The organism is uncultured Aliiroseovarius sp. (assembly GCF_947497285.1).
Lineage (GTDB): Bacteria > Pseudomonadota > Alphaproteobacteria > Rhodobacterales > Rhodobacteraceae > Aliiroseovarius.
Genome location: NZ_CANMFT010000006.1, coordinates 171784 through 227113, shown reverse-complemented (window position 1 = coordinate 227113; position 55330 = coordinate 171784). Strand labels below are relative to the sequence as shown.

57 protein-coding genes (2 of these 57 running past the window's edge) are annotated in these 55330 nt (G+C 59.7%); 28 read left to right on the top strand and 29 right to left on the bottom strand.

Features of this window, described 5'->3' with window-relative positions:
* The 6 genes from Q0864_RS12480 to Q0864_RS12455 form a co-directional block, all read left to right on the top strand.
* Positions 1–689, top strand: the 3' portion of a protein-coding gene (locus Q0864_RS12480; protein ID WP_298570460.1) for a cytochrome c oxidase subunit 3. The gene continues 112 nt to the left of window position 1, outside the view; the window shows 689 of its 801 coding nt (coding positions 113–801); the start codon falls outside the window, past its left edge; it ends in the stop codon at positions 687–689.
* A gap of 85 nt (positions 690–774) precedes the next feature.
* Complete coding sequence (locus tag Q0864_RS12475; RefSeq protein WP_298570459.1) at positions 775–1473, top strand: SURF1 family protein; 699 nt, start codon at positions 775–777, stop codon at positions 1471–1473.
* 1 nt (position 1474) lies between these two features.
* Positions 1475–2860: a threonine synthase gene (gene thrC, locus Q0864_RS12470; RefSeq protein WP_298570458.1), complete on the top strand. Its 1386-nt coding sequence runs from the start codon at positions 1475–1477 to the stop codon at positions 2858–2860.
* Positions 2861–2866: 6 nt separating this feature from the next.
* A complete protein-coding gene (locus Q0864_RS12465) occupies positions 2867–4129 on the top strand; it encodes a pitrilysin family protein (protein ID WP_298570457.1) in 1263 nt (420 codons plus the stop codon).
* Entirely contained in the window at positions 4129–4713 is a 585-nt protein-coding gene (locus tag Q0864_RS12460) for a GNAT family protein (protein ID WP_298570456.1), read from the top strand. The genes Q0864_RS12465 and Q0864_RS12460 overlap by 1 nt, the downstream gene beginning before the upstream one ends.
* Positions 4714–4732: 19 nt before the next feature.
* Positions 4733–6145 carry an FAD-binding oxidoreductase gene (locus Q0864_RS12455; RefSeq protein ID WP_298570455.1) on the top strand — a complete coding sequence of 471 codons (1413 nt, stop codon included), beginning with the start codon at positions 4733–4735 and terminating at the stop codon, positions 6143–6145.
* A 155-nt stretch (positions 6146–6300) separates the two neighbouring features.
* On the opposite strand, the gene Q0864_RS12450 is transcribed toward Q0864_RS12455, so the two are convergent.
* Both Q0864_RS12450 and Q0864_RS12445 read right to left on the bottom strand, forming a co-directional pair.
* Positions 6301–6840: an adenine phosphoribosyltransferase gene (locus Q0864_RS12450; protein ID WP_298570454.1), complete on the bottom strand. Its 540-nt coding sequence runs from the start codon at positions 6838–6840 to the stop codon at positions 6301–6303.
* A gap of 71 nt (positions 6841–6911) precedes the next feature.
* Positions 6912–7781: an S-methyl-5'-thioadenosine phosphorylase gene (locus Q0864_RS12445; RefSeq protein ID WP_298570453.1), complete on the bottom strand. Its 870-nt coding sequence runs from the start codon at positions 7779–7781 to the stop codon at positions 6912–6914.
* A gap of 161 nt (positions 7782–7942) precedes the next feature.
* Here Q0864_RS12445 and Q0864_RS12440 point away from each other — a divergent pair, with 161 nt between their 5' ends.
* Positions 7943–9577, top strand: coding sequence for a SulP family inorganic anion transporter (locus tag Q0864_RS12440; protein ID WP_298570452.1), 1635 nt, complete (start codon positions 7943–7945; stop codon positions 9575–9577).
* Positions 9578–9583: 6 nt separating this feature from the next.
* On the opposite strand, the gene Q0864_RS12435 is transcribed toward Q0864_RS12440, so the two are convergent.
* Complete coding sequence (locus Q0864_RS12435) at positions 9584–10243, bottom strand: CatB-related O-acetyltransferase (RefSeq protein WP_298570451.1); 660 nt, start codon at positions 10241–10243, stop codon at positions 9584–9586.
* Between the two features lie 99 nt (positions 10244–10342).
* The gene (locus Q0864_RS12430; RefSeq protein ID WP_298570450.1) at positions 10343–10948 is read right to left on the bottom strand and encodes a flavin reductase family protein; all 606 of its coding nucleotides are present in this window, start codon (positions 10946–10948) and stop codon (positions 10343–10345) included.
* A gap of 71 nt (positions 10949–11019) precedes the next feature.
* Between Q0864_RS12430 and Q0864_RS12425 the strand changes: the two genes are divergently transcribed.
* Positions 11020–11538 carry an N-acetyltransferase gene (locus tag Q0864_RS12425; protein WP_298570449.1) on the top strand — a complete coding sequence of 173 codons (519 nt, stop codon included), beginning with the start codon at positions 11020–11022 and terminating at the stop codon, positions 11536–11538.
* Here Q0864_RS12425 and Q0864_RS12420 read toward each other — a convergent pair.
* Positions 11522–11863 carry a hypothetical protein gene (locus tag Q0864_RS12420; RefSeq protein ID WP_298570448.1) on the bottom strand — a complete coding sequence of 114 codons (342 nt, stop codon included), beginning with the start codon at positions 11861–11863 and terminating at the stop codon, positions 11522–11524. The two genes, Q0864_RS12425 and Q0864_RS12420, sit on opposite strands and share 17 nt — an antisense overlap.
* Before the next feature lie 101 nt (positions 11864–11964).
* Entirely contained in the window at positions 11965–14211 is a 2247-nt protein-coding gene (gene ptsP, locus Q0864_RS12415; RefSeq protein ID WP_298570446.1) for a phosphoenolpyruvate--protein phosphotransferase, read from the bottom strand.
* A gap of 404 nt (positions 14212–14615) precedes the next feature.
* Here ptsP and Q0864_RS12410 point away from each other — a divergent pair, with 404 nt between their 5' ends.
* Positions 14616–15296: a hypothetical protein gene (locus Q0864_RS12410; RefSeq protein WP_298570445.1), complete on the top strand. Its 681-nt coding sequence runs from the start codon at positions 14616–14618 to the stop codon at positions 15294–15296.
* Positions 15297–15468: 172 nt separating this feature from the next.
* Here Q0864_RS12410 and Q0864_RS12405 read toward each other — a convergent pair whose 3' ends face one another.
* The 5 genes from Q0864_RS12405 to Q0864_RS12385 form a co-directional block, all read right to left on the bottom strand.
* Complete coding sequence (locus tag Q0864_RS12405; RefSeq protein WP_298570444.1) at positions 15469–16704, bottom strand: aspartate kinase; 1236 nt, start codon at positions 16702–16704, stop codon at positions 15469–15471.
* A gap of 130 nt (positions 16705–16834) precedes the next feature.
* Positions 16835–17287: a DUF1178 family protein gene (locus Q0864_RS12400; RefSeq protein ID WP_298570443.1), complete on the bottom strand. Its 453-nt coding sequence runs from the start codon at positions 17285–17287 to the stop codon at positions 16835–16837.
* Positions 17288–17378: 91 nt separating this feature from the next.
* Positions 17379–17873, bottom strand: coding sequence for an NUDIX hydrolase (locus Q0864_RS12395; protein WP_298570442.1), 495 nt, complete (start codon positions 17871–17873; stop codon positions 17379–17381).
* A 133-nt stretch (positions 17874–18006) separates the two neighbouring features.
* Positions 18007–19725 carry a methionine--tRNA ligase gene (gene metG / locus Q0864_RS12390; RefSeq protein ID WP_298570441.1) on the bottom strand — a complete coding sequence of 573 codons (1719 nt, stop codon included), beginning with the start codon at positions 19723–19725 and terminating at the stop codon, positions 18007–18009.
* 104 nt (positions 19726–19829) lie between these two features.
* Positions 19830–21053, bottom strand: a complete 1224-nt coding sequence (locus tag Q0864_RS12385) for an MFS transporter (RefSeq protein ID WP_298570440.1) — start codon at positions 21051–21053, stop codon at positions 19830–19832.
* 214 nt (positions 21054–21267) lie between these two features.
* Here Q0864_RS12385 and Q0864_RS12380 point away from each other — a divergent pair, with 214 nt between their 5' ends.
* The 6 genes from Q0864_RS12380 to Q0864_RS12355 all read left to right on the top strand — a co-directional run bounded on the left by Q0864_RS12380 (position 21268) and on the right by Q0864_RS12355 (position 26634).
* A complete protein-coding gene (locus tag Q0864_RS12380; protein WP_298570438.1) occupies positions 21268–22389 on the top strand; it encodes an ABC transporter ATP-binding protein in 1122 nt (373 codons plus the stop codon).
* Between the two features lie 284 nt (positions 22390–22673).
* The gene (locus Q0864_RS12375) at positions 22674–22889 is read left to right on the top strand and encodes a twin-arginine translocase TatA/TatE family subunit (protein ID WP_298570437.1); all 216 of its coding nucleotides are present in this window, start codon (positions 22674–22676) and stop codon (positions 22887–22889) included.
* A gap of 26 nt (positions 22890–22915) precedes the next feature.
* Positions 22916–23653, top strand: a complete 738-nt coding sequence (tatB, locus tag Q0864_RS12370) for a Sec-independent protein translocase protein TatB (protein ID WP_298570436.1) — start codon at positions 22916–22918, stop codon at positions 23651–23653.
* Positions 23650–24573 (top strand): twin-arginine translocase subunit TatC, encoded by a 924-nt coding sequence (gene tatC, locus Q0864_RS12365; protein WP_298570434.1) that lies wholly within the window; start codon positions 23650–23652, stop codon positions 24571–24573. The genes tatB and tatC overlap by 4 nt, the downstream gene beginning before the upstream one ends.
* A 14-nt stretch (positions 24574–24587) precedes the next feature.
* Entirely contained in the window at positions 24588–25415 is an 828-nt protein-coding gene (locus Q0864_RS12360) for an ATP-binding protein (protein ID WP_298570476.1), read from the top strand.
* Positions 25416–25488: 73 nt separating this feature from the next.
* Entirely contained in the window at positions 25489–26634 is a 1146-nt protein-coding gene (locus tag Q0864_RS12355; protein WP_298570433.1) for a DUF2235 domain-containing protein, read from the top strand.
* Here Q0864_RS12355 and serS read toward each other — a convergent pair.
* Both serS and Q0864_RS12345 read right to left on the bottom strand, forming a co-directional pair.
* Positions 26631–27923, bottom strand: coding sequence for a serine--tRNA ligase (serS, locus tag Q0864_RS12350; RefSeq protein ID WP_298570432.1), 1293 nt, complete (start codon positions 27921–27923; stop codon positions 26631–26633). The two genes, Q0864_RS12355 and serS, sit on opposite strands and share 4 nt — an antisense overlap.
* 66 nt (positions 27924–27989) lie before the next feature.
* Complete coding sequence (locus Q0864_RS12345; RefSeq protein WP_298570430.1) at positions 27990–28331, bottom strand: cupin domain-containing protein; 342 nt, start codon at positions 28329–28331, stop codon at positions 27990–27992.
* 208 nt (positions 28332–28539) lie between these two features.
* Between Q0864_RS12345 and yajC the strand changes: the two genes are divergently transcribed.
* The 9 genes from yajC to Q0864_RS12300 all read left to right on the top strand — a co-directional run bounded on the left by yajC (position 28540) and on the right by Q0864_RS12300 (position 35478).
* Positions 28540–28869: a preprotein translocase subunit YajC gene (yajC, locus tag Q0864_RS12340; protein WP_298570428.1), complete on the top strand. Its 330-nt coding sequence runs from the start codon at positions 28540–28542 to the stop codon at positions 28867–28869.
* A gap of 61 nt (positions 28870–28930) precedes the next feature.
* Positions 28931–31561, top strand: coding sequence for a protein translocase subunit SecD (secD, locus tag Q0864_RS12335; RefSeq protein WP_298570424.1), 2631 nt, complete (start codon positions 28931–28933; stop codon positions 31559–31561).
* On the top strand, positions 31554–32309 hold the full coding sequence (locus tag Q0864_RS12330) for a TSUP family transporter (RefSeq protein ID WP_298570413.1): 756 nt from the start codon (positions 31554–31556) through the stop codon (positions 32307–32309). The genes secD and Q0864_RS12330 overlap by 8 nt, the downstream gene beginning before the upstream one ends.
* A 29-nt stretch (positions 32310–32338) precedes the next feature.
* Entirely contained in the window at positions 32339–32692 is a 354-nt protein-coding gene (locus Q0864_RS12325) for an Mth938-like domain-containing protein (RefSeq protein ID WP_298570393.1), read from the top strand.
* A 10-nt stretch (positions 32693–32702) separates the two neighbouring features.
* Positions 32703–33344 carry a heme ABC exporter ATP-binding protein CcmA gene (gene ccmA / locus Q0864_RS12320; RefSeq protein ID WP_298570382.1) on the top strand — a complete coding sequence of 214 codons (642 nt, stop codon included), beginning with the start codon at positions 32703–32705 and terminating at the stop codon, positions 33342–33344.
* Entirely contained in the window at positions 33341–33997 is a 657-nt protein-coding gene (gene ccmB / locus Q0864_RS12315; protein WP_298570373.1) for a heme exporter protein CcmB, read from the top strand. The genes ccmA and ccmB overlap by 4 nt, the downstream gene beginning before the upstream one ends.
* Before the next feature lie 51 nt (positions 33998–34048).
* Positions 34049–34783, top strand: coding sequence for a heme ABC transporter permease (locus Q0864_RS12310; RefSeq protein WP_298570364.1), 735 nt, complete (start codon positions 34049–34051; stop codon positions 34781–34783).
* Positions 34776–34931 (top strand): heme exporter protein CcmD, encoded by a 156-nt coding sequence (locus Q0864_RS12305; protein WP_298570354.1) that lies wholly within the window; start codon positions 34776–34778, stop codon positions 34929–34931. Before Q0864_RS12310 ends, Q0864_RS12305 begins: the two co-directional genes overlap by 8 nt.
* Positions 34924–35478 carry a DsbE family thiol:disulfide interchange protein gene (locus tag Q0864_RS12300; protein ID WP_298570345.1) on the top strand — a complete coding sequence of 185 codons (555 nt, stop codon included), beginning with the start codon at positions 34924–34926 and terminating at the stop codon, positions 35476–35478. The genes Q0864_RS12305 and Q0864_RS12300 overlap by 8 nt, the downstream gene beginning before the upstream one ends.
* Before the next feature lie 4 nt (positions 35479–35482).
* On the opposite strand, the gene Q0864_RS12295 is transcribed toward Q0864_RS12300, so the two are convergent.
* Together Q0864_RS12295 and acnA are read right to left on the bottom strand one after the other, a co-directional pair.
* Positions 35483–35683: a hypothetical protein gene (locus tag Q0864_RS12295; protein ID WP_298570337.1), complete on the bottom strand. Its 201-nt coding sequence runs from the start codon at positions 35681–35683 to the stop codon at positions 35483–35485.
* Positions 35684–35807: 124 nt separating this feature from the next.
* Positions 35808–38498, bottom strand: a complete 2691-nt coding sequence (gene acnA, locus Q0864_RS12290) for an aconitate hydratase AcnA (RefSeq protein ID WP_298570329.1) — start codon at positions 38496–38498, stop codon at positions 35808–35810.
* Between the two features lie 230 nt (positions 38499–38728).
* Here acnA and Q0864_RS12285 point away from each other — a divergent pair, with 230 nt between their 5' ends.
* On the top strand, positions 38729–39463 hold the full coding sequence (locus Q0864_RS12285; RefSeq protein ID WP_298570319.1) for a DUF1223 domain-containing protein: 735 nt from the start codon (positions 38729–38731) through the stop codon (positions 39461–39463).
* A gap of 4 nt (positions 39464–39467) precedes the next feature.
* Here Q0864_RS12285 and Q0864_RS12280 read toward each other — a convergent pair whose 3' ends face one another.
* The 10 genes from Q0864_RS12280 to Q0864_RS12235 form a co-directional block, all read right to left on the bottom strand.
* On the bottom strand, positions 39468–40355 hold the full coding sequence (locus tag Q0864_RS12280; protein WP_298570310.1) for a lauroyl acyltransferase: 888 nt from the start codon (positions 40353–40355) through the stop codon (positions 39468–39470).
* Between the two features lie 120 nt (positions 40356–40475).
* Complete coding sequence (locus Q0864_RS12275; protein ID WP_298570302.1) at positions 40476–41591, bottom strand: FliG C-terminal domain-containing protein; 1116 nt, start codon at positions 41589–41591, stop codon at positions 40476–40478.
* 74 nt (positions 41592–41665) lie between these two features.
* Complete coding sequence (locus Q0864_RS12270; protein WP_298570294.1) at positions 41666–41827, bottom strand: hypothetical protein; 162 nt, start codon at positions 41825–41827, stop codon at positions 41666–41668.
* Between the two features lie 75 nt (positions 41828–41902).
* Positions 41903–43210, bottom strand: coding sequence for an adenylosuccinate lyase (purB, locus tag Q0864_RS12265; RefSeq protein ID WP_298570285.1), 1308 nt, complete (start codon positions 43208–43210; stop codon positions 41903–41905).
* 131 nt (positions 43211–43341) lie between these two features.
* Positions 43342–44847, bottom strand: coding sequence for a replicative DNA helicase (locus Q0864_RS12260; protein ID WP_298570276.1), 1506 nt, complete (start codon positions 44845–44847; stop codon positions 43342–43344).
* Positions 44848–44993: 146 nt separating this feature from the next.
* Entirely contained in the window at positions 44994–45674 is a 681-nt protein-coding gene (locus tag Q0864_RS12255) for an orotate phosphoribosyltransferase (protein ID WP_298570267.1), read from the bottom strand.
* Between the two features lie 24 nt (positions 45675–45698).
* Positions 45699–46739: a dihydroorotase gene (pyrC, locus tag Q0864_RS12250; RefSeq protein WP_298570261.1), complete on the bottom strand. Its 1041-nt coding sequence runs from the start codon at positions 46737–46739 to the stop codon at positions 45699–45701.
* A gap of 93 nt (positions 46740–46832) precedes the next feature.
* Positions 46833–47276: a hypothetical protein gene (locus Q0864_RS12245; RefSeq protein ID WP_298570252.1), complete on the bottom strand. Its 444-nt coding sequence runs from the start codon at positions 47274–47276 to the stop codon at positions 46833–46835.
* Positions 47277–47334: 58 nt separating this feature from the next.
* Positions 47335–48282 carry a phosphoadenosine phosphosulfate reductase gene (locus tag Q0864_RS12240; protein ID WP_298570243.1) on the bottom strand — a complete coding sequence of 316 codons (948 nt, stop codon included), beginning with the start codon at positions 48280–48282 and terminating at the stop codon, positions 47335–47337.
* 133 nt (positions 48283–48415) lie between these two features.
* Positions 48416–49462: a glycosyltransferase family 2 protein gene (locus Q0864_RS12235; RefSeq protein WP_298570475.1), complete on the bottom strand. Its 1047-nt coding sequence runs from the start codon at positions 49460–49462 to the stop codon at positions 48416–48418.
* Between the two features lie 227 nt (positions 49463–49689).
* Between Q0864_RS12235 and Q0864_RS12230 the strand changes: the two genes are divergently transcribed.
* A complete protein-coding gene (locus Q0864_RS12230) occupies positions 49690–50712 on the top strand; it encodes an XdhC family protein (RefSeq protein ID WP_298570234.1) in 1023 nt (340 codons plus the stop codon).
* Here Q0864_RS12230 and Q0864_RS12225 read toward each other — a convergent pair.
* Positions 50709–51329, bottom strand: coding sequence for a trimeric intracellular cation channel family protein (locus Q0864_RS12225; protein WP_298570224.1), 621 nt, complete (start codon positions 51327–51329; stop codon positions 50709–50711). The genes Q0864_RS12230 and Q0864_RS12225 overlap by 4 nt on opposite strands.
* A 150-nt stretch (positions 51330–51479) precedes the next feature.
* On the opposite strand from Q0864_RS12225, the gene Q0864_RS12220 reads away from it, so the two are divergent.
* Positions 51480–52112, top strand: coding sequence for a class I SAM-dependent methyltransferase (locus Q0864_RS12220; protein WP_298570208.1), 633 nt, complete (start codon positions 51480–51482; stop codon positions 52110–52112).
* A gap of 99 nt (positions 52113–52211) precedes the next feature.
* On the opposite strand, the gene infC is transcribed toward Q0864_RS12220, so the two are convergent.
* Complete coding sequence (infC, locus tag Q0864_RS12215) at positions 52212–52757, bottom strand: translation initiation factor IF-3 (RefSeq protein ID WP_298570474.1); 546 nt, start codon at positions 52755–52757, stop codon at positions 52212–52214.
* Between the two features lie 204 nt (positions 52758–52961).
* Here infC and Q0864_RS12210 point away from each other — a divergent pair, with 204 nt between their 5' ends.
* Positions 52962–53546 carry a hypothetical protein gene (locus Q0864_RS12210; protein ID WP_298570189.1) on the top strand — a complete coding sequence of 195 codons (585 nt, stop codon included), beginning with the start codon at positions 52962–52964 and terminating at the stop codon, positions 53544–53546.
* Positions 53547–54165: 619 nt separating this feature from the next.
* On the opposite strand, the gene Q0864_RS12205 is transcribed toward Q0864_RS12210, so the two are convergent.
* Positions 54166–55020, bottom strand: coding sequence for a ferredoxin--NADP reductase (locus Q0864_RS12205; protein WP_298570473.1), 855 nt, complete (start codon positions 55018–55020; stop codon positions 54166–54168).
* A 68-nt stretch (positions 55021–55088) separates the two neighbouring features.
* Positions 55089–55330, bottom strand: partial view of a DUF934 domain-containing protein gene (locus Q0864_RS12200; RefSeq protein WP_298570181.1) — the 3' portion only. Its footprint extends 169 nt past the window's final position; the window shows 242 of its 411 coding nt (coding positions 170–411); its start codon lies beyond the right edge, outside the window; it ends in the stop codon at positions 55089–55091.

The following is a 55330-nucleotide window of genomic DNA, read 5'->3' as shown; positions in this document are numbered from 1 at the left end:
ATGATATGCCTTGGATATTTGTCATCGGCCTGGTCGGTGTGCTGTATGTCATGTACGCTTGGTGGGCGGACGTGGTCCATGAAGGCCAGACCGGCGACCACACTGCTGTGGTGAAAATCGGTCTGCGCTATGGCGTCATCCTGTTCATCATGTCCGAAGTCATGTTCTTCGTGGCATGGTTTTGGAGCTTCTTCAAACACGCGCTCTACCCGATGACCGAAGGGTCGCCTGCGATTGATGGCGTCTGGCCCCCTGCTGGCATCGAAACCTTTGATCCTTGGCACTTGCCGCTGATCAACACGCTGATCTTGCTTTTGTCCGGTGCGGCCGTGACATGGGCGCACCACGCGATTGCGCATGAAAACAACCGCAAGGATCTGGTGACAGGGCTGGCGCTGGCGGTGCTGCTTGGTGCGATCTTCACCGTCTTCCAAGCCTACGAATACAGCCACGCCGCCTTCGATTTCGCAGGCAACATCTATGGCGTGAATTTCTTCATGGCGACGGGCTTTCACGGCTTCCACGTGATCGTCGGCACGATCTTCCTGTTTGTCTGCCTGATGCGCGCGATGCAGGGCCACTTTACACCCGAAAGCCATGTCGGGTTTGAAGCCGCCGCTTGGTATTGGCACTTTGTGGACGTTGTGTGGCTGTTCCTGTTCGCCGCCGTCTACATCTGGGGCGGTTGAACCTGACCGGCAAAACACCCTATTCAGGGGCGCGGGGGGGAACTCTCGCGCCCCTTTCGCGTTCTTGACCTGCGGGATCTGATCCATGCGCATTCGACTGATAGTGACGGCAGTGCTCAGTATCCTTGTCCTGGCAGTGTTTGTCGGGCTGGGGAATTGGCAACTTGACCGGCTGGCCTGGAAAGAGGCCGTCCTGGCGCAGATCGAAGCGCAGATCAGCGCCCCGCCCGTGCCATTACCGGAAGACCCGGACCCCATCCGGGACAAATACCTGCCCGTCATCGTCAGGGGCAATGTGAACCCTGAAGAGCTGCATGTCCTTGTCAGTTCACGCGACTACGGTGCCGGGTTCCGCATCATCCAGCCCTTTACCCTTGCGAAGACCGGCCAGCGGATCATGATCGACCGGGGCTTCGTGCCAGTAGGCGACAAGCTCAAACTGCGCTCGGGTGGCGACATGACCGTGACCGGCAATCTGCACTGGCCTGACGAACGCGATGATTACACGCCTGCGAATGATGCGGCCAAGAACTATTGGTATGCGCGCGAGGTCGAGGTGTTGGCCGAGGCGTTGGACACCGACCCGATATTGGTTGTTGCAGCATCGTCAACCGATCCCGACATCCTGCCCATGCGTGTGACCACCGAAGGCATTCCCAACGACCATTTGGAATACGCGATGACGTGGTTTTTGATGGCCGCGACATGGGTGATGATGACAGGCTTTGCGCTTTGGCGTATGAAGCGGCGAACACGTGACACTCGCACCCCAAGGAACAACTGAAATGCGCTATATCTCTACCCGTGGTGACGCCCCGGACCTCGGCTTTGAAGATGCCATGCTGACGGGTCTTGCCCGCGACGGCGGCCTTTACGTGCCCGAGACCGTGCCAACCATGAGCGCAGGCGACATCGCCGCCTTGGCCGGGTTGCCGTATGAAGAGGTCGCGTTTCGCGTGATGCGCCCCTTTGTGGGCGACACGTTCACGGACGCGGAATTCACCGACATCATCGCCAAGGCCTATGCTGGCTTCAATCACGATGCGCGCGCGCCATTGGTGCAATTGGGGCCGAACCACTTCTTGCTGGAACTGTTCCACGGCCCCACGCTGGCGTTCAAAGACTTCGCGATGCAGCTGATTGGCCAGCTGTTCCAAGTGGCGCTGAGCCGCCGGGGCGAGAAGGTTACCATCGTCGGTGCGACCTCGGGCGATACCGGGTCGGCGGCCATTGAGGCGTTCAAGGGGCTGGATGCGGTCGATGTGTTCATCCTGTTCCCACATGGCCGCGTCTCGGACGTGCAGCGCCGTCAGATGACCACGCCGACCGAGGCCAACGTCCACGCGCTGGCCATGGATGGTGATTTCGACGATTGCCAAGCCCGCCTGAAAGACATGTTCAACGATTTCGAGTTTCGCGATGCGGTGAAACTGGCCGGCGTGAACTCGATCAACTGGGCGCGGGTGCTGGCGCAGGTTGTGTATTACTTCACCTCGGCCGTTGCCTTGGGTGCGCCGCACCGCAAGGTCAGCTTTACGGTCCCCACCGGCAATTTCGGGGATATCTTTGCAGGCTATATCGCAAAGAAGATGGGTCTGCCCATTGACCAACTGGTGATCGCCACCAATCAAAATGACATTCTACACCGCACGATGGAAACGGGCGCCTATACCAAGGCGGGGGTCACGCCCTCGATCAGCCCGTCGATGGACATTCAGGTGTCGTCGAATTTTGAGCGCGTGCTGTTTGACGCCTATGGGCGCGACGGCAAAGTGGTCGCGGACCAGATGGCAGACCTGTCAAACGGCGGTTTCAAAATCAGCCAAGGCGCGATGGAGTTTCTGCGCGAAACGTTTGACAGCGGTCGTGCGTCCGAGGACGAAACCACGGCGCAGATCAAAGCATCGTTCGCGCGCACGGGCGAAGTTCTGTGCCCGCATTCCGCCGTTGGCGTCAAGGTGGCCGAGGCGCATTTGGCCGATTGCCCAATGATCACGCTGGCCACCGCGCATCCGGCGAAATTCCCCGCGGCGGTCAAAGATGCCTGCGGTCAGGACGCGCCGCTGCCCCCCCGCATGTCCGGTCTGTTTGACCGCGATGAACGGGTGACACGCGTCGCCAACGATTTGGGCGCGCTGGAAGCTTTGATCCGTGAACGGACGGGACGGTAACGCCACATGACTGTGAAACTGGACAGATTGCCGAATGGCGTGCGCGTGGTGACCGAAGCGATGCCGGGGCTGGAAAGCGCCTCGATCGGGGTGTGGGTGACGGCAGGGGGGCGCCACGAGACGCCCGCCCAGAACGGCATCGCACATTTCCTTGAACACATGGCCTTCAAAGGCACCCAAAAACGCTCAGCCCTTGAGATTGCCGAGGCGATCGAGGATGTCGGCGGCTATATCAACGCCTATACCTCGCGCGAGGTGACGGCCTACTATGTGCGCGTCCTGAAGAACAACGTGGCGCTGGCGCTGGACGTAATCTCGGACATCGTTTTGAACCCGGTGTTCGATGAAAACGAGATCGAGATCGAACGCGGTGTAATCTTGCAGGAAATCGGCCAAGCGCTGGATACGCCCGACGATGTGGTGTTTGACTGGCTGCAAGAGGTCGCGTTTCCCGATCAACCCATGGGGCGGACCATTCTTGGCCCGGCGGAACGGGTGCAATCGTTCGCCCGCGGTGATCTGTCCTCTTTTGTGGATCAGCATTATGGCCCGGATCAGTTGATCCTGTCGGCTGCTGGGGCGGTCGATCACGACCAAATCCTGCGTTTGGCCGAAGCCGCGTTTGGGCATCTGCGCCCAAGCAAGTCGCGCGCGATAGATGGTGCGCGTTGGTCCAGCGGCGAACGGATCGAATTGCGCAATGGGCTGGAGCAGGTCCATTTCACCTTGGGCCTGCAAGCCCCCAGCTATCGCGACGATGCGTTTTATGCGGCGCAGCTTTACAGCTCCGCCTTGGGCGGCGGCATGTCCTCGCGTCTGTTTCAGGAGGTGCGTGAAAAGCGCGGGCTGTGTTATTCGATCTTTTCGCAGCTTGGCGCCTATGACGACACCGGGATGATGACGATTTATGCGGGCACCTCTGCCGACGACATTGCCGACCTGTCCTGCCTGTGCATCGACGAGATGAAACGCGCGGCCACCGATATCACCAACCGTGAATTGGAACGCGCGCGCATCCAGATGAAAGCGGGACTGCTGATGGGGTTGGAAAGCCCCTCGGCGCGGGCAGAACGGATGGCGCGGTTGGTTGCCATCTGGGACCGCGTGCCGTCAGTCAACGAAACCGTGGCAAAGATTGATGCGGTGACGCTTGCCGATCTGCATGGGTTCGGGGCCAGCCTGATGGAAGGCGATATGGCCATGGCCGTCTATGGCCCGGCTGAACAAGCGTTGCGCCTAGAGGCGTTGCAAGACAGGCGTGCGGCGTAATGCTGGGCCGTCCGAAGAAGGTTCGGATCGAAACCGACCGGCTGACGCTGCGCCCCCCGGTCCATAGCGACTATCGCGCCTGGGCTGCATTGCGCACCGCCAGCCGCGCGTTTCTGACCCCGTGGGAGCCCACATGGGCCACCGACCACCTGAGCCGCAAAAGCTTCACCAACCGGGTTTACTGGGCCAACAGATCCGTCGTCGGCGGAACGGCGTTGCCCTTGTTCATGATCCGACGGGCGGACAAAGCCTTGGTCGGGGCAATCACCTTGGACCATATTCGCCGCGGACCGGCCCAAGCGGGTACAACCGGGTATTGGGTGGGGGAACGCTTTGCGCGTCAGGGCTACATGCGAGAAGGGCTCGAGGCGATGGTGCACTACGCCTTCACCGAGCTTGACCTGTCACGGCTCGAAGCAGGGTGCCTGCCGGAAAATGCCGCCTCGCGCGGGGTGCTTGAAAAGGTCGGTTACAAATACGAAGGCGTGGCGCAAAGCTATCTGCAAATCAACGGACGCTGGCGCAACCACGTGCTTTATGCCAACCTCCGGTCGGACCGGCGCGGCCGCACCCAAGCGGGTTAACGCCAGCAGTGGGGCTTTGATGGGTGAACTGAACTCTGTCGATGATGCGTTCGAAGCACGGCTGCGAGCCGCGTTGCCCGACGATGTGATTCGACCACTGACCCCAGCCTATCTTGAAGAACCGCGCGGGCTGTTTCACGGGCGCGGTGGTCTTTTGGTGGCGCCGTCCACGACCGAAGAGGTCGCGACCACGATCCGGGCCTGCGCCACAGCGCGTGTGCCAGTCGTCCCTTATGGCGGCGGCACCGGTCTGGTCGGCGGGCAGGTCATGCCCGATGCGCGCGCCGTAATCCTGAGCCTTGAGCGTCTGACCCGCATTCGGGCCGTCCACCCCAGCGAAAACGTGTTGGTTGCCGAAGCGGGTGTCGTGTTGGCCGATGTGCAAGCTGCCGCCGCAACAGCTGACAGGCTGTTTCCACTGTCACTGGCGTCCGAAGGGTCGTGCCGGATCGGAGGCTGCTTGTCGACAAATGCAGGTGGCGTCAATGTCTTGCGCTATGGCACCGCACGCGACCTGTGCCTTGGGGTCGAGGCCGTGTTGCCCGACGGATCGGTGCATCACGGACTGAAGCGCTTGCGCAAAGACAACACGGGGTTCGATTTGCGCGGCCTTCTATGCGGGGCAGAAGGCACGTTGGGGGTGATCACCGCCGCCAGCCTGCGGATGTATCCCCGCCCCGCACAAACTGGCACGGCGATGGTGTCCGTGCGTGATCCTCAAGCCGCGCTGGATCTGCTTGCCATGGCGCAGGCACAACTGGGGCAGGGGATCAGCGCGTTCGAACTGATCAAGGGCACCGGGCTGAAATTTCTGAGCGCGACGGGGTTTGGGCACAACCTGCCGTTTCAGGCGATCCCGAATTGGTCCGTTCTGATAGAGCTTGGCCTTGGTCCGTCGCAGGATCCAGAAGCCGAACTTGCCGCGCTTTTCGACACGGCGCGGTCAGCGGGGGTGGCGCAGGATGGCATCATTGCCCAAAGCATCCGGCAGCGAGACGCCCTTTGGAAGCTGCGCGAGGATATCCCATGGGCCAACAAGGCCATCGGGTCAATCAGCTCGCACGATATCTCGTTGCCTTTGTCCGCGATCCCGACGTTCTTGCAGGATGCTGACAAGGCGCTGGCAGCATTTGGTCCGGTCCGCGTGAATGCTTTTGGCCACTTGGGCGACGGCAATTTGCATTACAACGTCTTCCCACCCGAAGGGCAGACGGCAGATGATTTTGAGCCGCTGCGCCAGCGCGTGCGAGATATCGTATATGGGTTGGTTCATCAGGCCGATGGCTCGCTCAGTGCAGAGCACGGCGTCGGGCGACTGAAACCACATGAGCTGCGTCGCTACGGTGACCCGGCCCGCCTGTCGGCCATGCGCCGCATCAAGGATGCGTTGGACCCGCAGGGGATCATGAACCCGGGTGTCATATTCGAATAGCTCACCATTAGGTTGCTAAAAGCAAGCAATTAGTTGCAATTGAAAACGCCCCGCCGGGGTGAGGCGGGGCGTTGCACGATTGGTCATGCTAGCAAGCAGCGCCTGAACTCCGGTCAGGCAGGAACAGGATTAGCGAGTCGAAGTTAACGAGAGGTTCACAGCCCGTCGAATTCGCACAGAACATGGACATCCATGCCCATATCCTCGATCAGCTTGCGCCCACCCAATTCGGGCAGGTCGACGATAAAGGCGCAACCGACGATCTCGCCGCCCAACCGCTCGATCAGTTTGATACCAGCCTCGGCGGTACCGCCCGTCGCAAGCAGGTCATCGACCAACAGGATCTTCTCGCCGGGTTGGATCGCGTCGTCATGAATTTCCACCACCGCCTCGCCATATTCCAGCGTATAGGATTGTGACAGCGTGGCACCGGGCAGCTTGCCCTTCTTGCGGATCGGCACGAAGCCAAGGGTCAGTTGGTGCGCAATCGCGCCACCTAGAATGAAACCGCGCGCCTCGAGCCCGATCACCTTGTCGATCTGCATACCCGCATAGGGATGCAGCATCTGATCGACCGCCATACGAAACCCGCGCGGGTCGGCAAAAAGCGTCGTCACATCGCGAAACAGGATGCCCTCATGCGGGAAGTCGACGATGGTGCGGATATAGTCCTTGACGGTCTTGCCCTTGTTCATGGAAACGCCTTTCGCAGAAATGGTCGGATACGGTTTGGCGCAAACCAATCAGTGACGCAAGGGGCGCATCGTCACAACACCCGCCCCGCAACCGCGTCCAGCTTGGCCAAAAGCGCTGGGTCGCGTTTGTCCGGGGCCGTCATGATCGCCATGTCCAGAGCGCGGTCACACCCATGCGGGCAGGGTGCGCGGTCGGCCCCCAGAAGTCCCGGCAGACCGGCCACCATCCGGCGCGCTTTGCCCCCGTTGCCGGTCAAGGTTGCGATGACTTGCGCCACGTCAACTTCGTCATGATCGGGATGCCAGCAATCGTAGTCTGTGACCATGGCGACCGAGGCGTAGCAAAGCTCGGCTTCTCGGGCGAGCTTCGCTTCGGGCATATTCGTCATACCGATCACATGCGCACCCCACTGGTCACGATACATCCGGCTTTCGGCCAGCGTCGAAAACTGCGGGCCTTCCATCGCCAGATAAGTGCCACCCTCGTGAACCGTGACACCCGCATTGCGGGCCGTCGTCGCACAGGCCGCCGACAGGCGCGGGCAGGTGGGATGGGCAAACCCGACATGGGCCACACAGCCCGACCCGAAAAAGCTTTTCGGTCGCGCGAATGTGCGGTCAATGAATTGATCTACAATGACAAAATCGCCCGGCGCCATGTCTTCGCGGAACGACCCACAGGCCGAAACGCTGATCACATCCGTCACGCCCAAACGCTTAAGCGCGTCGATATTGGCACGATAGGGCACATCGGACGGGGCGTGCACATGACCCCGGCCGTGACGCGGCAGAAAAGCCATCTTCACACCGTCCAGCGTGCCTGTCAGAACCTGATCAGACGGGATGCCCCAAGGGCTGTCAACGCTCTGCCAGCGCGCGTCTTCCAGCCCGTCAATCTCGTAAACGCCGGATCCGCCGATGATCCCGATATGCGTGTCCATGCCAGCCTCCGTTTTGCCAAGTGGCGTCACCCTAGCGCGCGGTCGGTCCTGTTGCCATGCGGCAATTGCAGGTCGGTATCCTGTTTGGGGCATTGTTTACGCTACCGAATGCCTGTAGTCAGCGCACATCGCGAACAGATTTCCCCAAACGAGGTGCCCCCATGCCCCGAGCCCTTTTGGCACGTTATGCCGCCCGTATTGAACGCCCCGATCTGCGCCTGTCGCAGTCCGAAGAGCTGACGCCCAACCGCATCAAGATCGAGATCCTATCGGGCCTGACCGTCGCCTTGGCGTTGGTGCCGGAAGCGGTAGCTTTTGCCTTCGTGGCCGGGGTGCACCCGCTGGTGGGGCTTTACGCGGCGTTCATGGTCGGGCTGATCACCGCGGTGATCGGCGGACGGCCGGGTATGATCTCGGGGGCGACCGGGGCGCTTGCCGTCGTGATGGTCGCGCTGGTGGCCGAGCACGGCGTCGAATATCTGTTCGCAACGGTTATTTTGATGGGGCTGCTGCAGGTTTTCGCGGGGATCATGCATTGGGGCAAGTTCATCCGCCTGGTGCCCCATCCCGTCATGCTGGGCTTTGTGAACGGGTTGGCGATCGTGATTTTCCTGGCGCAGTTGACCCAGTTCAAGAACCCGGACAACACCGAACAGTGGCTGACCGGGCTACCCCTTATCAGCATGTTGGGTCTTGTTGGGCTGACCATGGTTGTCATTTGGGGGATGCCGAAACTGACCAAGGCGATCCCTGCGCCACTGGCCGGAATTGGGCTGGTCGCCGGGATCGTTATTGCCTTTGGGATCGACGTGCCGACGGTGGGCGATTTGGCCTCGATCAAAGGGGGACTTCCCAGCTTCCACCTTCCGTTTGGGCAGGGCGAGGGGATTTATCCCCCGGCGCTGCTTGCACCGTTCAACCTTGATACGCTTTGGATCATCCTGCCCTATGCGGTCATTCTGGCCGCAATCGGTCTGATCGAAAGCCTGCTGACACTCAACCTTGTGGGTGAAATGACAGGCCATCGTGGTGGCGCGTCACAGGAATGTATCGCGCAAGGCACCGCCAATGTCGTTACGGGTTTCTTCGGCGGCATGGGGGGCTGTGCGATGATCGGCCAGTCGATGATCAACGTGAAGTCCGGCGGGCGCACGCGGATCGCTGGTATCGCAGCGGCGGTGTTCTTGTTGCTGTTCATTGTGGCGGCGTCATCGTGGATCGAGATGATCCCGTTGGCGGCCTTGGTGGGCGTGATGTTCATGGTGGTGATCGGCACATTTGCGTGGAACTCGCTGACCATCTTGCGCCGGGTGCCCAAGACTGACGCGTTCGTCATCCTGCTGGTGACGGCGGTCACGGTCTATGAAGACCTTGCAGTGGCTGTTGTCGTGGGGGTGATCGTATCTGCGCTGGCCTATGCGTGGAACGCGGCGGCGCGTATCCACGCGGTGACGCGCGACGAAGATGGCGCCAAGGTCTATGACGTGGAGGGCCCGCTTTTCTTCGGTTCGGCCGATGGATTTGTAGAGCTTTTCGACGTTAAAAGTGACCCCGATCTGGTGGTCATTGAATTCGCCCGCTCGCGCGTGGTCGACCAGTCGGCCCTGCAAGCGATCGAGGCGGTCGCATTGAAATACGAGGCGGCCGGCAAGAAGATCCAGTTGCGCCACCTGAGCCGGGATTGCCACAAATTGCTGAAAAAAGCAGGTCACCTGATGGTCGACAGCGACGACGACCCCGATTACGAGGTTGCCGCCGACTATTCGGTTCAGACCGGTATTCTGGGCAGCCACTAAGCGCTGTCACCGACCGGGTGGGGCCAACGCCTCTAAGACATCCAGATCGCCCGCTTCCAGAGCAATCCGCGCGCGGGCGATCTGATCCGTGGGCCAGTCCCACCACGCAAGTCGGTTCATCCGGTCGATGTCAGGTGTGGGCAGGCGCATTTTGACGATCCGGGCTGGATTGCCCGCTACGATGGCATAGTCCGGAACGTCTGTGCGCACGACAGATCCGGCCCCGATGATCGCGCCGTTTCCTATGCTCACCGCGGGGCAAACCAATGCGCCATAGCCCAGCCAGACATCGTGGCCGATGCGCATGTCCCGGCTGTCTGGTTGCGCCATCTCCTCCTGATCCAGCGCGAAAATGCCAAAGGGGAAACTTGTCAGCCCCGCATAGGCATGGTTCGCCGAAGCTGTGATGAAGCGCACCCCGTGGGCGATCTGGCAGAACTTGCCGATGATCAAGCGCCCTTCGGACATCGGGAAATGATAGGGAGCCAACCGCGCCGCCCAGCCTTCGGGCGGGGGTGGGTCGAAATCCGAGGCATAGGTGAAGTCGCCAACCTCGATATTTGGCTGGTCGATGACGTTGGCTAGAAAGACAGTGCCGTGATGGACTGATCCATCGGGCAAGGTAACGGGGTGGACGCGCGCGGCGTCTGGCATGACAAATGGCATGGGATCTCCTTCGGGGATACATAAGGTGGAAATCAGGCCGTTTTGTTCATGTCACCCTCCATTGTGCGCCTTCAGTTTAACAAGCGCACGCGACACCGTCTATTCGTCCGGACGTTTCAATGAAAACTTGTCTGTCACGACGGTGTAGTCACGATATCCAAGCCGCGCCAAGGGACGTGCGCGGGTGACGTCGAAGATCCCCCCGACCAGACAATCGTCGCGCAGATGAATGCCTGTTACCTCGCCAAAGCAGACCAGATTTTCAGCGCCGGGCAATCGGGTGATCTGGGTCAGTTTGCATTCCAATGCCGCGGGAGCTGCCGGCAGGCGCGAGGCTGCAATGGTCGTGCAGTCGACCCGCTCTAGCTTTGCCAGGGCAATTTCGTCCGAATCGCGTGGATAGCTGCCGGATGAGATGTTCATCGCATCGGCCAGGTCTTCCCCGACCATATGCACGCAGAAGACACCTGTCGCCTGAATGTTGTCGATCGTGTCCTTCCCCAACGCGCGATCGGATTTGCGCGAAGTGGTGGCGAACATGACCTGTGGCGGGTCATATGCCACCCCGTTGAAGAACGAATAAGGCGCAAGGTTTTCTGACCCATCCGCATCGCGGGTTGTGATCCAAGCGATCGGGCGCGGGACGATCAAGGCATTGAACGGGTTATGAGGCAATCCATGACCGTTTTTCGGCTCATAGAACACGTGCTTCTCCCTTCCTTTTTTACGCCCTGCCGTGATAGCAGCAAAGGAAGGCAGAAGACGAGGGGCAGCAGGTGTATCACCTGACAGAAGAAACCGACGACGACTGGTGGGAAGTCGAAGCGTTGTATGATCTATGCTTTGCGCCCGGACGCGAGGCGCTGTCATCTTATCGGTTGCGCGATGAAGTCGCTCCGGTCGCGTCTTTGTCGCTTGTCGCGCGTGACGCAGACGGGATTTTGGCGGGCGCTATCCGGTATTGGCCGATCCGCATCGTCGAAGAAGGTCAGGATCATGCGGCCCTTCTGTTGGGTCCGGTCGCGGTCCACCCCACCCGGCAGGGCGAAGGATTGGGTGGACTGCTGATCCGAGAAAGCCTGGCCCGCGCCCAAGCGCTTGGCCTCACCCGTGTGATGCTTGTCGGAGACGCGCCATATTACGCGCGATTTGGGTTCACACGTCTGGACGGGATCAAGATGCCACCGCCAACCAACCCCGAACGTGTGCTTGGGTATGACGTGGCGCGTGGTGCATGGCACGGCGTCAAAGGTGTCGTGACGCGCGTTACCACGCCCATTACGGCTGGCGCCTGACCGACGAGAACACGCAGACATTCACGGGCGGCGTGGTTTGGCGCGCCATTCGTTCAAGACGGTTCTGCCAGCCAATGCCTTGGCTTTGCTGCGGCCATACCAAGGCGTGCCAATGGCGCGAGCTTGGTTGATCTTGGTTTGGCGTCTGTGCGGCCACAGGTCGTTTAGGGGCCGCATAGGTCAACAAACCGAACCCTAACAGAGTCATCACACCAAAAATGGCATAGGCTAAAATTGCCAGCACCATTCCGTTTTCCTGTGTGAAAGCAAAGGCGGCGGCAAGTGACCCGGTGAAAATTCCGGTAAACAGGATGCGGAACGGCATAAGGTATCTCCTTTTTCTCCGTTCCACCTTTGTTCAAAAAACTGAAAAAACTCCTAAGATGCGCAAAATTTTACACAGCTTTTTGCGTTTTCTTGGCGATTTTAGGTTCGCCGCCGCGTCAGCCATTCCAGGACAGCCGGCCGAACCGACTGCGCACCAGACAAGCGGGCTTCGTCGATGACCTCTTTCAGGTCTCCGATATTCGTGCGTCTTATCAGGTGTTTGACTGGTCCGATCGAGGCCGGTCTCATCGAAAGTTGACGTAATCCCAAGGCGGCAAAACAGACGGCTTCGATCGGTCGCCCTGCGTCTTCGCCACAAAAGCTTAGGGGCGTGCGCGCGACCTCGCACCGGGTGATGATTTCTTCAATCAGGTTCAAAAACGATACATTCAGCGTGTCATACCGACGCCGCACCCGTTCGTTTTCACGATCCGCGGCATAGAAAAACTGCTTCAGATCATTGCCGCCGATCGAAATGAAGTCCGCCATCTCAAAGAACTGTTGCGGCGCAAAAACCATCGACGGTGTTTCCAACATGGCGCCGATTTCGACAGTTTTGGGCAGGATGTGACCCAAGTTGCGTTCGCGTTCGATCTCGGTCAACAGCATCTCGCGGGCGTCACGAAATTCGTCAAGCTGTGCGATGAACGGGAACATCACCGAAAGCTCGCGCCCCGCAGCCGCGCGGATCAGCGCTTGCAGCTGCATCCGCATGACACCGGGTTTGTCCAACCCGACGCGGATCGCGCGCCAACCCAAGGCGGGGTTCGGTTCGTCCAGCGGGTTCATGTAAGGCAAGACCTTATCAGACCCGATGTCGAGCGTGCGGAACGTCACGCGCTTGCCCTTGGCGGCATCCAGAACGCGGGCATAAGTCGCGGCCAGATCGCCGCGCCGGGGGATTTTGCTGACCGTCAGGAATTGCAGTTCGGTCCGAAACAGCCCGACACCCGCCGCGCCAGAGTTTTCAAGCGACGGCAGATCGGCCATCAGACCGGCATTCATATGCAGCTTGATTTCAGTGCCACACAGGCCCATCGCTGGTTTGTCGCGCAGGCTGCGGTATCGTTCCTGTTGGGCGGCCTCCATCGCCATCTTGTCGCGAAAGGCGGTCACGATCGTTTCTTCAGGACGCAGGTGCACCACCCCGGTTTCGCCGTCGACAAGAATGTGGTCGCCGTTCAACGCCTCGGTCGAGATGCGACCGGCCTGAACGATCAACGGGATCGCCAAGGCCCGCGCCACAATCGCGGCGTGACTGGCAACCGAACCTTCCTCCAGCACGATTCCGCGCAGGCCACGGCCGTATTCCAGAAGCTCTCCGGGTCCGATATTGGACGCGATCAGGATCGGGTTCTCAGGCATTTCAGCGCCGGTTTCCTTCCCCTGACCGGTCAGGATACGGAGCAGGCGATTGGAGAGATCGTCCAGATCATGAAGCCTTTCGCGCAGGTAAGCATCAGGCACCTGACCCATGCGGGTGCGCGCGGCAGACTGTTCTTTTTCGACCGCCGCTTCCGCGGACAACCCGCGTGAGATATCTTCTTGCATGCGCCGCATCCAGCCCTTGGAGTTGGCAAACATGCGATAGGCCTCAAGGACCTGCATCTGTTCCTTGTCTTTGGTCAAAGTGTTCGCCAGAAGCTCGTCGACGGACACGCGCAGGATTTCAACCGCCTCTGTCAGGCGCACCAGTTCAGCGTCGGGATCGTCGGCCACCGGATTGGTGACGACCACACGGGGTTCGTGCAGCCAGACATGCCCTTCGGCAGCCCCTTCCTGACCGATGCCACCCCGGAAGGTGGCGGGCCGCTGGTGCAGGGCCCCCATCGCTTCGCCTTCGCCCACGAAGGCGCCCAGTTCGGTCATTTCAGCCAGCACCATGGCCACGACCTCGATGCCATAAAGCTCGTCCGCTGAGAACTCGCGCGCATCTTTTGATTGGATGACCAAAACGCCCAGCGTTTCGCCAAGGCGCTGCACAGGCACGCCAAGAAAGCTGGAATAAATCTCTTCGCCTGTTTCCGGCATGTAGCGAAAGCCGCGTTCAGATGGCGCATCTTTGGTGTTGATCGGGCGCCCGCGACGGGCGACGCGACCAACTAGCCCTTCCCCGATGCGCAGTCGGGTTTGGTGAACCGCTTCTGCATTCAGACCTTCTGTGGCGCAGAGCTCGAGCGTTTCACTGTCGCGAAACAGATAGATCGAGCAGACCTCGACCCCAAGACTTTTGGCGATCAACGACGTGATCCTGTCCAGACGCTCTTGCCCCTTGGACGCCGCTGCGAGCGTTTCGCGCAGGCTGACAAGCAATTTGCGACTGTCGCTTAGCTGGCTTTCTGCCATTCTTACCGTTCCCTGTTTTCCGCGGACGGAGTCACACCACCCCGATTTGGGTGGCGCATCCAGTCCCTTGGACGATCCCTATCGTAGTGCGAAGGCGCGGCCTTTGCCAGAAGCTCCTTGCCCCTGATTGGCGAAAAACGGGTACAGCACGGCAACTTGTCGCGCAGGTGCCAAGTGTTTGGGCAACATGCCTGTTGTGGCGTCAAAGCATAAGCCTGAGCTGAGGCGGATTTTATACTCTGCCAATGGGAAAAACCAAACATGCCTAGGGTTAGAGCTGCCACGATTTAGGTTCCGCACCCGGATCTAACTTGTCCGAGCCTTTCCCCTTCTGAGGCGTGATAGAGCCAGTCAGATATTCATGCTAAAGTGGTGATTGTGTCGTCCATGAGGGGAATATCGCCATGCATAGGTTTACGAGCACCTTATTTTCACTTTTGCTCTGGGTTTTTCCGGGCCAGGTCCACGCGCAGGATTTTTCTTCTGATGCGTTCGACGCCAAGGCCTATGTATCTGATCTGAACGTTGTTGCGGAAATCTGGAAGCAAGGCGAGCTATCCAATGCCGATGTCTCTGTCATTGCGTCTGTCGGCTGTGGTCTTGTTCGCAAAGTCGCAGCCGACGAACTTTTGCTAAACACGGCCAATTGGTTCGAAACGGTGGAATACCCCGAACCCAACGTGATTCAAGAAACGGGGATCGAAGAATTCGTCGCTTTCGAGGTTGCGGAGTTTAGGAAAGCTGGCGCGACGGACGCTGCAATCGCTTTGGTGGAGCAAGCCTTGTTTGATCGCGTTTCGATGCCACTTGAAGCTCCATTCATTGACAAGGACCTTTTGATAGAAAGTGACGTTGAATCAAGCTTTTGTAACGCACGCTTTCTTGGTGGTGTGGATCCAAACGCCCCAGCAGGCGAAGCCGAAGTGTTTCTCGCGGCAGCGGCCACCGATGTGATAGTAGGCACCACTACGATTGCGATTGACGTGCTGATAAGCATGGGGTCAGGCGGTATGGCTGCGGGCATTATGACGATCCTGTCCGGGGGCGTCGGATATGATTTGATTAAGAAGGGCTTGGGTGGTTAATGCACGGCGATCTCGAAGCTTGGTTTGAACAAGGTTACAAGCGAGACCAGTGCGATAAGACCATACTGATTTGGTTCCGTCACAGAAGGTGAATTTGCGTCTGAACCGCCCAAAAAAAACGGCCCCGCCCTTCGGCGAGACCGCTCTCAATACACATTAAAGCCAGTTCGGCTTAGGCTTTCTCCAACTCGAACGCGTCGTGCAGCGCCTGCACGGCCAGTTCCATATATTTGCGGTCGATCAGCACCGAGATCTTGATTTCGGAGGTGGTGATGACCTTGATGTTGATGCCCTCGTTTGACAGCACCTGGAACATCTTGGCGGCAATGCCCGTGTGGCTGCGCATCCCGATGCCAACGACCGAGATTTTGGCCACGTCCTTGTCGGCCACGATGTCGTGGAAATTGATGTCACCGCGCGCTTTCGCGTCGGCCATTGCTTTTTCCGCACGTGCCACCTGATCAACGGGGCACGAGAAAGTCATGTCCGTGCGACCTTCTTCCGAGATGTTCTGAACGATCATGTCCACGTTAACGCCGGCCTCAGCCAGCGGGGTGAAGATGGCGGACGCGATGCCGGGGCGGTCGGCCACCGAAATCAGGGTCATCTTGGCCTCGTCGCGCTGATAGGCGACACCGGCAACAACTTTACTTTCCATGATATCCTCCTCGTCGCAGACCAACGTGCCTGCTTCCGGGTCATATTCTTCGAAGCTCGACAAGACGCGCAGCTTCACCTTATAGCGCATCGCCAACTCGACCGAGCGGGTTTGCAGAACCTTTGCGCCCAGCGAGGCAAGCTCCAACATCTCTTCGAAGGCGATGCGGTCCAGCTTGCGGGCCTTGTCCGAGATGCGCGGGTCTGTCGTGTAAACGCCGTCCACATCGGTATAGATATCGCAGCGCTCCGCGCCAAAGGCCGCCGCAAAGGCCACGGCTGTGGTGTCTGACCCACCGCGTCCTAGCGTGGTGATGCGCCCCTCTGGGCTGATCCCCTGAAAGCCTGCGATCACAGCCACTTTCATGCCTTCGCTGAACTTGGCTTTGATGTTTGCCGGCGGAATGTCTTCGATGCGCGCTGTTGAATGGGCGCTGGTGGTTTGCACCGGCACTTGCCAGCCCTGCCAACTGCGTGCGGGGACGTCCATTTCCTGCAGGCGCAGCGCCATCAGGCCAGCGGTCACGTTCTCGCCCGAGCTCACCACCGCGTCATATTCGCGGGCGTCAAACAGCGGCGAGGTTTCTTCGACCCAGCCCACCAGCTCGTTGGTGCGCCCCGACATGGCCGACACGATGACGATCACGTCATAGCCGTTCGCCACCTCACGTGCGACCCGTTTCGAGGCCCGGTGGATCCGGTCCAGCGTGGCGACCGAGGTGCCGCCGAATTTCATCACCAGAATAGGCATCTTAGCCCTGAACCCCGTCTGTGTTTTTGTGTCCGGGCGTGTTTAGGGCGTGAGGGGCAAAAGAGCAAGGCTGCAAAGGGTGCGACACTGTCGTCGGCGTGCATGCAGGTCAGGTGCGTGGCGCCGTTGCTTAGTTGACTTTGCGGCTGGGCGTGAAGGGCAGGGGCATCACGGGAACACCATCTTCGATCAGCTCCTTGGCGTCGGCCAGCTTTGCCTCGCCATAGATCGAGCGTTCGGGCACGTCGCCCAAATGCATCGCGCGCGCCTCTTGCGCGAAAGACCCGCCGACATATTCGCTTTCGGCTTCGACCTTGGCGCGCAGTTTGGCAATCTCTGCTGTGATCTCTGGATTGGGGGCCGCCATCGGCGCGGAGGGTTTTTGTTGGGCGGGTACCGGCTGCGTTTGTGCCGCGCGTGCTGGACGCACCTTGGGGGCCATCAGGCTTTTTTCCACATTCGCCGATCCGCATTCAGGGCAGTTGATATGTCCTGCCGCGCGAAGCCCGTCAAAGGCTTCGGCGTTCTGGAACCAGCTTTCAAAGCCATGGTTCTGATCACATTTCAACGCATAGCGGATCATTTCGCGCCCCGTAAAACTCTTCGTCTTTCAAATATGGCTATCCTGACCAGCCCATGCAAGGCGCACGACGCCAATTCGCCTGCAGTCGTGGCTAGGTCTGGGTCTTTGGATCGAAGTCTTTGATCATCCGCCGCAGCTCTGGTTCGGATACCATCTGAGCCGCCTTTTTCGCACTGACCCATCTGCGCCGCCGCTCGGCTTTTTCGGGATAGGATTTGTGTATCTTCTTCACCTTCAGCGGAAACACGGCCACCACACAGGGCAACCGTTCGCCCGCATGACCTTTGTCATAGGCAAAAAAACCAAGGACATTGTGGCTCAGCTTGCCTTCGACGCCAGCCTCTTCAAAGGCTTCGGTCGCGGCCGCCCCTGCGGGGGTTTCGCCATCCATCGGCCAGCCCTTCGGAATAATCCAACGCCCGGTGCCTCGGGTTGTGATCAGCAAAACCTCGACCCGTCCTTCGTGCAACCGATAAGGCAGCGCGCCAAATTGCGTGCGCACAGACCGCTTGTCGCTGAGCGAAAGCCGAATAGGCCGTTGCTTTCCCTTTGCGATGGTCACTTTCTTGCCGCCCTTGCTACCCATGTGTCCGGCCAAAATATCCGGTTATTGTTGTCTTTCCCTGAAGATAATCCGTTTTAGCCGAAAGGAAAGGGAAAAGGCAGATGTGGTGTGAAAACGCCACCCACCCGCCATATAAAGTGTGTTGCAGAGCCGATCAGTCGCGCGTGCCGGCAAACCGTTCCTGCCAGCTTTCCCGATCCTCGTCCGAGATTTTGGAAAACACATTGTCGGGCACCGTGAAAGCGTGACCCGGTTTCAGCGCGCCAAGGGTGGCGGGCACATCGTCGGGCCAGCCGTGGTTGTCTGCGCCCATCGCCGCCATCATCGTGTTCGCCGCATCGGGAATAAAGGGCGCCGACAACACGGCATAAAACGGGATCAGGTTTAGCGCCAAACGGATCTGCGCCGCCGCCTGTTCCGGGTCGGTCTTGAAGGTCGTCCAAGGGGCTGCCGTTTGCAGGTATTCGTTGCCCGCGACCCAGATACCGCGCAGTTCTTGCGCGGCTTTGCGCACGTCCATCGCTTCCATATGGCCTTCATAGGCGCGGGTTTTGGCGGTCAGGTCCGCGATCAGCGCATGTTCCAGATCGCCATAGGTGCCACCATCCGGCACGGCTTCCGAGAACTTCGAGCGGCAGAACTTGGTGACGCGGCTGACGAAGTTGCCCAGCACGTCCGACAGGTCTTTGTTCACGCTGACCTGAAAGTTTTCCCACGTAAACTCACTGTCCGAGTTTTCGGGTGCGTGGGACAAGAGCCACCAGCGCCAGTAATCCGCAGGCAGGATCGACAGGGCCTGATCCATGAACACGCCGCGTCCCTTGGAGGTCGAGAATTGCCCGCCGTCATAGTTCAAGTAGTTGAACGACTTGATGTAATCGACCAGCTTCCACGGCTCGCCCGATCCCATGATGGTCGCGGGGAAGCTGAGCGTGTGGAAGGGCACGTTGTCCTTGCCCATGAATTGCACATACCGCACGTCATCCGCGCCCTTGTCAGTGCGCCACCAACGGTGCCAGAACGCGTCAGGCTCGCCCAGCTTGTCGGCAAGCTCGGCGGTGGCGGCGATATATTCGATGGGCGCGTCGAACCAGACATAGAAGACCTTGCCTTCCATGCCCGGCCAATCAACGTCGCCTTTCTTGACCGGCACGCCCCAGTCCAGATCGCGTGTGATGCCCCGGTCTTGCAGCCCGTCCCCGTCGTGCAGCCATTTCTTGGCAATGGACGTGGTCAGAACCGGCCAATCCGTTTTGGTGTCGATCCACGCGTCCAGCTTGTCCTTCAGCTTGGACTGGCGCAGATACAGGTGCTTGGTTTCGCGCACCTCAAGGTCGGTCGACCCGGAAATGGCTGAACGGGGGTCGATCAGGTCGGTCGGGTCCAACTGCTTGGTGCAGTTTTCACACTGGTCGCCGCGCGCGCCGTCATAGCCGCAATTGGGGCAGGTGCCCTCGATATAACGATCCGGCAGGAAGCGGCCATCGGCGTGCGAATAGACCTGCTTTTCCGACACTTCTTCGATCAGACCATTCTCGGCCAGCTTGCCCGCGAAATGCTGGGTCAGCTTGTGGTTTCTGTCCGATGACGAGCGCCCGAAATTGTCGAACGACAGGCGGAAACCATCGGCTATCTCGGACTGAACCGCGTGCATTTCGGCGCAGAACTCGGCCACCGGTTTGCCAGCCTTGGCGGCGGCCAACTCGGCGGGCGTGCCGTGTTCGTCGGTGGCGCAGATGAACATGACCTCGCGACCCCGGCCACGGTTATAGCGCGCATAAAGGTCAGCAGGCAGTTGCGAGCCGACCAGATTGCCGAGGTGCTTGATCCCGTTGATGTAAGGGATCGCCGAGGTGATAAGGACGCGGTTCATGTGTGCTCCGGTTCTGCGGGGTGTTTTTCGGTTTTGGGCCGTATACGCGATGCCCATCTGCAATGCCAGAGTTTCGGATCACATGCAGGTCGCAGCACTGTCGCCTAGTCGCGATCGCGCAGCTTGCCAAACAATCGACCCATCGAAAACGACGTGCGCGGCGTATAGGTATAGGGCGTGCGGATGGTGCGCGTCGGGCGTTGCCGGCTTCGCGCCAGACCGAACACGATCAAGCCCAGATGCCCGACCGCGATGAAGGCGAACAGGGCGGAGGGGCCGAAATGTTCGATCAGACCCGAGGCCACCAAGGGCGACGCGATGGCCCCGACGGCGTAAAAGAACATCAGCGCGGCCGACAGTTCGACCCGTTCTTCGCTGGTGGCAAAGTCGTTGGCGTGGGCGGCGGAGACCGAAAAGATCGGAAAGGTGGTGAAGCCGAAAAACCCTGCGGTAATGAAGGCCACGCTTTGGCCCATGCTGGATGCCATAACGGTGACGCTGCAGCTTAGGATCGCTGCAATCGACAGACCGATCAGCACCGCGCGACGGTCATATCGGTCGGCCAGCCAGCCCACCGGAAGCTGGGCGAGCGCGCCGCCCAGAACGAAGCTGGCCAGAAACCAAGCGAGTTGTCCCGTGGCAAGGCCGACCTCTTGGCCATAGATCGGGCCGACCATCCGAAATGCGGCCGATGTGATGCCTGCGACGATGACGCCCGCGACGGCCAGGGGCGATCGCACCCAAGCAAGCGCGGGGCGCAGGCGCGGGGTGCTGGGGGTCACGGGTTGCGGCGTGCGGGTCAGGGCAAGTGGCAGAATGGCCGCGCAGCAGGTCAGGGCCAGCACGTTGTAAGACACGTAATGCGCAGGATCCAAAACGCCGATCAGAAGTTGTGCGGCAAGCGACCCGCCAAGATCGACCGCCCGGTAGCCGCCCATCGCGCGGCCTCGGGTCTCGTTCGTGATACTTGCGTTCATCCACGCCTCGATCACCGTATAGGCGCCAGCAACGCTTAGCCCGGTCGCGATGCGCATGACGGCCCACGGCACAGGATCAACCCACAGCATATGCGCCAGCAGCCCAATGGCCCCCATCGCGGTAAACCCGGCAAAGGCGCGGGCGTGACCAACTGTGCCCATCAAGCGCGGCGCCCACCAGCAGCCGACAAAGAAGCCGACGAAATGCGCCGACCCCAGCATTCCGATCTCGGCCTTGGTGAAGCCAAGCTTCAGCCCCGACAACGCGTCCAGCGGACCAACCCCGCCCGAGCTAAGCTGCAGCAGGACGACGGATAATAGAAGCGGTGCAAATGTAATAAGAAAGCGCATGCAAACCCTCGGACGATATGGACAGCATCGCTGTTTCGCGCCGCGATGCTAGGCCGAAAGCGACAAGGGCGACGGGTGCCGCGTCGTGTTGGCGGCGGATCGGGTGAGGGGCTTGCGGGACAAAAGGGGGGCTGATATGCCCCATAAAAGCCTGATGGAATTCATCGGGTATCCACCCGCGCCTGCGGACTAAGCTAAGGATCAGCCCGCGAACATGGACGGCACCAGCATCAACGAAGCCCGGCTTGAAATCCGCGACCTCGTGCGAGAGTTCGGCGGGCGACCAGTGGTCAGTGGCGTGTCGCTATCGTTGCAGGCAGGGCAGGTCACCGGGCTGCTTGGCCCGTCGGGCTGCGGCAAATCCACGACACTGCGCATCATTGCGGGTGTGGACCGCCAGACCTCGGGCGAGGTGTGGATCGACGGACAGCAAGTGGCCGGTCCGGGCGTGTTCGTCCCCCCGGAAAAGCGTCACATCGGGTTGATGTTTCAGGATTTCGCGCTGTTCCCGCACTTGTCGGTCGCCGACAACGTGGCGTTCGGGCTAAAGGGCTCGCGCACCGAAAAAAGGTTGCGGGTTCGGACGTTGCTCGACAAGGTCGGGCTGGCGCGCTTCATCGACAGCTTTCCGCACGAGCTGTCCGGCGGCGAGCAACAGCGCGTGGCGCTGGCCCGCGCGCTGGCCCCGCGCCCGTCGATCATGCTGATGGACGAGCCGTTTTCCGGCCTTGATAACCGACTGCGCGACGGTATTCGGGATGAAACATTGGGCATTCTGAAAGACGAGGGCGCGGCGGTGCTTCTGGTCACCCATGAACCCGAAGAAGCGATGCGCATGGCCGACGAAATCGCGCTGATGCGCGACGGGCAAGTTGTGCAACGCGGCGCGCCCTACAACATTTACAACGCGCCAGTAGACCTGAAGGCAGCAGCGTTCTTTTCCGACGTGAACGTCATCACCGGAGAGGTGCGCGGCGCGCTGACGGATACCGCGTTCGGGCAATTTCTGGCCCCCGGCATGCCGGACGGAACGCGGGTCGATATCGTCATTCGCCCACAACACTTGAAGATCGACTTTGACAGAGGCGGCAAAGGTCCAAGCCCGACCCCCGATCACGGGGTCTGGGCGCGTGCGTTGGTGGACCGTGCGCGGTTCATCGGCAAAGAAAGCCTTGTTGATTTCCGAATGGAGGATGGTGGGACCATTCTGACCGCTTCGGTGCCGTCGGTTTTCCTGCCGCAACAAGGCACGCCGCTGTGGATCGCCATCCGACGCGATCGCTGTTTCGTCTTTCCGCACCGGTTGGAGCCGGGGCCAGAGGCGCCGCAAGGCTGATCTGCCTCGCCCCGCCCCGACCCGTTCGCCCCGCGCCTGAAAATCGTGCCTGATTAGGGCTGAGAATCGCTTGTCCAGCGGACGCGACGTGGCGCCACCTTGCCACGCGAGCCACCGATTTCTATCATGACACAGACGCGATCAAGGCCCCTGCGCGCATTTCTCTCATGTTTTTCGGTGCAGTTTTTCGCTTTGGGGCTTTGAACTTGCCGCGCGAAGCAATAAATGTTTCGGGCGTTATACAAGAGGACGGGCCATGCGCCCCTCCTATGAGGGAGAATAACATGCTCAACAATATCGGCCTTCCGGGCCTTCTGCTGATCGCTGTCGTCGTGCTGGTTCTGTTCGGCCGCGGCAAGATCTCGTCGCTGATGGGCGAAGTGGGCAAAGGCATCACAGCCTTCAAAAAAGGCGTCGACGACGGCAAGAAGGAAATCGAAGAGCAAGCCTCTGAGGTTGCCAAAGACGTGACCCCCGAGACTGACAACGAAAAGGCGTAAGCCGCGACCGTTAGGGGGCGCTGCCCATGTTCGATATCGGCTTTTCCGAGCTTCTGGTCATCGGGGTGGTTGCCCTGATCGTGGTTGGTCCCAAAGACTTGCCCGGCATGTTCCGCACGCTTGGCCGCTTTACGGCGCGCGCGCGCCAGATGGGGCGCGAGTTCAGCCAGGCGATGAACGAAGCGGCGGACGAATCCGGTGCCAAGGATATTGCAGATACGTTCAAATCCGCCACCTCGTCCAAGGCGATGGGGTTGGATGCTCTGAACAAGGCTGCAGACGGCTTTGAAAAATGGGATCCGGCGAAATCGTTGCGCGACCAGAAAGCAGCGGATGAGCCGACCAAATCAGGTGCCAAGGATCAGGACGATCCGCAAAAGCCTGCGCTGGATGACGCCCGTGCTGATGCGGCCCGCAAGATCCACGAGGCGACCGCGAAAGCCGCCACTGAACGCCAGACCAAAGAAGCCGCCGATGCTGCCAGAAAAGCCGAGATGCTGAAGGTGAAGCGTCAGCCTTCGAAGCGGCCGGTCGAAAAGACCGTTGGCAAACCCGAAGAAAAAACGGCTCCGGCCAAACGGGCCGCAGCCAAGGCGCCTGCGGCGAAGAAGCCCGCGGCCAAGAAGCCGACTGCCAAGAAGCCTGCCGCAAAAGCAACCGCCGCCACGTCGAAGGCCAAACCCAAGACCAAGCCTGCCGCCAAACCTAAAGCCAAACGCGACGCCAAGCCTGCCGCCAAACCCACGGACAAATCTGACGCATGAGCGACCCTGACCAGATCGAAGACAGCTCGGCCCCGTTGATCGAGCATCTGACCGAATTGCGCACGCGCCTGATCCATTCTGCGCTGGCATTTGTTGTCGGTATGATAATCTGTTTCACGGTTTGGAACCCGATTTTCAACTTTCTGACCGAACCGCTATGCACAACGATGGCCGAACGTGGCCAGGACCAGTGCGGGCTCATCCTGATCAAACTGCAAGAAGGCTTCTTTGTCGCCATCTCGATCTCTCTGTTTGGCGGGCTGGTGCTGTCGTTCCCCTATATCAGCTATCAGCTGTGGCGGTTCGTGGCACCAGGGCTTTACAAGTCTGAGAAGAACGCGTTCCTGCCCTTTATGATCGCGTCGCCAGTGATGTTTTTCATCGGCGCGTCCTTTGCCTTCTATGTGGTCATGCCGCTGGCCTTCGACTTCTTTCTGGGCTTCCAGCAAGCGGGCAATGTGGGCGAGACGGACGTTGCCGCCTCTATCGACTTTCAGGGGTCGGTGCAGGAGTATCTGCGCCTGACCATCAAGTTCATCGTGGCCTTCGGTCTGTGTTTCCAGCTGCCCGTGCTGCTGACCCTGATGGGCAAGGCCGGGCTGGTCAGCTCGCAAGGTCTGGCGGATATGCGCAAATATGCTGTGGTCGGCATTTTGGTGTTGGCCGCGCTTGTCACGCCGCCGGATGTCATCACGCAGGTGATCTTGTTCGTGGTGGTTTACGGGCTCTATGAAATCTCGATCCAGCTTGTGAAGCGCGTTGAGACGAAGCGCGAAGCCGATCTGCGCGAGCAGGGGTTGTGGTTCGAAGACGACGAAGACGAAGCCGACGAAGACGAGCTGATGGCAGAATTCGACGCGGACGCCGACGACGACGATGGTGATGATGACGATCCGGGTCAGGTGGAGAAGGGCGCGTGAGCGACTTCGATCTGATGACACGTATCGCCGAGGCGTTGGAGCGCATGTCGCCCGCCCCGCTATCGGCCCCCGACTTTTCGACCGCTGACGCTTTTGTCTGGCACACTGCGCCGGACCGGTTGGTGGCTGTGCCCAATGTGAACCGCGTGGCCATCGAGCTTTTGATCGGTGTCAATCGCTCACGTGACACCTTGTTGGAAAACACGTTGCAATTTGCCCGTGGCCTGCCCGCCAACAACGCCCTTTTGTGGGGTGCACGGGGTATGGGAAAATCCAGCCTTGTCAAAGCGGTCCACGCCGAAGTTCGGAAACAGGGCGAAGCGTTGAAAATTGTGGAATTGCAGCGCGAGGACTTGCCTTCGGTTGGCCGGCTTTTGGCGCTTCTGCGCGATGCCCCGCACCGGTTCTTGCTGTTTTGCGATGACCTGAGCTTCAGCCATGACGACCAGCATTACAAAAGCCTGAAGGCGGTGTTGGATGGCGGGATCGAAGGGCGACCCGAGAATGTGGTGTTCTATGCCACGTCGAACCGTCGCCACCTGATGCCGCGCGACATGATCGAAAACGAGCGCTCGTCCGCGATCAACCCGTCCGAGGCGGTCGAGGAAAAGGTGTCTCTGTCCGACCGTTTCGGGTTGTGGCTTGGTTTCCACCCCTGCGATCAGGATGAATACCTTGCGATGATCCGCGGCTATTGCGATGCCTATGGCGTGGTGATTGACGACGACACGATGCGCGCCGAAGCAATTGAATGGCAAGCGACGCGCGGGGCACGGTCCGGCCGCGTGGCGTGGCAGTATTTTACCGACCTTGCGGGCCGTCAAGGCACCCAAATCGACTGATGCTGGCGCGGAGACCTTTGCAGGTCCATCGCCCCAAAGGGTATCTGATACCCCCTAAACCACCGGAGTGCAGATGAAACGCATCGCAATCTTCTGTGACGGAACCTGGAACCGGTCAGATGCCCGGACCCCCACCCACGTGGTGCGATTGGCGCAAGCTGTGCGCCCAACGGCGCGCGATGGGACCACGCAGGTTGTGCATTACCTGCCCGGTGTGGGCATTGGCCAGGGCGTGACGCGGTTGTCGCGGTGGCTGGACAGGTTCATGGGGGGCGCTTTGGGCTGGGGGTTGGACGATCGGATCCTAGATGCCTATCGCAACCTCATTTTCACCTATGAACCGGGCGATCAGATCTACATTTTTGGCTTTTCGCGCGGCGCTTATACGGCGCGGTCGTTGGCCGGATTGATCCGCACCGCCGGGATCCCGCCCAGCAATTGCACAGACCGCATTCCCGAGGCGATGGCGATGTATCGCGCCCGCGAAGGCCGGACGTCGCGGCCCGATAGCGAACAATCGCTGCACAAGCGGGCGGCGCTGTCACCCGACACCGCGACCAGCGACGCGGATCTTGACTGGCGCCGGGCGCGTGGGTTGGACAGCACGCTGTTGCAGATCACCTATCTAGGGGTCTGGGACACAGTGGGCGCGCTTGGCTTGCCCAGCTTTCTTGGCCTGGTCGCGCGGGTGTTCAACGCACATTACGCGTTTCACGATGCCGATCTGTCCCGATCTGTGGGGGCCGCGCGCCACGCGGTGGCCATTGATGAACGACGCCGGCATTTTCCGCCGGCGCTTTGGGCCAATCTTGATGCCCTGAACGAAGAGGTCACCGGACCCACGTCGCTGTATCAACAGCTTTGGTTTGCGGGCAATCACGGCATTGTCGGAGGCAGCGGTCGAGTGCCCGCTTTGTCGGCCTTTCCGACCGCTTGGATCGTCGCAGGCGCACAGGAGCGCGACCTGGATTTCGACGCCCGTCGGCTGTCACCTCTGCTGATGCTGGCGGATATTGGCGCGGACGACAAAGGGGCCGCGCGCCATCCCTCGTGGCGCAACCTGTGGGGGCGCTTGCTGCGCGACAGACCGTTACAGACCCACCCCGACACCGGCGAGGTCTTTCTGTCTCAGGTCAGTGGCGCGGCTCAGGACCGGGTGCGCAAAACGGATTACCGCCCGCGCACCCTTGATCAACTTCTGGACGAGATCATCGACTAGGCCAGCGTGCCGTCTGCGCCGATATGCGTCGCACCACCCAGATAGGGGCGCAGCACGTCGGGAAGTGTGACGGACCCATCGGCTTCTTGCCCGTTTTCCAGAACGGCGATCAAGGCGCGTCCGACGGCCAGACCTGACCCGTTCAGCGTGTGCACAAACTCAGGTTTGCCGCCACTGTCGCGTTTGAACCGTCCGTTCATGCGGCGCGCCTGAAAGTCTCCGCATGTCGAAACCGAGCTTATTTCACGATAGGTGTTCTGGCCGGGCAACCAGACCTCGATGTCATGGGTGCGGATCGCACCGAAGCCGATATCGCCCGTGCAAAGCACCACGGTGCGATAGGGCAGGCCCAGCCGTTCCAGAATACCTTCGGCGCAGTTGGTCATACGCTGATGTTCGTCGTCACTGTCTTCGGGGCGGGTCACCGACACCATTTCGACCTTCTCGAACTGGTGCTGACGCAGCATCCCGGCCGTATCACGCCCCGCGCTGCCCGCTTCCGAACGGAAGCATTGAGTATGCGCCACATAGCGACGTGGCAGATAGCTTTCGTCGATCGTCAGCCCGTTCACGATATTGGTCAGCGGCACCTCGGCGGTGGGCACCAGCCACCACCCGTTGGTGGTCTGATAGCTGTCCTCGCCGAACTTGGGCAGTTGGCCGGTGCCATACATCATGTCTTCCTTGACCAGCACCGGGGTCCACGTCTCGGTCAGGCCGTTTTCGATCACATGCACATCCAGCATGAATTGCGCTAAGGCCCGATGCAGCCGCGCGATGGCGCCCGACAGCACGACAAAGCGCGACCCCGACAGCTTGGCCGCCGTCTCGAAGTCCAGACCGTCTTGGGCGGCGGGCAGGTCGTAATGCTCCTTGGGGGCAAAATCGAACACGCGCGGGGTGCCCCAACGCTTGATTTCGACGTTGTCGTCTTCGTCCACGCCGTCCGGCACATCCTGCGCGACGATGTTGGGCAGTTCCATCAACAACGCATTCAGCTGTGCATCTTTTTCCTTTGCCGCGTCGTTCAGCTGCGCGATCTCGGATTTCTTTTCGGCCACCAGCGCGCGCAAGCGTTCAAACTCCGCATCGTCCCCAGAGGCCTTTGCCGCGCCCACAGCTTTTGCTGCCTTGTTGGCATCTGCCTGTGCAGTCTCGGCCGCCAGGATTGAGGCGCGTCGCGCTTCGTCCAATGCAAGGATCTTGCCCGACACGGGCGACAGACCCCGACGGGCCATGGCGGCGTCGAAGGCTTCAGGGGTGTCGCGGATCTGACGAATATCATGCATGGGGTGCTTCCTCGTTTCTGATGCCCGGCATATGCCAGAAGCTTGCGCAGGGGGGAAGCCCCTTGCCTATAGGCGGATCACGTAATCTTTCACCGTGGTTTCCAAAACCTCCCATGTGCCACTGAAGCCGGGACGCAGGATCATACGGTCACCGGCCTTCAGATGCGTTTCGACACCGCCTGCATCCGTTAGGATGGAATGCCCTTCGAGAATCGAGAAATATTCCCATTCGTCATACTGCACATGCCACTTGCCCGGCGTTGATTGCCAGATGCCAGCAAATAGCCCGTCCCGCTCCTCGATGTTCCAGGTGGTGAACACCGGGTCGCCGGAAACGAGCTTCTCTGCCGCGGGGTGGTCGATTTCGGCCGGACCGGTTTTGTCCACATTAACTGCTAAAACGCTCATCTAACTGCCCTTTGTTGTCGCGACCAGGTTTTGCCGCCGTCCATTTCGCCGCGATCGTTGCACAGAGCGGCGCAGTCCTCCAGAGGTCGCTCGGAAAATCGACAAAGACAATGGATTTGCGCCCCTTTCGGTTGCTGGACAACCCCAAGGCCCGCATATAGTGTGCGCGCGAGTTTGGGCTTTGAGCCCTTGGAAAAAGGATATCCCTATGTTTGCCACACCTGCTTTTGCACAGGCCGCAGGCGCCCCCGCCGGGGGGCTTCTGAATTCGATGCTGGTGCCAATGTTGCTCGTCTTTGCGATCATGTATTTCTTCATGATCCGCCCACAGCAAAAGAAGATGAAAGAACATCAGGCGATGTTGGCGGCGCTGCGCAAAGGCGACCAAGTGGTCACCCAGGGCGGATTGATCGGCAAAGTCGTGAAGGTCAAAGACGACACCGAGGTCGAAGTTGAAATCGCGACGGGCGTAAAGGTGCGCGCCGTGCGGTCGACGATCGTCAAAGTCATGGGCAAGACCGAGCCCGTCGAAAGCTGACGTATCGGCGGTTGAACCCGCCAAACCATCTCGACATCAAAGACTTATAGGGCAGGGGCTCATGCTGCAAATCGCAACTTGGAAACGTCTTGTGATCTGGGGGCTGACGGTCCTTGGCCTCTATTTTGCGGCACCGAACGGGTTCTATGACCGGGTCGAAGTGCACAATGATGCGGTCAAGGCCATCGAAGCCACCGGGACCACACCCGAGCTTGAGGCCGATCGCAGTGCATGGCCCGACTGGGCGCCAAACAGTCTTGTGAACCTTGGGCTCGACCTGCGCGGGGGCGCGCATCTGCTGGCCGAGGTTCAGGTCGAAGATGTCTATGGCGCGCGGATGGATGCGCTTTGGCCCGAGGTGCGCGACGTGTTGCGTGAAGAACGCGCTACGGTCGGCACCATTCGCCGGCAAGACAGCGCCCCACAAGAATTGCGCGTCAAGGTTTCTCAGCCTGATGGGCTGCCCCGTGCCATCGAACTGGTGCAAACGCTGGCCCAGCCGGTTGTCAGCCTGTCCGGCGTCGGATCGACGGATATCGAGGTGGCAGCAGGTCGCGAGGGCGAGCTTGTCGTGACCCTGTCCGAGGCGGAACGCGTTGCAACCGATGACCGCACCATTCTGCAATCGCTTGAAATCATTCGCCGCCGCGTGGACGAGGTCGGCACCCGCGAACCGACCATCCAGCGGCAGGGCGACACCCGCATCCTGATCCAAGTGCCGGGCATCGGCAGTGCGTCAGAGCTGAAAGAGATCATTGGCAAAACCGCCAAGTTGACATTTCACCCCGTGGTCGGCCGCACCACGGACGCGGGCGCGACACCGGGGCCGCGCAATGTGATCTACCCCTCGCTTGACGAAAGCGGCGTGTTCTATGAGCTGGAAAAAACCCCCGTCGTTACCGGGGAAGAACTGAACGACGCGCAACCGGCCTTTGACCAGAACGGCCAACCGGCCGTGAATTTCCGGTTCAACGTGTCCGGCGCGCGCAAATTCTGCGACTATACCGGCGCCAATGTCGGCGCCCCCTTCGCGATCGTTCTGGACGCCGAGGTCATCTCTGCCCCACGCATCAACGAACAGATTTGTGGCGGGTCGGGGATCATCACCGGGAATTTCTCGATTGATGAATCGACGAACCTCGCGGTTCTTCTGCGCGCAGGCGCCCTGCCGGCGGAATTGACCTATGTCGAAGAACGCACCATCGGGCCAGAGCTTGGGCAAGACAGCATTGATGCTGGCAAGGTCGCCTCGCTCGTCGCGTTTCTTGGCGTGCTGGTCTTTATGGGGCTGGCCTATGGCTGGTTTGGCGTGATTGCCAATGTGGCGCTGATCCTCAACGTGGGAATGATTTTCGGCCTGTTGTCGATGATCGGGGCCACGCTGACCCTGCCGGGGATCGCCGGGATCGTGTTGACCATCGGGATGGCTGTGGACGCCAACGTGCTGGTGTTTGAACGTATCCGAGAAGAGCTGAAATCCGGGCGAGGTCCCGCGCGCGCCATCGAACTTGGTTATGAAAAGGCACTGTCCGCCATTCTGGACGCCAATATCACTACCTTCATCACAGCCGTGATCCTGTTTATCATGGGGTCCGGCCCGGTGCGCGGTTTCTCGATCACGCTGGGGCTGGGGATTTTGACCTCGGTATTCACAGCGATTTTCCTGACCCGGCTGATGCTTTTGATGTGGTTTGAACGCAAGCGCCCGCGCGAGCTTGAAATCAAGGGCATACGCTTGGCGCCGCAAAACCGGGTGTTCGATTTTTTCCGCACATCCGTCACAACGCTCGGGGCTTCGGGTTTGGCGATGGTGGCCTCTGTTTTGCTGTTCCTGATTGTCGGTCTGAACTTCGGGATCGACTTCCGCGGCGGCACGACCATCCGAACCGAAAGCACACAGGCTGTGGATGTCGGGGTGTATCGCGACGCATTGGCGCCGCTGGGGTTGGGCGATATCTCGATCGCGCAGGTTTTCGACGTGAACTTTGCCGAAGACCAACACGTGGCCCAGATCCGCATCGAGGCGCAAGAAGGGCAAGAAGCCATCACGCCCGAGACCATCGAGGTCATCGAGCAGGCATTGATAGCGGTCGATCCTGCGATCACCTTCCCCAGCGTGGAAAGCGTTGGTCCGAAGGTGTCGGGCGAGCTGGTGACCACGGCTATTCTGTCCGTGATTTCAGCCCTCGCTGCGGTGCTGGTGTATATCTGGCTCAGGTTCGAATGGCAGTTCAGTCTGGGCGCGGTAATCTCGCTTGTGCATGACGTCGTGCTGACTATTGGTGTTTTCAGCCTTCTGGGAATCAAGTTCGACCTTGCAATCATTGCGGCGCTTCTGACCATCGTCGGTTATTCGCTGAACGACACTGTGGTTGTCTTTGACCGTGTGCGCGAGAACCTGCGCCGCTACAAAAAGATGGACCTGAAAGAGGTTCTGAACCTGTCGATCAACGAAACGCTGTCGCGCACGATGATGACCTCTGTCACGACGTTGTTGGCATTGATCGCGCTCTATGTTCTGGGCGGAGACGTGATCCGAGGCTTCGTTTTTGCGATGATCTGGGGTGTGATCGTGGGGACCTATTCGTCGATCTTCATTGCATCGGCAATTCTGTTGAAGCTGGGTGTGAAGCGCGACTGGTCCAAGCCTGATGCGAACGCAGGCAACCAGTTCTCAGACGTAGATGCCTGACTTTCTGGCGCAAGCCCTGGCGCTGCCGGGGCTTGGCTGGCTTGTCATCATAGCATTTGTCGCCGGGCTGGTGCGTGGGTTTGTCGGGTTCGGCACGGCCTTGATCTTTCTGCCGGTGGCGGCCCAGATCACAGATCCCGTTTGGGCAGTGACGGTGCTGATTGTGATGGATCTGGCTGGACCTGCTCCCGCGATCCCGCGCGCCCTGAAAGACGGACACCCCAAAGATTTACTGAGACTGGTATTGGCCACCGCGCTGGCCCTGCCTTTGGGGCTATTGGTGCTGTTCGCCGTCGATCCCCAGTGGTTCAAGCTGGCGGTGTCCGTGATCAGCCTGATCATGCTCGCAGCCCTGATGACGGGAAAGCGATATGGCGGAGAAGTCACGCCGCCCGTCGTCTGGTCCACCGGTGGCATTGCAGGGTTGCTCGGCGGGGCCGCGGGTATTCCCGGCCCGCCCGTCATCCTGCTCTACATGGCGTCTTCCCATCCGGCGCGGGTGATCCGTGCGAACACGACAGCCTATCTCTTTTTCTTCGACCTGATGATGCTGGCGGGGGTCTTCATTGCCGGACGGTTGGCGGGTCTGCCGTTGATTCTTGGGCTGATTGCCATGCTGCCCAACCTATTGGGCAATCTTGTCGGCGGCGCGGCCTTTCGCCCCGGATACGAATCCCTCTATCGTAACGTGGCTTATCTGATCATTGCGGCGTCCAGCCTGTCCGGGCTTTACGCTGCCCTGTTCTGACCCAACCCGCCCAATCACAAGGACCCGACATGCAATTTCATGAAGTCAAATATGACAGCGCCCAACCGGTTGACGGCTATGGTCCCGGCTTTTTCCGTGTCGCGGGAGACGTGATACAAGGCGGCATTCTTTTGACCGAGGATACAGTGAAAAGCTGGAGCGGCCCCGACGACCTTGCGCCGTTGCTGGCGATGGCGGGCCGGATCGACGTGTTGTTTTTTGGAACCGGTGCAGACCCGGCCCACCCGCCCGCAGCTTTTCGAGAAGCCTTGGAAGAAGTCGGGATCGGGGTCGAGGCCATGGCCTCTGCGCCGGCCTGCCGCACCTATAATGTGCTCGTCGCCGAGGGGCGGCGCATTGCGCTGGCCGCCCTTCCGGTCTAAGGCTTCTTTCATGAAGATGAAGGTCGAAAACCTGTCTGTTGCGCGCGGAGGCGTGCCGGTTCTTGAAGGGCTGAATTTCACCCTCGCGCCCGGTCAGGTGTTGATCCTGCGCGGGCCAAACGGGTCCGGTAAAACCACGCTTTTACGCACCCTTGCCGGACTGCAGCCGCCGATTGCAGGTGCCATTTCCGCCGACCCTGAAAACATCACCTACGGTGCCCACGCCGACGGGTTGAAAGCCACGCTGACGGTCGAGGAAAACCTGACATTCTGGGCGTCTGTCCATGGCATCGACACGATCGCGCCTGCGGTCGAAGGTTTTAACCTGAGCGGCCTGACACACCGCCCTTCGGCCAACCTGTCGGCCGGTCAGAAACGGCGCCTTGGGTTGGCGCGCCTCTTGGTCACCGGGCGCCCGATATGGCTTTTGGACGAACCGACGGTATCGCTTGATGTGGCTTCAGTTGGCTTGTTTGCCGACGCAGTGCGCGCCCATGTCGCCGGAGGCGGGGCGGCTCTGATCGCCACCCACATTGATCTGGGGATCGATGCCGACACCTTGGATATCGGTCCATTTCGCGCCGATCCCAAACGCGGGCGGGACGTTCAGCATCGCGATGGCTATGCCGATTTCGACGAGGCCTTCTTATGATCGCGCTGTTGATCCGGGATATGCGACTTGCGATGCGCGCAGGCGGGGGCTTTGGGCTGGGCTTGGCGTTCTTCCTGATCGTGTCCACCCTCGTGCCATTTGGCGTTGGGCCCGAAGCGGCAATCCTGTCGCGGATCGCACCCGGCATCCTGTGGGTGGGCGCGCTGTTGGCCTGCCTGCTGTCGCTCGACCGCATCTTTCAGTTGGATTTTGAAGACGGGTCGCTGGACCTTCTGGCGACCGCTCCGATCCCGATGGAGGGCACGGTTGCAATTAAGGCGCTGGCGCATTGGCTTGTCACCGGTCTGCCACTTACCCTTGCTGCACCCGCCTTTGGGGCCTTGATGAACCTGCAATCGCCAGGGCATTTTTGGATCTTCGTCACGCTATTGATCGGCACGCCCGCGCTGTCGATGATCGGTGCATTCGGCGCGGCCCTGACCGTTGGGTTGAAACGCGGTGGGCTGTTGCTGTCGCTTCTGGTGCTGCCGCTTTATATCCCGACCCTGATTTTCGGCGCCGAGGCCGCGACGCGCGGCACAGCAGGTCTGTCGGCCCTGACGCCGCTTTTGATGATGGCCGGGATCACCGCCGGGTCCATCGCCCTTTTACCGTTTGCCGCAGCTGCGGCACTTCGCATCAACCTTCGATAATGTGAACGCGCCTTGCTTGCAGCAATCACCGCCACCGAATAAAGGAAGCATATGTCACTTTGGGAATTCGCAAATCCGGTTAAGTTCATGGCGCTCAGCGGCAAGGTTTTGCCGTGGGTGATTGCATTGGCCGTGTTGACTTTGGTGCCGGGCATGGTCTGGGGCTTCTTTTTCACCCCCGAAGCCGTCAATTTCGGAAACTCGGTCAAGATCATCTATATCCATGTGCCGTCTGCAATGATGGCAATTAATATTTGGGCGATGATGCTGGTCACCTCACTGATCTGGATCGTCCGTCGCCACCATGTCTCGGTTCGGGCGGCCAAGGCCGCCGCGCTGATCGGTGTCACCATGACGGTCATCGCGCTGATCACCGGCGCGATCTGGGGCGAGCCGATGTGGGGCACCTACTGGGCATGGGATCCGCGGCTGACCAGCTTTTTGATCCTGTTTTTGTTCTACCTTGGCTACATGGCGCTGTGGGCTGCGATCGAAGACCCGGATACGGCGGCGGACCTGACCTCGGTCCTGTGTATCGTCGGATCCGTCTTTGCGTTGCTCAGCCGCTATGCGGTGAATTTCTGGAACCAAGGCTTGCACCAAGGCGCCTCGCTGTCGGTGGACAAAGAAGAGCACGTGGCCGATGTCTACTACCTGCCGCTGCTTTTGTGCATCGCTGGCTTTGTCTTGCTGTTTGTCGCCCTTGTGTTGATCCGTACCCGCACCGAGCTGCGCTTGGTGCGCCTGCACCGCCTGGAGATCCGTGAAAGGATGAAAGATGCTTGAGCTTGGCAAATACGAAGGCGCGATCCTGTCGTCGTGGGGCGTGACCATCGCCCTGCTTGCAGCATTGGTTTTTGTGACGTGGCGGCGATCGGTTGCCGTGAAACGAGCGCTGGAAACAGCGGAAAAAAGGGCATCTGACAATGGCTGAAGAAAAGAAAAAAGGCATTTCGTGGTTTATGCTGCTGCCCCCGGTGCTGTTCCTCGGGTTGGCGGTCATGTTCATGTGGGGCATGAAGCAAGAGGACAGAAATACGCTGCCCTCGACCCGTGAAGGCGGCATGGTGCCTGCGTTGCAACTGACCGCGTTCGAAGGGGCCGAGGGGTTCACTCAGGATGACCTGACCAATGGTGGTGTGAAGCTGGTGAATTTCTGGGCCAGCTGGTGCGCACCTTGCCGGGCTGAGCACCCGCAGTTGGAGACGCTGGCCGAAGAGGGCGTGGTGATCAACGGGATCAACTACAAGGACGATCCGGCCAACGCGCGTCGTTTTCTTGAGCAACTGGGCGACCCGTTTGCCAAGCTGATGGCTGATGCAGACGGGCGCACGGGTCTGGACTGGGGCCTATACGGTGTGCCGGAAACGTTCATTATTGCCGCCGACGGCACCGTGGTGAAACGCTTTGCCGGGCCGATCACCGAAAGCATTCTTGAAAGCGTCATCCGTCCGGCAATTGCCGAGGCCGCTGCGCGCTGACCCGTCAGCCGACCGTTACCAACAACACGACGAACGCCAAGAACGCCGCCGCTTCGACCAGAGGCGGCGTCGGTCGTTTGCGCCGGTGTGCACCGGCGACAAAACTGCCCATGTCAGTTTCCGTCAGACGGGCAGGCAAGGGCGAAGGCGGGGTAGGGGTCGATTTCTGGGTCATCTGCTCATCAAACCTGATAGCAATTAACATCGCGTTTCTTTGGTCTGTTCCGTGTGGAAACACTATGTATCCGACTTTGCACCAGCCCCCGACACAGAGTGACACAAAAAAGGGCGACCCGAAGGCCGCCCCATTCTATTGTGTTCAATCGCGCTTACGACTTAGCGAGGTTACGCAGAACGTAGTGCAAGACACCGCCGTTCTCGACGTATTCAATCTCGACTTCCGTGTCGATCCGGCACTTCAGCTCGATCTCTTGCACCGAACCATCGGCAAATGTGATCTCGCAAGGGACGTTCGACAAGGGTTTCAGATCGCCAGCCAACCCTTTGATCGAAACGGTTTCTTCGCCGGTCAGACCCAAGGATTTGCGGGTGTCGCCGCCGGTAAATTCGAACGGGATCACACCCATGCCAACCAGGTTAGAGCGGTGGATACGTTCGAAGCTTTCGGCGATCACGGCCTTGACGCCCAGAAGGCTTGTGCCTTTGGCCGCCCAGTCACGCGATGAGCCTGCACCATATTGTTCGCCACCAAAGACGACCAGCGGAGTGCCAGCGTCTTGATAAGCCATCGAGGCGTCATAGATTGACGTCTGCTGACCGTCAGGGCCTTTGGTATAGCCGCCTTCGACGCCGTCCAGCATCTCGTTCTTGATGCGGATGTTGGCAAACGTGCCGCGCATCATGATCTCGTGGTTGCCGCGACGCGACCCGTAGGAGTTAAACTCGCGCGGGGCGACCTGCCGTTCGGTCAGATACTGACCTGCGGGCGACGAGACAGGGAAAGACCCGGCCGGCGAAATGTGGTCGGTGGTGATCATGTCACCCAGAACGGCCAGCACTTTCGCGCCTTCGATGTCCGAGATCACGCCAGCATCTTTCGACATCCCTTGGAAATAGGGCGGGTTCTGGATGTAGGTCGAGGACGCCGGCCAGTCATAGGTTTCGTCACCGGTCGTCTCAACCGCTTGCCACTTCTCATCGCCTTTGAAGACGTCAGCGTATTTCGATTGGAACGCTTCGCGGGTGACGGTTTGTTCGACCAGTTCGGCCACTTCTTGTGTCGAGGGCCAGATATCTTTCAGATAGACATCATTGCCATCCTTGTCCTGACCGATAGCTTCGGTGGTCAGATCAATATCCATGGTGCCAGCCAAGGCATAGGCTACGACCAGCGGTGGCGAGGCCAGATAGTTGGCGCGCACGTCGGGCGAAATACGACCTTCGAAGTTGCGGTTGCCGGACAGGACCGATGTTGCCACCAGATCGCCTTCGGCAATCGCTTCGGACAGCTCTGCCTGGATCGGACCGGAGTTACCGATACAGGTGGTGCAACCATAGCCCACAAGGTTGAAGCCGATCTTGTCCAGGTCTTCTTGCAGGTTTGCGGCCTCAAGATACGCCGACACAACCTGGCTTCCCGGTGCCAGCGAGGTTTTAACCCACGGTTTGCGATCCATGCCCAGTGCTGCGGCTTTGCGGGCTACAAGGCCAGCGCCGATCATCACGTAAGGGTTCGAGGTGTTTGTGCACGAGGTGATCGACGCGATCACGACCTTGCCCGATTCCATAGTGTAGTCTTCGCCTTTGACAGCGACTTCCTTGCCCATGGGACGCTTGAAGGTTTCTTCCATTTCCTTGCGGAAAGCGTGCTTGGCGTTGGTCAGCGGCACATAGTCCTGCGGCCGTTTCGGGCCCGAGATGGCAGGAACGATGGTGCCCATGTCCAGCGACAGCGTGTCGGTATAGATGGGCGCGTAATCTGCATCACGCCAGAACCCGTTTTCCTTGGCATAGGCTTCGACCAGCGCGATGCGGTCTTCGTCGCGACCCGTGGTGCGCAGGTAACGCAGGGTCTCACCGTCAATCGGGAAGAAGCCACAGGTCGCGCCATATTCCGGCGCCATGTTGGCGATGGTTGCCCGGTCGGCCAGCGGCAGTTTGTCCAGACCTTCGCCATAGAATTCGACGAACTTGCCGACAACACCCATGGTGCGCAGCATTTCGACGACTTTCAGAACAAGGTCGGTGCCTGTTGTGCCTTCCATCATCTCGCCGGTCAGCTCGAAGCCGACGACTTCGGGGATCAGCATTGAAATCGGTTGGCCCAGCATCGCGGCTTCGGCCTCGATACCGCCAACGCCCCAGCCCAGAACGGCCAGACCGTTCACCATGGTGGTGTGGCTGTCGGTGCCGACCAATGTGTCGGGATAAGCGACTTGATCACCGTTCTGATCTTCGTCTGTCCAGACGGTCTGTGACAGATACTCAAGGTTCACCTGGTGACAGATGCCGGTGCCGGGAGGCACAACGCGGAAGTTGTTAAATGCCGACTGACCCCATTTCAGGAAGGTGTAACGCTCAAGGTTGCGTTCGTATTCGCGGTCGACGTTCATCTGGAACGCGCGCGGGTTGCCGAATTCGTCGATCATGACCGAGTGGTCGATAACCAGATCAACCGGGTTCAGCGGGTTGATCATCTGGGCGTCGCCACCCAGCGCCTTGATGCCATCACGCATCGCAGCAAGGTCAACAACAGCAGGCACGCCAGTGAAGTCCTGCATCAGAACGCGGGCGGGGCGGTAGGCGATCTCGCGCGGGTTCTTGCCGCCTTTTTCGGCCCATTCGCTGAACGCCTTGATATCGTCCACGCTGACGGTGCGGCCACCGTCTTCAAAGCGTAGCATGTTTTCCAGAACGACTTTCAGCGCGGCAGGAAGGCGCGAGAAATTGCCAAGGCCTGCAGCCTCGGCGGCGGGGATTGAATAATAAGCGACAGATGAACCACCGGCCTTGAGCGTCTTGCGCGTCTTGGCGGTGTCAGAACCTACGATAATGGTCATTGGAATGGCTCCCTTTTGGTCAGGATACAGGGTTGGGCTGGCTTGCATTTGCCCCAAAAAACGGGTGCGACGCAAGGAGATTCCGGCTTTTTGTATACTATTGCACACCAATAATCGACCCCAATCGCGACTTATCGGCGAAAACTGTAACAAACCCCTCGCAAAACCTTGATTGGCGGGTGGGCAGTTGGCGCGCTATCTAAGAACTGTTCAACGCAGAAAGAGACCCGATGAGAGCAACACTCGCCGTTTTGACGATATGCGCAGCGATCAGTTTTGGAACATTCGCCATGGCGCAGGACCGACCGGTCGTGATCGTCGAGTTGTTTACCTCGCAAGGGTGTTCGTCCTGCCCCCCCGCTGATGCCTTTCTGGGCGAATTGGCGGAACATGATGGCGTCCTGCCGCTGGCCATGCACGTGGATTATTGGGACTATATCGGCTGGAAAGATACATTCGCACGCCCCGAACACACTCTGCGGCAAAAGGCTTACGCCTATGGGTTCGGCACCCGTTCAATCTATACGCCGCAAATGGTGGTCGGAGGTGCTGATCAGGTCGTGGGGAGCCATGTGATGCAGATCATGGAGATATTGCATCGCCATCAGGACGGGGCGCAAAATGTCGCGATGAAGGTCATCAAGGGCGACAATGGTGCGCGTCTATTGCGGGTCGAACGCCAGACCCACCGCAACCTGCCAACAGCGCTCTTCATCCAACTGGTGCGGTTCATTCCGAAAGCCACTGTGGATATCAAACGAGGTGAAAACGCAGGCCGCACCATCACCTCGACCAATGTGGTGACCGACATAAGTTCGTTCGGAAGCTGGGATGGAAAATCGGCGGTCGAATTTGAACTGCCCACGCCAGTTGCCCCCGACGGGCAAGATGCGGCGGTGGTGCTACAGTCGGAGACCAAAGGCGGCTATCCGGGGCCGATCCTTGCCGCGATCCGGTTGGATTGAGCGCTCAGGCTTTCGTGTCTTCGGGCAGTTGCCACCGGTTGTGAATCCAAAGCCACTGGTCCATGTGTTCGCGAACACGCGCCTCGAACCGATCGTTGAAGTCTTGCATCATGGTTTCGGCGTCGCTGTGTTCAATCGGGTTGTCGACCAGGATCTGAAAGTCCACGCCGTTGGGGTCGCGAACCGCAAAGACCGGGACAAACAGCGTGTCATATTTCAACGCCATCTCAGCGACAGCCAGGGTCGTCATTGCGGGGCGGCCAAAAAAGCTGAGGCGTGCGCCCTGGTCTTCACGTTGGTCAAGCAAAATGGCCAGAAGTCCGCCCTGACGCAGATGTTTCACCATCGAAGCCATGCCGCGGCGCGATTGCTCAAACGCCTTGCCTTCAAACCCCTCCATACGCGCCTTGTAGCTTTCGTTGAAATAGGCGTTGGACATCGGGCGATATAAGGCGCCGGTATTATAACCTGCCTGAATCAGAACTGCGCGCGCGGCGTCGTAATTGCCGAAATGGCCTGAAATCGCGATGATCGGGCGACCGGCGTCTTTTGCGGCTTGCAGGGCGGCAACACCCGGACCAGACATCTTGGTGCCCTCCAGATGTTTGTAGAAGGCGTTGCCAGACCACATTTCAGCCAGAAACCGGCCCGTGTTTGTTAAAACGTCACGCACCAACTTGGTCACGTCCTGTTCAGGCAGATCAGGGCAGGCAAGTGCCAAGTTGCGGCGAATGCGTTTGTCATAGCCAGCTATGGGGCCAACGACACGTGACGCAAACCACCCCACCACCGGCAACCGCCAGCGATAAGGTAACAGCCGTGGCAGGTTCAGGACGCCGGCCAGCGCCACATGTGTCAGATAGGGGACGACGCCCCTTTTTTCTTGCACCATCCTGACGGCCTTTCAAAGTGCGATGCCGGGTGATCACCGCACGTGGTAATCTAGGCGCCCAGACATAGCGCCACGGGGCCTGACCCGCAAGCATTTGGCGCGACGGTAAATGCGTATGGCTCAGTCTTCATCTTCGGCGATCAACAGCACTTCGCCCGCAGCCTCAAGTTCGCGGATCTGAGCGACAATCGCAGCCATCGCGGCCTCACCCTCGGCGGCTTTGACCGTGCCGAGATTGTCCATTTCTTCACGGATCTGTTCCGACATGCGTTTGGACATCGAACCAAGGATAAAGTCTGCAACGCTTTCAAGCTTGCCGGTGGCCGCAGCAAGAGCGGTGATCAAAACCGATTGATCAATATCCTTGGTGATTTTAGGCACATCGCGCGGGTCAATGCGGGCCGGGATGTTGGCAAATGTGAAGATCGCTTTGCGCACGGCTGTGGCAAAGGTGCTGTCGTCGGCATCAAGGCCGTCAAGCACCTCGTCACGCGTTGCCGCGGGCGAGAAGTTGAGGATCGCGCCAACCCGTTCGACCGGTCCCGCTTCGAAGGCTTTGGCGGGTTGGGCGTCAAGCTGTTCGGCAAGCGCGCGACCAATTTTTTCCACCACTTCAGGATCAATAGCGCCGGTCAACGATACCGCATATGCGACCTTGCGCGCGCGTGGTCCGGGCAGTTTGCCCAGCAACTCTGCCGCGACGGACACTTTCAGCTTGGACAAAAGCACCGCTGCGATTTCGGTGCTTTCTTGTTCAAGGACGCCCAACAGTAGGTCAGGATCCAACCCAGCAATCGTTGCCCATGGATCGCTTGTCAGTCTGACGCCCGCCATTTTGCGCATGCGCGCGGCGGTGGCGGGGCTGATTGCACCATCAAGAATAGACAACGCGCCTTCAATCCCGCCGGGAAAGGCCAGGCCGATGTTTTCAATCTCCACCACGAATTCGTCTATAACGGATTTCAGCGTTGCGCGATCAATATACCGCATGCTCGACATTTGTCGGATCAGTTCGGTTTGCAGCGCATCTGGTAAGTCTTGCAGCGACAGTGCCGCGCCTTCCGCCAACAGCAAGCGCACGATGATCGCGGCCTTCTGTTTTCTGGACAGGACGGGAGGCACAGCAGACAATTGACCAGCGGCGCCATGATACCCGTCTGAACTGTCAAACGGGCTGGGCGACATTCCCATGTCTGTCGACATGATGTCGGTATTTGCGATATCCAGTGCGGTCAACGCGTGGCCTCTTTGATCTGGTTTTGGCCAGATTGGCACGGTTGAGTTAAGGCGGGCTTACCGCCATCGCTATTTTAGCTTGAAACGGCGTCAACGCAGGCTTGCGTGGCGTCATCCCAAGTCTGACCTGCGTCACAGCTTGCGGCTGTGTGTTCGCCACGTTCGCAGCCCATTGCAACGGAGAGCGTTGGCAAAATGGTCAGCACGAGTGCGCAGATAAGGGTCTTGAAACGCATTGGGGCCTCCTTTCGGAAGCCCCATGATAGCATGAATGTCGCGCGCGTCCAAATGGAGCGCCGCACGTGTCCCGATCAGGTCTCGCCGAACACGCGTTTGAAAATCGTGTCGACGTGTTTGGTGTGATAACCAAGGTCGAATTTTTCTTCGATTCCATCGACACCCAGCGCCTTGACGACGTCTTCATCCGCCAATAGTTCGCCCTTGAAATCGCACCCGGTTTCCCAGACTTTCAATGCGTTACGCTGCACCATGCGGTAAGCGTCTTCGCGGTTCACGCCAGCTTGGGTCAGGGCCAAAAGCACGCGCTGCGACATGACCAGACCAGGGAATTTGTTCATGTTGGCGATCATGTTTTCGGGATAGACCAACAGCTTGTCGATCACCGACGTCAGCCGCGCCAAGGCGAAATCCAGCGTGATCGTGGCATCAGGCCCGATATTGCGTTCGACCGAGCTGTGCGAGATGTCGCGTTCGTGCCAAAGCGTCACGTTTTCCATCGCAGGCACCACGGTCATACGGACCAAACGAGCAAGGCCGGTCAGGTTCTCGGTCAGCACCGGGTTCTTTTTGTGCGGCATCGCGGACGAGCCCTTCTGGCCCATCGAGAAGAATTCGGCCGCTTCCAGCACCTCTGTGCGCTGCATGTGGCGGATCTCGGTGGCGACGTTTTCAATTGACGACGCCACGACACCAAGGGCTGCGAAGAACGCCGCGTGGCGGTCGCGCGGGATGACCTGGGTCGAGATCGGCTCGGGCTCCAGCCCCAGTTTTTCGCAGACATGTTCTTCCACGGCGGGGTCGATATTGGCGAATGTGCCGACAGCGCCGGAAATCGCGCCCGTTGCGACCTCCATCCGGGCTTTCTTCAGGCGGTTCAGGTTGCGGTCCATTTCCGCATAGAAGCGCGCGAAGGTCAGGCCCATGGTGGTGGGTTCAGCGTGGATGCCGTGGCTGCGCCCGATGCGGATCGTGTCCTTGTGTTCAAGCGCGCGGCGTTTCAGAGCGGCCAGCAAGGCTTTGGTATCTTCGATCAGGATGTCCGCTGCGCGCACCAGTTGCACGTTGAAGCAGGTGTCCAGAACGTCCGACGAGGTCATGCCCTGATGCACAAAACGCGCCTCTTCGCTGCCCACATGTTCTGCAAGGTGGGTCAGAAAGGCGATGACATCGTGCTTGGTTTCGGCCTCGATCTCGTCGATGCGCGCCACGTCGAATGTCACGTCCTTGGCTTTCCATACGGCGTCGGCATTTTCGCGTGGGATCACGCCCAGATCGGCCATGGCGTCGCAGGCATGTGCCTCGATCTCGTACCAGATCTTGAACTTGGTTTCAGGCGACCAGATGGCGACCATATCGGGGCGGGAATAACGAGGGATCATGCGGGCAGACCTTTTCGGTTGGTGAGCAGTCGCGCAGGTCATAAACCGCTGCGGCGCGGCAAACAAGAGAAGGGGCGGGGGCCGATGCGGATTCGGGTGATGTTAGCGGCGAGACCGGTCGCAACCGCCCATCAAAATCCGCTGTCTGACCCTTGCTGCCATTTCTGCACAAGATTTCCGAAGCGGGTGAACTGCGCTTCGAACGACAGATCGACAGTGCCGATGGGGCCATGACGCTGCTTGCCGATGATGACTTCGGCCTTGCCGTGCAGGTTCGACATTTCGTCTTGCCATGCGGCCATGCGATCCAATTCATGATCGCCGGGCTTTTCACGTTCCTTATAATATTCTTCGCGGAACACGAACATGACGACATCGGCGTCCTGCTCGATCGAGCCGGATTCGCGCAGGTCTGACAGTTGCGGCCGCTTGTCATCGCGGCTTTCGACCTGACGGCTAAGCTGCGACAAGGCGATGACCGGGATGTTCAGCTCCTTGGCGATGGCTTTCATGCCCATCGAGATTTCAGCGATCTCGTTCACCCGGTTCTCGGCAGTGCCACGGCACAGCTGCAAATAGTCGATGATCAGAAGGTCCAGACCATGTGTCCGCTTCAGGCGGCGGGCACGGGCGGCCAACTGGCTGATCGGCAGCGCGGGCGTGTCATCAATGAACAGCGGGCAGCTTTCCAAATCCTTTGCCGCATCGACAAACCGACGAAACTCGCCTTCGTCCATGTCACCCTGACGGATCTTGTGGGACGAGATTTCGGACGCCTCGGCCAGAATACGGCCTGCCAATTGTTCGGCCGACATCTCAAGCGAGAAAAAGCCGACAACGCCGCCATCAATCGCACCGTCACTGCCGTCAGGCCGCGTGCCTTTCTTGTAGGCCTTCGCCACGTTGAACGCGATGTTGGTTGCAAGCGAGGTTTTCCCCATAGACGGACGACCCGCAAGGATCAGAAGGTCCGACGGGTGCAACCCGCCCAGTTTGGTGTCCAGATCGGACAATCCGGTTGAAATGCCTGCCAGACCACCTTCGCGCTGATAGGCGGCATTGGCGACCTGAACCGCGTCGGTCACGGCTTTCAGGAAGCTTTGAAATCCGCTGTCGGTTTGACCCGCTTCGCCCAGCTTATAAAGCGCCTGTTCGGCTTCAACGATCTGTTCTTTCGGCTCGGACGATATGTCGACTTTCTGCGCCTTGGACGAAATATCCTGACCCAGCTGGATCAACTCGCGACGGATCGCAAGGTCATAGATCATCTGCGCATAGTCGCGGGCCGCGAAGCTGGAAATCGCAGCACCGGCCAGACGCGCCAGATAGGCGGGACCGCCGAGTTCCTTCAGGCCCTCGTCATCTTCCATGAACGCCTTCAGCGTCACCGGGCTGGCAAGTGCGTTTTTCGAAATCCGGCTGGCGGCGATTTCCCAGATGCGGGCATGCACGGGTTCATAGAAATGACCCGCATTGATGATCGAGGCGACACGGTCATAGACGTCGTTGTTCGTCAGGATCGCGCCCAGAAGCTGTTGTTCGGCTTCGATGTGATGGGGCAGGGCATCTTGCACGCCATCGGACTCCGCGGGCTTGCCCGACGCGTCACCCTGTTGAAAGCCACTGATCTCGTTCATCTGCTCACTGCCCCTTTTGTTGGGGATGTTTTACGCGCCCTGACGCGACCACGCAAAATGTATGTTCCTGTGGGAATCCTGTGGATAACGCGACCCTACCATATATGGCGGGGTCATGCAGGAGAATTTCCAGATGTTGCGTTTCGTCAGCCCTGCATCCGCGCTTTTTGCCAGGCGCGGGGGTCTTTCAGGAAGCGTTCCACCTCGTCCAGAGTCTCGGTCGAAAATGTGCCTTGGGCCTTGGCCTCAGTCAGAACATCCCACCATGTGCACAGGTGGATCAATTGAACGCCATGATCGCCAAGGGTTTTTTCCGTCTCGGGGAAAATGTCGTAATAGAAGATCACGGCAGTGGCCGCGCAGGTGGCCCCCGTGTCGCGAATCGCATCGACGAAGCTGAGCTTCGATCCGCCATCCGTGGTCAGGTCTTCGACCAAGAGCACGCGCTGCCCTTCGGTCATCGCGCCTTCGATGCGGGCGTTCTTGCCATAACCCTTCGGCTTCTTGCGCACATAGGTCATGGGCAGGGCCAAGCGTTCGGCGACCATGGCCGCGAAGGGGATGCCCGCGGTTTCGCCACCGGCGATGTTGTCAAACGCCTCGAACCCCGCTTCGCGCATAATCTCGACCGCCATGAAATCCATCAGGGTCGAGCGGATGCGCGGGAAGCTGATCAGCTTACGACAGTCGATATAGGACGGGCTGGGCAGGCCTGAGGCGAGCGTATAGGGCTCGTCGGTGTTGAAGTTCACGGCCCCAATTTCCAACAGCATCCGCGCGGTCAGGCGGGCGATTTCATCCTTGGTGGGGAAGGTCGAAGGGATCATGGGCAGCGGTCCTTGTTCAGTGGTTCAGGCCTCGACCCGCCAGTGCAGCGGAAAACCGGGGTCGAAGGTGGTGACGGTGTGTTCGCCTGCCTGCAACGTGGCAGGATAGGTGATCGGGTCGCCCTTGCGGAGCGTGATCATGTCCTCGTTCACGGGAAGGCCATAGAAGGCCGGGCCGTGGATCGACGTGAAGCCTTCGAGCTTGTCCAGCGCGCCCGCGCCCTCGAAGGTTTCGGCCAGGATCGACATGGCGTTTGGCGCGGTGAAACACCCGGCCGAGCAGCATTCGCTTTCCTTGGCGTGGGTGGAGTGTGGCGCACTGTCGGTGCCGAGAAAGAAGCGAGGGTCGCCCGATATGGCCGCGGCCAACAAGGCCTCGCGGTGTTCGCGGCGTTTCAGGATCGGCAGGCAGTAATAGTGTGGACGCATGCCGCCGACCAGCATGTCGTTACGGTCCAGGATCAGGTGCTGCACCGTGATGGTGGCGCCGATATTGGTGTTATTCGCCTTGATGTAGTCGGCGCCGTCGCGGGTGGTGATATGTTCCATCACCACTTTCAGGTCGGGGGTGGCGCGGCGGATCGGATCCAGCACGCGGTCGATGAAGACAGCCTCGCGGTCGAAAATGTCGATCTCGCTATCGGTCACTTCGCCGTGGACGCAGAGCGGCAGGCCGATCTCGGCCATCTTCTCAAGCACCGGGCGCACCTTGTCAAAATCCTGCACGCCGGACGCCGAGTTGGTTGTGGCGCCCGCCGGGTAAAGCTTCACCGCTTTCACCAAGCCGCTGGCGGCCGCGGCGGCAACATCTGCCGGGTCTGTCTCCTCGGTCAGATAAAGCGTCATCAAGGGTTCAAAGCGCATGTCGGCGGGCAGCGCGGCCATGATGCGGTCGCGATAGGCCTTGGCGTCCGCGTTTGTGACCACCGGGGGCACAAGGTTCGGCATGATGATCGCACGCGCAAAATGACGTGCAGTTTCAGGCAGGACGGCGTGCAGCATCGCGCCATCGCGCAAGTGCAGGTGCCAGTCATCGGGGCGGTGGAGTGTCAGTGTCTGGGTCATCGCTACAGGGCATAGCGCAGGCCCAGACATCGTGCCAGATGATTCGCACCAACCAACCCGGTCAGTGGGCCATCCTTGGCGGGCGCCGTCGGCTTAAGCGTTGATTGGTTCGATCAGATCGAAGTCAGAAAGCTCTGCTTCTGCATCGGGAGGCAATCCGGGCAACAGTGGCTGAAGCGCGACAGGGGTCGGGTGGGTGGTCACATGGGTGTGTGTTTCGTCCCGATAAAATCTGGGATTGGCCAAGATGGCTTGCGGCAGCAAAGACCGATCGAAAACCCGCTTGAGATGTGGTGTGACCGTTACCGTATGTGCAGATCCGGTCAGCGCCCCTGCGTCTTGTCTGTTTGGGTTGGCGGCAGCTGCAAGGCTGGTGAAATGACGCCGCAGCTTATCTTCACGGGCGTGCAGCCAGCGCAGGGCAGCGCGGACTTGCGCCAGTTCGTCGGCAGGGTGAAGGGGCCCCGGAGCGCGCGGGTCTTGCGTCAGGTGCATGGGCAACGGTGTGCCGGTCAGGGGGGTGCGAATCTGTTTCATACCCCAAGCTTCGCGCAGGGAAGGTTAAGACCACCTTAACCAAGCGCGACGGTGTGGATCAGGGGGTTTGAAGGGCCTCCAGCGCTTGTTCGGCCTTGGCCAGTGACCGCTTAAACCGGCGAATGCGTCTGCGCGACAAAACGTTTTTGGACAGCATCTGCACCAGCCTCATGCGCTCGGTGTTTTCCACGCGGGCCAGCAAACGGCGCAGATAGGTGGTGTGATCGCGCCGCGCCCGAAGGGCGGTGTAGCAGGCGGTTTCGGTCAGCGCTCCGTCGGCTGCCAGCTCGACCAATTCACGCGTAACGCCCATTTCCCAAAGGGCGCGCGCCATATCGCTCCCAAGCCAGCGGCTGCGAATGTGATGCACATTGTCGCCGTTGAACAGCGCCGCATGCATCGCGTCTTCTGTGATTTCGGGGTCATATAGCACAAATACGCTATCCGCCACTTCCACCATATCCGGGGCAAACCCATAGCGATCTGAAAACCGGGTCCGCCGCATTTTGGGAAAGCGGCGGTCCCATTCGGTGCGCGTAGGGTCAAGCGTCGCTTGCGGTTGGACGGCGATCACAGTCACTTCCGGGGCGACGACCGAAAAGGCCGCCGCCGCGTAGCCGCACATCCCAGCGCCATAAAAAACAACGCGTTCGAATTCCTCGAAGAAACCATCTTCGACTAGGCGGTCAAAATAGCCAAACACCGTGCGGTCGCGAAACCAGCTGTCTTCATGCGCCAGCAGACACAAATTAGACCACCCGTTTTCGCGCACCAGTTCCCACCCCATGGGCATTTGATCGGGCAGCGTGGCGCGTATGTCGTCAATGGTTTCGAAGGTCACGACAAGCGTCGTGCCTTCGTCTGTCAGGATCGCGGAATGGCGCCCCCCAAGGGGTTCGAAATAGCCGCGCTCTTCGCCCATCGCTTCAATTTCAGCCAACCATTCGGACGGGTCGCTGTCGGACAAATCTATCGCTATCTGCTCGGATCGCAGGTCGTCTTGCATCGCCAGCCCCTTCTTTATTTTGCGTCGCCTGATAGGGATCTCAGCTAGGGAATAAAGCGGGCGGGAATGCGAGGGCAATAGGGCAAAAGAAGGGAGGTCCGAGTTTTTTGACTCGACTGTTTCCACGCGAGCCTCAATCTTTTTTGGCGGCAGCGATTTGTGCAAATTCATATATGTTTTGCGCCAGCGCAGGCGGGACAGGTCGCGCCGGAGGCGTCATGATCAGTCGCCCCATCAGCGCCCGGTTCGCTTCTTCGCGCATCAGCGTTTCGTATCGCTTTCGTCGCCAAACCACAGCGCTGTCGTGCAGCGCGCGAAGCTCGGCATCTGTGTGAAACCGCTCTAGATGGGGGTCGCGCAACGGAACACTCGCGCGGATCGAGAGGTCCTCGACCTCGTTCCAATTGCGTTCGACCCAGTAATCCATCCCCATCGGGCCATCAGCGCGATTAACGCGGCCCCGATCGCATTTCACCACATAGCTTTCCATCGCCCCAAGCGGATAATGGTTAAGCTGCACCAAGCCATAATTCGGACGCGCAAACGGGGAGAAAAGCTGCTTTGTGCGAAAGCTGTCAGGCAGGGCACGCCCTTCGCCGTCGAACCAGTTGACCCGTTCGACCCGCCCTTCGACCGGGGCGCGGGGCCGGTGAACGCCCAGCTTGCGGTAAGCACCCGTGTTGCGAAACAGCGTTTTGAACATGAAGGCACGCCATGGCCAGGCCATCACCTCGGGGGCCGCGCGGGTGAACTGTTCGGTGACGGGCTTGTCTTGATACGAGACACAACCCGCATTGCCAAAAAGCCGCCAGGTCAGCGTGATCGCATCCGCGTCAGGAAGGGCTGCCATCAATGCGGCCAGCGTGTGATCGCCGGCGTGGACGTTCACAAATTCATCGACATCCAGCGTCATCAACCAGTCCGCGTCGCGCACCAGCGGATGCTGGTCCGCCTGCTTGAACCCGGTCCATTGTATGCCACCCTGACCGTAAGGGCCGTCGTTACGAAGATGGGTCAGTTCGCCCATTGCCTGTAACCGGTCAAGCATGGCATCGGTGCCATCATCGCAATCATTTGAAAGCACAAGAAAATCGGTGAACCCAATACCCTTGTGATGGGCCAGCCATTCAAGCAGAAAGGCGGCTTCGTTCTTGACACAGGTCACAGCGGTGATGCGCATGGTCACCGACGTCCCGGGCGACATTGAATCGCTGTCATCATCCACCTGCCTCCTGACCCAAGATCCGACCGGCGCTATGCATTGTGGTCTTGGGGTTCGGTATAAGTGTCAGACCCGCGCATATGCGTCAACATTTGCCCCACCGTCACCTGTGTCGCGGCCAGATTTCCGCTTGCCCTGTCACGTGCGGGTGTCAAGAGTTGGGGCGCAACAGAACTGAGCGTGACATGACCAACCCTTTTACACCCAACACCCCACCTGAAACCGCGCTTGCGTGGCATCGCGCTGGGCGTGGGGTCGCCTTGGTGACGGTGATCGAAACCTGGGGCAGCGCGCCGTGCCCGGTGGGAAGCCAGCTTGTGGTGTCGCAGGACGGCGCGTTCGAGGGGTCGGTGTCGGGCGGATGCGTTGAAGGCGCTGTGGTGCTGGAGGCGCAAGAAGCGCTGGCAGATGCCCTCCCGCGCTTGTTGACCTACGGTGTCTCGAACGGTGATGCCTTTGCCGCCGGGCTTGCCTGTGGCGGCACGATCCGCCTGATGGTCGAACCGATCAGTGACGATCTGGGGCAAGGCTTGCCGGTCGCGCTTCTGGCAGAGCTTGTTGCCCATCGTGCCAGCCGGACACCTGCTGTCTATCAGGTCAATCTTGCGACCTGGGCGCGCGAAGTGATCGACGCGCCATCACAACCCGCGCCCGTCTTGGCGGCCAAGACAGGCGTGGTGGGTGAGCTCTTTTCTGCGGTCCATTTGCCGCCGCTACGTCTGTTTCTTGTCGGCGCGGTGCATATCGCCCAAATCCTAGCCCCGATGGCAGCGGCTGTCGGCATTACGCCCACTGTCATTGACCCGCGCGGCCAGTTTTTGACGGCCGAGCGATTTCCTGGGGTCGCCATCGTCAACGAAGACCCGGAAGACATTCTTCCAAACCTTGGATTGGATGCGCACAGCGCCGTGGTCACCTTGGCCCATGACACCAAGATAGATGATCCAGCACTTGTTCAGGCCATTGCGGGCGGGCCGTTCTATATCGGCTGTCTGGGATCGCGGCGCACCCATGCGGCGCGTTTGGCGCGGTTGCGGGACATGGGGGTCACCGACGACCAGCTTGCGAGGCTTCATGGGCCAGTTGGGCTGGATATCGGTGCCATGGGGCCAGCCGAGATTGCAGTCTCAATTCTTGCCGAGCTGATTGCAACGCACCGGGGTAAACGCCTGCAAGGCCCCGCCGGCCCTGCGTCGCTGCGCGCCTAGTGACCGGCAGCCTTCGGTTTGCGGCGCAGGACAAGCACACGGGCCACAAGAATGACCGAAAAGCTGACAGCAGCGGCCAATGTGTCGTCTGTATAGGCCAACAACAGAAGATAGACGGCCCCTCCGACCAGTGACAGCGTGGCGTAAAGGTCTTCTTTCAACAGACTGGGGGTCATATTGCACAGAAGGTCGCGGATCATCCCGCCTGCTGTGCCGGTGACGCAGCCAATCACGATCGCCAACAAGGGCGATATGCCCGCATCCAGCGCCACCTGAACACCTGTCAGCGTGAACAAAGCCAAGCCAATGGCATCCAGATGCATCAAAACGGACAGCCGCCGCCCGCTTCCGGTCGTCATCCTGCTGGCAAAGGCAAAGCTGATCAGCGCGATGGGGACGGCAACTGCCAGATAGCGGCTGTCGGTGATCCAGAACACCGGGGTCAGCCCCAAAAACAAATCGCGCAAAGTGCCGCCGCCCATGCCGGTCGCAATCGCCAGCACGGTGGCGCCGAACGGGTCCATCTGGACGCGATGCGCCTGAAAGGCAGCCGAGGCCGCCATGACAGCCGTTGCCAGTAGCGACAGCGGGACAAACAAGAACGACAGCGTTTCCATGGCGACACCCTATAGCCCGCGAGGGGCGCCTTGGAAAGCGGCTGCGTTGGCGGCAGTTGCTTAGGCCGAAGGGGGCGGCAATCGGTCTCGTCATTTGTGATGTTCCCTGCCGGTGCGCGGGGATATAGCTTGTGCACAAAGGAGAGCCCGATGACCCAATCCGCGAAGTTCTGGGACAAGATTGCAGAGCGCTATGCGCAATCACCGGTTCGATTCGCAGAAAGCTACCAGCAAACGATGGCGCGCACCCGGTCCTATCTGACGGCAACTGACCGCGTGCTGGAGATCGGAGCCGGAACGGGCTCCACCGCGCTGGAGCTTGCGCCATTGGTGGCGCATCTCACCGCCACCGACTTTGCACCCCAGATGGTCAAAATCGGCGCTGAGAAAGCGCGCACGCAGGGCGTTACCAATATCGACTTCGTGGTCGCCGACGCGCTGGTTCCTGATTTGACCGGCCCTTTTGATGTCGTGCTGGCTCATAACGTGTTGCATCTGGTGGATGATCTGCCCGCCTTGTTGGCGCGGTTGCACGACCTTCTGACGCCCGGCGGCTTGCTGATTTCGAAAACGCTGTGCAGACCACAGAGGCGCGGGCCGCTGATCTATTACGCGCTGCGGCTGTTGCTGCCGATCGCGCAAGCGCTGGGCAAGGCGCCTGCCCTGAATTTCATGAGCGTCAAACAGCTGGAAACGGCTCTCACCGATCAAGGGTTCGAGATCATCGAAAGCACCACCACACCGGCCAAGGAACTGCGGCGCTATATCGTGGCGCGTCGCTAAGGTCGGACGACGCGGGGGCGTTGGCCCTGAGTAAAGCCATGGCACAAACGAAAAACGCCCCGCAACCGCGAGGCGTTTTGTGCGTTGTTTCAAAACCGCTTACTTGGGCATCGGGCCGATCATCATGACCATCTGGCGGCCTTCCATCTTCGGCATGTTTTCGACCTTGCCGATTTCCTTGACGTCCTCGGACACGCGGATCAGCAGGTCACGCCCCAGATTCTGGTGCGCCATCTCGCGGCCACGGAACCGAAGTGTCACTTTGACTTTGTCGCCGTTCTCAAGGAACTTCACAACATTGCGCATCTTGACGTCATAGTCATGCGTGTCTGTATTGGGACGGAACTTGACCTCTTTGACCTCGATGGTCTTTTGCTTCTTGCGCGCTTCGCTTTCGCGCTTCTGCTGTTCATATTTGAACTTGCCGAAATCCATGATCTTGCACACGGGCGGGGTCGCGTTGGGCGAAATCTCGACCAAATCCAGGCCGGCTTCTGCCGCCATTACCATGGCTTGGGCGGGCGTAACCACGCCAGCGTTTTCGCCATCCGCGCCAATCAGGCGAATTTCGGTGGCCTTGATGCGTTCATTTACGCGGGGGCCGGTGTCGCGCTGCGGGGGCGCGTTATGAGGTCTGCGGGCTATGGTGTCATTCCTTCTGACGTTTCTGTAATCTCTGGAAGCGGAAGGTAAAGCGACCATCCGCGCCTTTCAAGCCGATAGTTGGCGTTTTGACGCTCATCTTCGCGAAGGCCCCTTGTGCATGCCGTGTGGAAGCTGCACATGCCTAGGCATGACAGCGCACGGGGGGACGCCCGGCGCACCAATGAAAAAGCTGAGGATATTGAGATGAACAAGTCAATCATTGCCCTGCTGGTCGTGATCGCCGCCCTTTTCGGTGGCTATAAATGGTACGAAGGCAACCAAGCCAAAATCAACGCCGAACAAGCCGCTGCAGAAGCTAAAGCTGTGGAAGACGCCGCCGCCGAAGCCGCTGCAAAAGCCGAAGCGGAAGCCGCTGCTGCCGCTGCTGCTGCCACCGAGGCCGCTGAACAGGCTGCTGCCGAAGCGGCTGCTGCTGCTGAACAAGCTGCCACTGAAGCGGCCGAAGCCGCCGAGGCTGCGACTGACGCGGCCACGGACGCCGTCGAAGGCGCCACAGATGCTGTTGAAGGCGCTATGGAAGCTGTCAGCGACGCCGTGGAAGGCGTGGTTGGTGACAGTGCAACCGACGCTGATGCGGCAGGCGGCGCTGCAACTGACGCGTTGACCAAACAGGGCTTCGACGCCACCAAAGTGAACGAGATGATCGACAGCTCGTCGCTGGGCGACGCTGAGAAAGCGGGCCTGAAAGCCGCAGTCGAAGCCGCAGCAAGCAACCCGGCGCTGCTGGACGCTGCGATCAATCAGGTGAAAGCCGCGCTGGGCATGTAAGCCACATTCGCAGCCGAAAACACAACGCCGCGCGGGAAACTGCGCGGCGTTTTTTGTGGCCATCAGGGTCGTTGTGAACTGTGGATCGTGCTGTCAGCCACCAATGGAAACATTGACTATTTCAGACCTTGGCATACCAAGGCTCGACAATGAAAAGCGATTTCGCTAGCTCATACAAATGCCGCGAATTCTTCCGACAATCTGTCTCGTATCTGTTACTGTGACGCTGACAATACTAACCATTGTTGCAATCGACATTATTGTGCCGCCAGCCGGCACCATTGGATACCAATATGATTTCATTAAGTCTTGGAAAGCGATTCTAACTGCTTATGTTCTCTTTTTTGTGTCTGGTGTATTTCTGGCTGTCTTGTCTCCGATCTATCTGTTTCGATTTCGCCGCGAACGGGAGTTGTCCACAGGCTTTCTGATTTTCAGCGTCGTTGCTGCTTTGCTAACGTTTTTTGGCTATAGCTGCCTGCATGGTCTGTAGTTGGGTTTGCTTGCAGGAAACGAAAAAGGGCGGACCGATGGTCCACCCTGTTGTACTATTGGCGGTTCTCGACATTTGGCTGTGCCAAACGTCTGTCACCTGATTGGCGAAAGCCGTGCTCGCACCTTACTCCAAGAACGCCTTTTCAACCACGTACTGCGCTGGTTTCGAGTTCGCACCTTCTTCCAGACCTGCTTCTTCCAGCAGTTCCTTGAGCTCAAGGTTGAAGGGCAGGTTGCCGCAGATCATCGCGCGGTCGTTTTCGGGGCAGAGCGGGTCGATGCTCAGATCCTCGAACACCTCGCCCGAGCGGATCAGGTCGGTGATCCGGCCCATCTTCGGGCTCTCTTCGCGGGTGGTGGTCGGGTAGTATTTGATCTTCTTCCAGAAGCCTTCGCCGATCACCTCGTTCAGAAGTTCATCTTCCTTCAGCGCCTCGATCAGGTTGCGGCCATAGGTCAGCTCGCCCACTTCGCGGCAGGTGTGGGTGATGATCACCTCGTCATAATCCTCATAGGTCTGCGGCTCGCGCAGCAGCGACGCGAAGGGCGCAAAGCCAGTGCCGGTGGCGAAGAACCAGATGCGTTTGCCGGGGATCAGCGCGTCATGCACCAAGGTGCCGACAGGCTTGGGGCGCAGGATGATCTGGTCGCCTTCCTTGATGTGCTGCAGTTTCGAGGTCAGCGGGCCGTCTGGCACCTTGATCGAGTAGAACTCCAACTCTTCATCCCATGACGGGCTGGCAATGGAATAGGCCCGCAAAAGCGGTTTTTGCTTGCCGGTCTTGGGGTCCGGGTCGCCCATCAGGCCGATCATCACGAATTCGCCTGACCGGAAGCGCAGGGTTTGCGGCCGGGTGCAGCGGAACCGGAACAGGCGGTCGGTGTAATGCTCCACCTCGGTCACGGTTTGCGCGTCGGGCAGGGTGGGCACGGGTTTCACTTTGGCTTCAGCATCCATCACGGGCGTCACTTTGTTCATATGCATCAGCGGGGCACAACGCCCCGCCCTTTTCTGTTGGTGTGTATAAGAGGGATCGGCGGAAGGGTCTAGCCGGTCAACCGCGACCGATAGTCATAGGCCTGCCAGTCCGCGCGCGACAGCCAATCGGCTTCGGGCTGGCGCAAGGACAGGTCTTCGCTGATCTGGACCTCGTCGAACCCGGACCGTCGCGCCATGGCGTATTGGTCCGAGATCACATGCCCATGTGCGCGCAGGCGACCCGTGTATCCCAACAGGCGCAACTGGCGACCCAGCGTGAAGCCACGCCCATCCGCGAAAGACGGAAAGT

Excerpts from the sequence above, each read along its gene's own strand:
- Q0864_RS12475 (WP_298570459.1), top strand. The coding sequence starts at position 775 with ATGCGCATTCGACTGATAGTGACGGCAGTGCTCAGTATCCTTGTCCTG.
- thrC (WP_298570458.1), top strand. The coding sequence starts at position 1,475 with ATGCGCTATATCTCTACCCGTGGTGACGCCCCGGACCTCGGCTTTGAA.
- Q0864_RS12465 (WP_298570457.1), top strand. The coding sequence starts at position 2,867 with ATGACTGTGAAACTGGACAGATTGCCGAATGGCGTGCGCGTGGTGACC.
- Q0864_RS12460 (WP_298570456.1), top strand. The coding sequence starts at position 4,129 with ATGCTGGGCCGTCCGAAGAAGGTTCGGATCGAAACCGACCGGCTGACG.
- Q0864_RS12455 (WP_298570455.1), top strand. The coding sequence starts at position 4,733 with ATGGGTGAACTGAACTCTGTCGATGATGCGTTCGAAGCACGGCTGCGA.
- Q0864_RS12450 (WP_298570454.1), bottom strand. The coding sequence starts at position 6,840 with ATGAACAAGGGCAAGACCGTCAAGGACTATATCCGCACCATCGTCGAC.
- Q0864_RS12445 (WP_298570453.1), bottom strand. The coding sequence starts at position 7,781 with ATGGACACGCATATCGGGATCATCGGCGGATCCGGCGTTTACGAGATT.
- Q0864_RS12440 (WP_298570452.1), top strand. The coding sequence starts at position 7,943 with ATGCCCCGAGCCCTTTTGGCACGTTATGCCGCCCGTATTGAACGCCCC.
- Q0864_RS12435 (WP_298570451.1), bottom strand. The coding sequence starts at position 10,243 with ATGCCATTTGTCATGCCAGACGCCGCGCGCGTCCACCCCGTTACCTTG.
- Q0864_RS12420 (WP_298570448.1), bottom strand. The coding sequence starts at position 11,863 with ATGCCGTTCCGCATCCTGTTTACCGGAATTTTCACCGGGTCACTTGCC.
- ptsP (WP_298570446.1), bottom strand. The coding sequence starts at position 14,211 with ATGGCAGAAAGCCAGCTAAGCGACAGTCGCAAATTGCTTGTCAGCCTG.
- Q0864_RS12410 (WP_298570445.1), top strand. The coding sequence starts at position 14,616 with ATGCATAGGTTTACGAGCACCTTATTTTCACTTTTGCTCTGGGTTTTT.
- Q0864_RS12405 (WP_298570444.1), bottom strand. The coding sequence starts at position 16,704 with ATGCCTATTCTGGTGATGAAATTCGGCGGCACCTCGGTCGCCACGCTG.
- Q0864_RS12400 (WP_298570443.1), bottom strand. The coding sequence starts at position 17,287 with ATGATCCGCTATGCGTTGAAATGTGATCAGAACCATGGCTTTGAAAGC.
- Q0864_RS12395 (WP_298570442.1), bottom strand. The coding sequence starts at position 17,873 with ATGGGTAGCAAGGGCGGCAAGAAAGTGACCATCGCAAAGGGAAAGCAA.
- metG (WP_298570441.1), bottom strand. The coding sequence starts at position 19,725 with ATGAACCGCGTCCTTATCACCTCGGCGATCCCTTACATCAACGGGATC.
- Q0864_RS12385 (WP_298570440.1), bottom strand. The coding sequence starts at position 21,053 with ATGCGCTTTCTTATTACATTTGCACCGCTTCTATTATCCGTCGTCCTG.
- Q0864_RS12380 (WP_298570438.1), top strand. The coding sequence starts at position 21,268 with ATGGACGGCACCAGCATCAACGAAGCCCGGCTTGAAATCCGCGACCTC.
- Q0864_RS12375 (WP_298570437.1), top strand. The coding sequence starts at position 22,674 with ATGCTCAACAATATCGGCCTTCCGGGCCTTCTGCTGATCGCTGTCGTC.
- tatB (WP_298570436.1), top strand. The coding sequence starts at position 22,916 with ATGTTCGATATCGGCTTTTCCGAGCTTCTGGTCATCGGGGTGGTTGCC.
- tatC (WP_298570434.1), top strand. The coding sequence starts at position 23,650 with ATGAGCGACCCTGACCAGATCGAAGACAGCTCGGCCCCGTTGATCGAG.
- Q0864_RS12360 (WP_298570476.1), top strand. The coding sequence starts at position 24,588 with ATGACACGTATCGCCGAGGCGTTGGAGCGCATGTCGCCCGCCCCGCTA.
- Q0864_RS12355 (WP_298570433.1), top strand. The coding sequence starts at position 25,489 with ATGAAACGCATCGCAATCTTCTGTGACGGAACCTGGAACCGGTCAGAT.
- serS (WP_298570432.1), bottom strand. The coding sequence starts at position 27,923 with ATGCATGATATTCGTCAGATCCGCGACACCCCTGAAGCCTTCGACGCC.
- Q0864_RS12345 (WP_298570430.1), bottom strand. The coding sequence starts at position 28,331 with ATGAGCGTTTTAGCAGTTAATGTGGACAAAACCGGTCCGGCCGAAATC.
- yajC (WP_298570428.1), top strand. The coding sequence starts at position 28,540 with ATGTTTGCCACACCTGCTTTTGCACAGGCCGCAGGCGCCCCCGCCGGG.
- secD (WP_298570424.1), top strand. The coding sequence starts at position 28,931 with ATGCTGCAAATCGCAACTTGGAAACGTCTTGTGATCTGGGGGCTGACG.
- Q0864_RS12330 (WP_298570413.1), top strand. The coding sequence starts at position 31,554 with ATGCCTGACTTTCTGGCGCAAGCCCTGGCGCTGCCGGGGCTTGGCTGG.
- Q0864_RS12325 (WP_298570393.1), top strand. The coding sequence starts at position 32,339 with ATGCAATTTCATGAAGTCAAATATGACAGCGCCCAACCGGTTGACGGC.
- ccmA (WP_298570382.1), top strand. The coding sequence starts at position 32,703 with ATGAAGATGAAGGTCGAAAACCTGTCTGTTGCGCGCGGAGGCGTGCCG.
- ccmB (WP_298570373.1), top strand. The coding sequence starts at position 33,341 with ATGATCGCGCTGTTGATCCGGGATATGCGACTTGCGATGCGCGCAGGC.
- Q0864_RS12310 (WP_298570364.1), top strand. The coding sequence starts at position 34,049 with ATGTCACTTTGGGAATTCGCAAATCCGGTTAAGTTCATGGCGCTCAGC.
- Q0864_RS12305 (WP_298570354.1), top strand. The coding sequence starts at position 34,776 with ATGCTTGAGCTTGGCAAATACGAAGGCGCGATCCTGTCGTCGTGGGGC.
- Q0864_RS12300 (WP_298570345.1), top strand. The coding sequence starts at position 34,924 with ATGGCTGAAGAAAAGAAAAAAGGCATTTCGTGGTTTATGCTGCTGCCC.
- Q0864_RS12295 (WP_298570337.1), bottom strand. The coding sequence starts at position 35,683 with ATGTTAATTGCTATCAGGTTTGATGAGCAGATGACCCAGAAATCGACC.
- acnA (WP_298570329.1), bottom strand. The coding sequence starts at position 38,498 with ATGACCATTATCGTAGGTTCTGACACCGCCAAGACGCGCAAGACGCTC.
- Q0864_RS12285 (WP_298570319.1), top strand. The coding sequence starts at position 38,729 with ATGAGAGCAACACTCGCCGTTTTGACGATATGCGCAGCGATCAGTTTT.
- Q0864_RS12280 (WP_298570310.1), bottom strand. The coding sequence starts at position 40,355 with ATGGTGCAAGAAAAAAGGGGCGTCGTCCCCTATCTGACACATGTGGCG.
- Q0864_RS12270 (WP_298570294.1), bottom strand. The coding sequence starts at position 41,827 with ATGCGTTTCAAGACCCTTATCTGCGCACTCGTGCTGACCATTTTGCCA.
- purB (WP_298570285.1), bottom strand. The coding sequence starts at position 43,210 with ATGATCCCTCGTTATTCCCGCCCCGATATGGTCGCCATCTGGTCGCCT.
- Q0864_RS12260 (WP_298570276.1), bottom strand. The coding sequence starts at position 44,847 with ATGAACGAGATCAGTGGCTTTCAACAGGGTGACGCGTCGGGCAAGCCC.
- Q0864_RS12255 (WP_298570267.1), bottom strand. The coding sequence starts at position 45,674 with ATGATCCCTTCGACCTTCCCCACCAAGGATGAAATCGCCCGCCTGACC.
- pyrC (WP_298570261.1), bottom strand. The coding sequence starts at position 46,739 with ATGACCCAGACACTGACACTCCACCGCCCCGATGACTGGCACCTGCAC.
- Q0864_RS12245 (WP_298570252.1), bottom strand. The coding sequence starts at position 47,276 with ATGAAACAGATTCGCACCCCCCTGACCGGCACACCGTTGCCCATGCAC.
- Q0864_RS12240 (WP_298570243.1), bottom strand. The coding sequence starts at position 48,282 with ATGCAAGACGACCTGCGATCCGAGCAGATAGCGATAGATTTGTCCGAC.
- Q0864_RS12235 (WP_298570475.1), bottom strand. The coding sequence starts at position 49,462 with ATGCGCATCACCGCTGTGACCTGTGTCAAGAACGAAGCCGCCTTTCTG.
- Q0864_RS12230 (WP_298570234.1), top strand. The coding sequence starts at position 49,690 with ATGACCAACCCTTTTACACCCAACACCCCACCTGAAACCGCGCTTGCG.
- Q0864_RS12225 (WP_298570224.1), bottom strand. The coding sequence starts at position 51,329 with ATGGAAACGCTGTCGTTCTTGTTTGTCCCGCTGTCGCTACTGGCAACG.
- Q0864_RS12220 (WP_298570208.1), top strand. The coding sequence starts at position 51,480 with ATGACCCAATCCGCGAAGTTCTGGGACAAGATTGCAGAGCGCTATGCG.
- Q0864_RS12210 (WP_298570189.1), top strand. The coding sequence starts at position 52,962 with ATGAACAAGTCAATCATTGCCCTGCTGGTCGTGATCGCCGCCCTTTTC.
- Q0864_RS12205 (WP_298570473.1), bottom strand. The coding sequence starts at position 55,020 with ATGAACAAAGTGACGCCCGTGATGGATGCTGAAGCCAAAGTGAAACCC.